General features: G+C 69.3%; 46 protein-coding genes and 3 pseudogenes. 34 read left to right on the forward strand and 15 right to left on the reverse strand.

Translation table 11 applies throughout. The features are described 5' to 3' along the window. Nucleotides 1-753: 753 nt before the first annotated feature. From NP777_RS42410 to NP777_RS42420, 3 genes are all read right to left on the reverse strand, one after another. Entirely contained in the window at nt 754-1326 is a 573-nt protein-coding gene (locus NP777_RS42410; protein ID WP_256655534.1) for a GNAT family N-acetyltransferase, read from the reverse strand. 632 nt (nt 1327-1958) lie between these two features. Further along, on the reverse strand, nt 1959-3437 hold the full coding sequence (locus NP777_RS42415; protein WP_256655535.1) for a dihydrolipoyl dehydrogenase family protein: 1479 nt from the start codon (nt 3435-3437) through the stop codon (nt 1959-1961). A gap of 141 nt (nt 3438-3578) precedes the next feature. Beyond that, nucleotides 3579-4016, reverse strand: a complete 438-nt coding sequence (locus tag NP777_RS42420; protein ID WP_256655536.1) for a carboxymuconolactone decarboxylase family protein — start codon at nt 4014-4016, stop codon at nt 3579-3581. A 752-nt stretch (nt 4017-4768) separates the two neighbouring features. On the opposite strand from NP777_RS42420, the gene NP777_RS42425 reads away from it, so the two are divergent. Together NP777_RS42425 and NP777_RS42430 are read left to right on the forward strand one after the other, a co-directional pair. Beyond that, nucleotides 4769-5518, forward strand: a complete 750-nt coding sequence (locus NP777_RS42425) for an SDR family NAD(P)-dependent oxidoreductase (protein WP_256655537.1) — start codon at nt 4769-4771, stop codon at nt 5516-5518. Between the two features lie 251 nt (nt 5519-5769). After that, a complete protein-coding gene (locus NP777_RS42430) occupies nt 5770-6669 on the forward strand; it encodes a LysR family transcriptional regulator (protein ID WP_256655538.1) in 900 nt (299 codons plus the stop codon). 37 nt (nt 6670-6706) lie between these two features. Here the strand turns inward: NP777_RS42430 and NP777_RS42435 are convergent, their stop codons facing one another. After that, complete coding sequence (locus tag NP777_RS42435) at nt 6707-7462, reverse strand: SDR family NAD(P)-dependent oxidoreductase (protein ID WP_256655539.1); 756 nt, start codon at nt 7460-7462, stop codon at nt 6707-6709. A 438-nt stretch (nt 7463-7900) separates the two neighbouring features. Here NP777_RS42435 and NP777_RS42440 point away from each other — a divergent pair, with 438 nt between their 5' ends. Further along, a complete protein-coding gene (locus NP777_RS42440; RefSeq protein ID WP_256655540.1) occupies nt 7901-8665 on the forward strand; it encodes an SDR family NAD(P)-dependent oxidoreductase in 765 nt (254 codons plus the stop codon). A 422-nt stretch (nt 8666-9087) separates the two neighbouring features. On the opposite strand, the pseudogene NP777_RS42445 reads toward NP777_RS42440, so the two are convergent. The 3 genes and pseudogenes from NP777_RS42445 to NP777_RS42455 all read right to left on the reverse strand — a co-directional run. Then, nucleotides 9088-9420: pseudogene (locus NP777_RS42445) on the reverse strand (recombinase family protein); the annotation flags it as partial. 258 nt (nt 9421-9678) lie between these two features. Then, nucleotides 9679-10185, reverse strand: coding sequence for a helix-turn-helix domain-containing protein (locus NP777_RS42450; RefSeq protein WP_256655541.1), 507 nt, complete (start codon nt 10183-10185; stop codon nt 9679-9681). Between the two features lie 186 nt (nt 10186-10371). Continuing rightward, nucleotides 10372-10632 (reverse strand): DUF5372 family protein, encoded by a 261-nt coding sequence (locus NP777_RS42455; protein ID WP_256655542.1) that lies wholly within the window; start codon nt 10630-10632, stop codon nt 10372-10374. A 26-nt stretch (nt 10633-10658) separates the two neighbouring features. Between NP777_RS42455 and NP777_RS42460 the strand changes: the two genes are divergently transcribed. Together NP777_RS42460 and NP777_RS42465 are read left to right on the forward strand one after the other, a co-directional pair. Next, on the forward strand, nt 10659-11765 hold the full coding sequence (locus NP777_RS42460; RefSeq protein WP_256655543.1) for a hypothetical protein: 1107 nt from the start codon (nt 10659-10661) through the stop codon (nt 11763-11765). Between the two features lie 115 nt (nt 11766-11880). Then, complete coding sequence (locus NP777_RS42465; protein WP_256655544.1) at nt 11881-13011, forward strand: AAA family ATPase; 1131 nt, start codon at nt 11881-11883, stop codon at nt 13009-13011. Between the two features lie 44 nt (nt 13012-13055). Here NP777_RS42465 and NP777_RS42470 read toward each other — a convergent pair whose 3' ends face one another. The 4 genes from NP777_RS42470 to NP777_RS42485 form a co-directional block, all read right to left on the reverse strand. Then, nucleotides 13056-14120: a phospholipase D-like domain-containing protein gene (locus tag NP777_RS42470; RefSeq protein ID WP_256655545.1), complete on the reverse strand. Its 1065-nt coding sequence runs from the start codon at nt 14118-14120 to the stop codon at nt 13056-13058. Next, nucleotides 14117-15931, reverse strand: a complete 1815-nt coding sequence (locus NP777_RS42475; RefSeq protein ID WP_256655546.1) for a hypothetical protein — start codon at nt 15929-15931, stop codon at nt 14117-14119. The genes NP777_RS42470 and NP777_RS42475 overlap by 4 nt, the downstream gene beginning before the upstream one ends. After that, nucleotides 15915-18782, reverse strand: coding sequence for a helicase-related protein (locus tag NP777_RS42480; RefSeq protein WP_256655547.1), 2868 nt, complete (start codon nt 18780-18782; stop codon nt 15915-15917). The genes NP777_RS42475 and NP777_RS42480 overlap by 17 nt, the downstream gene beginning before the upstream one ends. A gap of 688 nt (nt 18783-19470) precedes the next feature. Next, nucleotides 19471-21963, reverse strand: a complete 2493-nt coding sequence (locus NP777_RS42485; RefSeq protein WP_256655548.1) for a DISARM anti-phage system protein DrmE domain-containing protein — start codon at nt 21961-21963, stop codon at nt 19471-19473. Between the two features lie 119 nt (nt 21964-22082). Here NP777_RS42485 and NP777_RS42490 point away from each other — a divergent pair, with 119 nt between their 5' ends. Beyond that, the gene (locus NP777_RS42490; RefSeq protein ID WP_256655549.1) at nt 22083-24170 is read left to right on the forward strand and encodes a DNA methyltransferase; all 2088 of its coding nucleotides are present in this window, start codon (nt 22083-22085) and stop codon (nt 24168-24170) included. 231 nt (nt 24171-24401) lie between these two features. After that, a complete protein-coding gene (locus tag NP777_RS42495; protein WP_256655550.1) occupies nt 24402-25799 on the forward strand; it encodes an IS1380 family transposase in 1398 nt (465 codons plus the stop codon). A 246-nt stretch (nt 25800-26045) separates the two neighbouring features. Here NP777_RS42495 and NP777_RS42500 read toward each other — a convergent pair whose 3' ends face one another. After that, nucleotides 26046-26243 (reverse strand): hypothetical protein, encoded by a 198-nt coding sequence (locus NP777_RS42500; RefSeq protein ID WP_256655551.1) that lies wholly within the window; start codon nt 26241-26243, stop codon nt 26046-26048. Between the two features lie 122 nt (nt 26244-26365). Between NP777_RS42500 and NP777_RS42505 the strand changes: the two genes are divergently transcribed. Beyond that, entirely contained in the window at nt 26366-28651 is a 2286-nt protein-coding gene (locus NP777_RS42505; protein ID WP_256655552.1) for a helix-turn-helix transcriptional regulator, read from the forward strand. On the opposite strand, the gene NP777_RS42510 is transcribed toward NP777_RS42505, so the two are convergent. After that, complete coding sequence (locus NP777_RS42510) at nt 28635-28865, reverse strand: DUF6207 family protein (RefSeq protein ID WP_256655576.1); 231 nt, start codon at nt 28863-28865, stop codon at nt 28635-28637. The two genes, NP777_RS42505 and NP777_RS42510, sit on opposite strands and share 17 nt — an antisense overlap. Nucleotides 28866-29835: 970 nt before the next feature. Between NP777_RS42510 and NP777_RS42515 the strand changes: the two genes are divergently transcribed. The 8 genes from NP777_RS42515 (at nt 29836) to NP777_RS42550 (ending at nt 37625) form a co-directional block, all read left to right on the forward strand. After that, nucleotides 29836-30708, forward strand: a complete 873-nt coding sequence (locus tag NP777_RS42515) for a carbohydrate ABC transporter permease (protein WP_256655553.1) — start codon at nt 29836-29838, stop codon at nt 30706-30708. Nucleotides 30709-30719: 11 nt separating this feature from the next. Then, nucleotides 30720-31583, forward strand: coding sequence for a carbohydrate ABC transporter permease (locus tag NP777_RS42520; RefSeq protein ID WP_256655554.1), 864 nt, complete (start codon nt 30720-30722; stop codon nt 31581-31583). Nucleotides 31584-31617: 34 nt separating this feature from the next. Next, nucleotides 31618-32913: an ABC transporter substrate-binding protein gene (locus NP777_RS42525; RefSeq protein WP_256655555.1), complete on the forward strand. Its 1296-nt coding sequence runs from the start codon at nt 31618-31620 to the stop codon at nt 32911-32913. Between the two features lie 11 nt (nt 32914-32924). After that, nucleotides 32925-34052, forward strand: coding sequence for an ABC transporter ATP-binding protein (locus NP777_RS42530; RefSeq protein ID WP_256655556.1), 1128 nt, complete (start codon nt 32925-32927; stop codon nt 34050-34052). 11 nt (nt 34053-34063) lie between these two features. Continuing rightward, the gene (locus NP777_RS42535) at nt 34064-34822 is read left to right on the forward strand and encodes a GntR family transcriptional regulator (RefSeq protein WP_256655557.1); all 759 of its coding nucleotides are present in this window, start codon (nt 34064-34066) and stop codon (nt 34820-34822) included. Between the two features lies 1 nt (nt 34823). Further along, nucleotides 34824-35747, forward strand: coding sequence for a TauD/TfdA family dioxygenase (locus NP777_RS42540; RefSeq protein ID WP_256655558.1), 924 nt, complete (start codon nt 34824-34826; stop codon nt 35745-35747). A gap of 356 nt (nt 35748-36103) precedes the next feature. Beyond that, nucleotides 36104-36808: an O-methyltransferase gene (locus NP777_RS42545; protein ID WP_256655559.1), complete on the forward strand. Its 705-nt coding sequence runs from the start codon at nt 36104-36106 to the stop codon at nt 36806-36808. Further along, nucleotides 36801-37625 carry a 2-phosphosulfolactate phosphatase gene (locus NP777_RS42550; RefSeq protein ID WP_256655560.1) on the forward strand — a complete coding sequence of 275 codons (825 nt, stop codon included), beginning with the start codon at nt 36801-36803 and terminating at the stop codon, nt 37623-37625. Before NP777_RS42545 ends, NP777_RS42550 begins: the two co-directional genes overlap by 8 nt. Before the next feature lie 351 nt (nt 37626-37976). Here the strand turns inward: NP777_RS42550 and NP777_RS42555 are convergent, their stop codons facing one another. Further along, nucleotides 37977-38312, reverse strand: a complete 336-nt coding sequence (locus NP777_RS42555) for a Tn3 family transposase (protein WP_391858685.1) — start codon at nt 38310-38312, stop codon at nt 37977-37979. Beyond that, on the reverse strand, nt 38309-38566 hold the full coding sequence (locus NP777_RS42565; RefSeq protein ID WP_256655561.1) for a type II toxin-antitoxin system Phd/YefM family antitoxin: 258 nt from the start codon (nt 38564-38566) through the stop codon (nt 38309-38311). Before NP777_RS42565 ends, NP777_RS42555 begins: the two co-directional genes overlap by 4 nt. A gap of 323 nt (nt 38567-38889) precedes the next feature. Here NP777_RS42565 and NP777_RS42570 point away from each other — a divergent pair, with 323 nt between their 5' ends. The 18 genes and pseudogenes from NP777_RS42570 to NP777_RS42655 all read left to right on the forward strand — a co-directional run. Then, nucleotides 38890-39528, forward strand: a complete 639-nt coding sequence (locus NP777_RS42570; protein WP_256655562.1) for an HAD family hydrolase — start codon at nt 38890-38892, stop codon at nt 39526-39528. 69 nt (nt 39529-39597) lie between these two features. Then, nucleotides 39598-40770 (forward strand): helix-turn-helix domain-containing protein, encoded by a 1173-nt coding sequence (locus NP777_RS42575; RefSeq protein ID WP_256655563.1) that lies wholly within the window; start codon nt 39598-39600, stop codon nt 40768-40770. 280 nt (nt 40771-41050) lie between these two features. After that, complete coding sequence (locus tag NP777_RS42580; RefSeq protein ID WP_256655564.1) at nt 41051-41653, forward strand: hypothetical protein; 603 nt, start codon at nt 41051-41053, stop codon at nt 41651-41653. Next, nucleotides 41650-41889 (forward strand): hypothetical protein, encoded by a 240-nt coding sequence (locus NP777_RS42585; protein WP_256655565.1) that lies wholly within the window; start codon nt 41650-41652, stop codon nt 41887-41889. The genes NP777_RS42580 and NP777_RS42585 overlap by 4 nt, the downstream gene beginning before the upstream one ends. A gap of 106 nt (nt 41890-41995) precedes the next feature. Next, the gene (locus NP777_RS42590; RefSeq protein WP_256655566.1) at nt 41996-42139 is read left to right on the forward strand and encodes a hypothetical protein; all 144 of its coding nucleotides are present in this window, start codon (nt 41996-41998) and stop codon (nt 42137-42139) included. Nucleotides 42140-42700: 561 nt separating this feature from the next. Next, nucleotides 42701-43783, forward strand: a complete 1083-nt coding sequence (locus tag NP777_RS42595) for a LacI family DNA-binding transcriptional regulator (protein ID WP_256655567.1) — start codon at nt 42701-42703, stop codon at nt 43781-43783. After that, complete coding sequence (locus NP777_RS42600; RefSeq protein ID WP_256655568.1) at nt 43780-44742, forward strand: carbohydrate ABC transporter permease; 963 nt, start codon at nt 43780-43782, stop codon at nt 44740-44742. Before NP777_RS42595 ends, NP777_RS42600 begins: the two co-directional genes overlap by 4 nt. Continuing rightward, complete coding sequence (locus tag NP777_RS42605; RefSeq protein WP_256655569.1) at nt 44742-45596, forward strand: carbohydrate ABC transporter permease; 855 nt, start codon at nt 44742-44744, stop codon at nt 45594-45596. Before NP777_RS42600 ends, NP777_RS42605 begins: the two co-directional genes overlap by 1 nt. After that, nucleotides 45596-46924 carry an ABC transporter substrate-binding protein gene (locus NP777_RS42610; RefSeq protein ID WP_256655570.1) on the forward strand — a complete coding sequence of 443 codons (1329 nt, stop codon included), beginning with the start codon at nt 45596-45598 and terminating at the stop codon, nt 46922-46924. The genes NP777_RS42605 and NP777_RS42610 overlap by 1 nt, the downstream gene beginning before the upstream one ends. A 62-nt stretch (nt 46925-46986) precedes the next feature. Further along, on the forward strand, nt 46987-48090 hold the full coding sequence (locus NP777_RS42615) for an ADP-ribosylglycohydrolase family protein (RefSeq protein WP_391858686.1): 1104 nt from the start codon (nt 46987-46989) through the stop codon (nt 48088-48090). An 11-nt stretch (nt 48091-48101) separates the two neighbouring features. Then, nucleotides 48102-49346 (forward strand): ADP-ribosylglycohydrolase family protein, encoded by a 1245-nt coding sequence (locus NP777_RS42620; RefSeq protein ID WP_256655579.1) that lies wholly within the window; start codon nt 48102-48104, stop codon nt 49344-49346. Beyond that, a complete protein-coding gene (locus NP777_RS42625; RefSeq protein ID WP_256655571.1) occupies nt 49343-50521 on the forward strand; it encodes an ADP-ribosylglycohydrolase family protein in 1179 nt (392 codons plus the stop codon). Before NP777_RS42620 ends, NP777_RS42625 begins: the two co-directional genes overlap by 4 nt. After that, nucleotides 50521-51870 (forward strand): ADP-ribosylglycohydrolase family protein, encoded by a 1350-nt coding sequence (locus NP777_RS42630; protein WP_256655572.1) that lies wholly within the window; start codon nt 50521-50523, stop codon nt 51868-51870. Before NP777_RS42625 ends, NP777_RS42630 begins: the two co-directional genes overlap by 1 nt. Continuing rightward, nucleotides 51867-52271: pseudogene (locus NP777_RS42635) on the forward strand (PfkB family carbohydrate kinase); the annotation flags it as partial. The gene NP777_RS42630 and the pseudogene NP777_RS42635, both read left to right, overlap by 4 nt. Beyond that, nucleotides 52257-53060: pseudogene (locus NP777_RS42640) on the forward strand (ADP-ribosylglycohydrolase family protein); the annotation flags it as partial. The pseudogenes NP777_RS42635 and NP777_RS42640, both read left to right, overlap by 15 nt. Continuing rightward, nucleotides 53057-53968, forward strand: coding sequence for a ribokinase (gene rbsK / locus NP777_RS42645; RefSeq protein ID WP_256655573.1), 912 nt, complete (start codon nt 53057-53059; stop codon nt 53966-53968). The pseudogene NP777_RS42640 and the gene rbsK, both read left to right, overlap by 4 nt. Continuing rightward, entirely contained in the window at nt 53965-54171 is a 207-nt protein-coding gene (locus NP777_RS42650) for a hypothetical protein (RefSeq protein ID WP_256655574.1), read from the forward strand. The genes rbsK and NP777_RS42650 overlap by 4 nt, the downstream gene beginning before the upstream one ends. Nucleotides 54172-54613: 442 nt before the next feature. After that, nucleotides 54614-54898 (forward strand): hypothetical protein (locus tag NP777_RS42655; RefSeq protein ID WP_256655575.1); only part of this gene is annotated, 285 nt, incomplete at its 3' end.

Raw genomic sequence — 54898 nt, forward strand, 5'->3', positions numbered from 1 at the left:
TGGGCGGCGATCACGCTGATGAGCCGCCGTCTCACTCGTGGGAAGAAGGACCGGGTCCCCCTCACTCGGTCCTTGGCCGCACGGGCCGCATGACCTTGATAACCCCCATACGAGTGATGTCTGGAATGGGCGCGACTGACCGTGGGCAGGCACGTCGGACGGTCGCCCGACAGCACTCTCCCCGCGGCGCCACCGGGCGGCCTCACTACGACCGACGGTGCTCATGCCCCGCTCCAGGCAACCTCTAGCCCACGCGATCCTGCCGTCCTCAAGCTCTCCGGCATTCCTCGACGTCCGCGCCAAGGTCCTGGATCTCCTCCACATGACGCCCGAGCAGGATCGACGACTGAGCGGCCGGGCATGTGCCCGATGCGGTGTCACCGAGGGCCTGCACGAGGGCGGAGAGGAAGAGGCGAGGCGAGCCTCACACATCCGGTCCGCGGACGCCTACGAGTGCTGAAGAGGCAGCATGCAGAGGTCCAGGCCCACTGCCGGTTCCTTGAACGGCTCCAGATCTATGCCACCGCCCCCAACCTCCTGTCCCTGAAGCATGCCGCTCGCTCCGGACGAGACGCGGGGGCAGCCAAGATCCGGGGCCTTCCCCGGCAGCCGCAGCACCTTCCCTGAGTACGGCAGGACATCCCCGCTGTGCAAGCGCACGGCGTCCTGGCCGCTTAGACCAGCGGATCTCGATCTGCTACCAGATGCCCATGATGACGAAGGAGGAGACCGCCAGCTACACCAAGCACCAGCTCACCACCGTCGGCCGTTCGGACCCTTCCACTGCTCTCGGACGATCGCGTACTCGACTGCGCGAAGGTCGGTCCCCGGCGGGAAATCGCTGGGGTCCGCACGGAAGTCGTGCACGTGCTGCAACCCGGCAGCGGCCATCGTCGCCCGCGAGGCGGTGTTGTCCGCCGCTGTCATGGCGCAGATCCGGGTCAGCCCGAGGTCTTCGAACCCGTGCCGAATCAGCTCACGGGATCCCTCGCTGCCGAGTCCTTGCCGCCAGTGGCATCGCAGCAGCCGATACCCGAGTTCGCCCTGCCCTTCCGCCGGTTCCTGGTCGATGGGGCCCGGTGGCCGCAGAATCCAGTAGCCGGCAAAGTGCCCCTCGACGAACCCGGCCCAGTACCCCAGGCCCGCAGCCCGGTCTGCGTCCGCAAGAGCCTCGTGGAGCTCCTTCTCCACCTGTTGACGGGTGAGAGCCCCGCCCAGGTAGCGCATCACTTCGGGATCGGAATCGAGCTCGACCTGATACTCAAGATGCTCAGCGGACAGCGGAACCAGATGGACCCGTTCGGTATGCAAGATCGCTTGGGGCATGGCAACAAATATCTCAAACAGCTGACTAAAGGATCAAACAAATATTTCGGATGCTCGCGGCGCATCCTTATCGCGCCGCACCAGACGCCGCGCGCCCGTGCTCTGCACGAACGACAGGATTTACGACGCACGCCCTAGCTGCAGCCTGCCCCGCTCGGTCAACAACATCACCTGGCAGTTCCTCACGCGCGTCGCCATCACCGAGACGCACACGAGAGAGTGACGACGAAAGCGACACCATGTTCGCAACGGCCCCGGCGGCCTGAAGGCTACCAGGGGCCGTTGCAACTCGCCGCGCCGATAACCAGAGCGTCGCCTTCGTACCGTGCGGCATCTTCAGCGTCGCACTTTTGACGTGCCAGGTGCCATGCCCGCTGTTCCTCGGTCGTCAGCCACCTGGTCACAGGACCAGCCCTCAACGTGCGGGCCATGTACCCCCAGGGGACCGCGTCTACGGAGCTGGCGGGAGCCGGGCGGACATGCTCAGGCTCGTCTCACCCGGCCCTTGTCGTCACATTCCCCCTTGCCCTGCGAGTATCTCCCCTGGATGGCCAAGTGCCCGTCGCGGGCCGTTCTGCTCCTCGCCCGGCAGACCGGTCCACGTCGAGGACTCTCGGCCTGTGGCGACGGCATCATGCCGAGCCGATCTTTGACGCCTCCTGGTTTCGTTGGTAGGCGGCGAGGAGGAAGAGCCAGATCTCGCTGACGGTCGGGAAGCAGGCGATCGCGTGCCTGAGCCGCTTGAGCGGGACCTCGCCGGCGACCGCGATGGTGGCCGAGTGCAGGAGCTCGCTGACGCCCGGGCCGACGAAGGTCGCTCCGAGCAGAATCTCCCGGTCGACGTCGACGACCAGCCGGGCGTGGCCACGGTAGCCGTCGGCGTAGAGGTTGGCGCCCTGGGCGGCGTTGAAGTCGAGGTCGACGGTCGTGATGCGGTGGCCTGCGTGCTCGGCCTGCTCTGCGGTCAGGCCCACCGCGGCCGCTTCGGGGTCGGTGAAGAAGACCTGGGGTACGGCGTGCTGGTCGGCGGTGGTGGCGTGGTCGCCCCACGGGGCGTCGTCCAACAGCCGGCCGGCGGCGCGGGCGGCGATGGCATCGCCGGCGGTCCTGGCCTGGTACTTGCCCTGGTGGGTGAGCAGGGCGCGGCGGTTGACGTCGCCGAGCGCATAGAGCCAGTCACCGTCGACATCCTTGACCAGACAGGTGGTGTCCACGTCCAGCCAGGAGCCGGGGGTGAGGCCGACAGTGCCCAGCCCGATGTCGCTGGTGGCAGGGGTGCGGCCGGTGGCGAACAGCACCTCGTCGGCCTCCAGCTCACTGCCGTCGTCGAGGGTGAGGGTGACCGGGCCCTCGCGTTCCGGTCGGCTCAGAGCAGTCACCTGCACGCCGGTCCGTACGTCCGCGCTCGCCTCGCTCAGGCTCTGGGCGACCAGGTCGCCGGCGAAGGGCTCCAAGCGGGGGATTAGGCGGCGCCGGGCGAGCAGGGTGACCTGGGCGCCGAGGCCCTGCCAGAGGGTGGCCATCTCGACGCCTACTCCGCCGCCACCGACGACGGCGAGCCGGGCGGGCACGGTGCTGGAGTCGGTGCCGTGCCGGTTGGTCCAGGGGCGGGCCTCCTTGATGCCCGGTATATCGGGGAGATTCGGTCGGCTGCCGGTGGCGATGGCCACCGCGTGCCGGGCCGTAAGGGTCTGGCGTGTGCCGTCGTCACGGGTGACGGTGACCTGGCGTGGGCAGTCGAGGCGGCCGTGGCCGCGGAAGAGGTCGGCGCCGATGGATTTGACCAACCGTGCTTGTCCGGAGTCGTCCCAGTCGGTGACGTAGCGGTTGCGGCGGGCAAAGACGCCGTCGGTGTCGGGACGGCCGGTGACGGCCTGCCGGGCGCCGTCCACCCGTCGCGCGTCAGCGACCGCGATGACCGGCCGCAGCAGAGCCTTGCTGGGCACGCACGCCCAGTAGGAGCATTCGCCGCCGACGAGTTCCCGCTCCACGACGGCCACGGACAGCCCGGCCGCACGGGCGCGGTCGGCGACGTTCTGGCCGACCGGACCGGCGCCCACCACGACCACGTCGTAGGCGGTGACTTCCTGGTTTTCGGGTGATTCGCTCATTTGTTACCTCACATCACGATCGGAACGGATCCCGAGCTGTCCCCGGGATTGCCTGACAACGGTTGATGCCGCGTCCGTCGAGCGGGTCCTCACGCGTCCCGTCGCGGCCCGGGCCCGGCGGCTATCCAGGGACCGTAGTGATCAGTTGTGAGTGCGCGGGGTGACGGCCGCCCACTCGTTGTCGGTGTCGGCGAGGAGGTTGAAGTAGTTGGTGAGGATGTTCAGCGCCGGATTGCCCACGACCTCGGCCATCTCGGTGTCGGTGACGCGGGCCCGGGCTGCTTTCAGCTGCGTCTCGTCGATGCTGCCGCGGCTGTGGGAGATGGCGCCGGAGAGGGCAATCAGTGCGGCGGTGTGCGGGTCGGAGGACTCGGCGTCGCGGGCCCGCTCCAGTGCCTCGGCGTCGACCTTGGCGACGTGCGCCCCTATGTAGATGTGGGCGGACAGGCAGTACTCGCAATTGTTGTACTGGGCGGTGGCGATCGCCAGCCGTTCACGGACGGGGGCGGGGATCACGCCCTCGCTCAGTGTGTCGGACAGCGCCAGCCAGCCGTTGACCAGTGCGGGGCTGTTGGCCATGACCTTGGTCGTGTTTGGGACGGAGCCGAGGGTCTTGCGGACCTGGGCGAGGGCTTCGAGGCGCGGCGCCGGTCGCCTCGGCGGGCTGGGTCTGAGGAAGCCGTGACATGGAGGACTCCATGGGGTGGGTCGCCCAGGTGGCTTCCCGAGCATGAACGGCTCGCCATTGGGCGGCCCATCTCGCCGCGCGACGCAAGCCGGAAGTGCATCCGTGTGCTGCATGGATCATGTAACCGCGAGATGAGCGCAGTTCCTCTCCCGTGGCCATACGCCTCGCGAGGAGCGGTCATAAGCTCCGCTTCTGACCGGCGCCCGGGCCGCCCGGACCGCCCGGAGCGTGTGCGGCGCTCTGAACGACGCAGCGGGCTCCGGAGAAAATGGGGCCTCGGATCCGTCTGTGGCCAAGTCGCGCTCTTTGGAAGGCGCGGGCTTGGGGACTCGGGTCACCTCACGGAGGAGGCGACGGGGCCACAGGACACGGGACCGCCCGCGCTCCCGTTCAACCCCTCACTTTCCGGATGCTGAGTGGGCAGAGACTTCGACGCGTTCCGGGGCGAATAAAGGTTCGGTTTATGGCAGCCAGAAGCGGGGACGATCGCGGATCGGAATTCTCTGATGAGGCCAGGAATTGGAAAGGCTGAACCGCTCTAGGGTCGGCTTGCCGGAATTCGGAAGGCGCCTGAGAGTAGGCACGACATATTTCGTACCCAATGGCTGCGGGGCCGTACCGGTCCTGTGGGAAGGTGCTTCTCATGCAGTTCGAAAATCAGACCGCTCTCGTCACCGGCAGCACGTCGGGCATCGGTCGCGAGACGGCTCTCCTGCTGGCCCGGGAGGGCGCGTTCACCATTGTCTCCGGCCGCAATGCCGCCAAGGGCACGGAGACCGTCGCGGCTATCGAGGCCGCTGGTGGCAAGGCCAGGTTCATCGCAGCAGACCTCAGCGATCTGGATTCGGTCCGGCACTTGGCCGACGAGGCCGGTGAGGTGGACATCCTGGTCAACAATGCCGGCGCCTACCCATTCGCCCCCACGCTCGAGCAGAGCCTGGACACCTTCGAGACCATGCTCGACACCAACGTGCGCGGCACCTACTTCCTCACCCAGACACTGGTAGCCAAGATGGCGGCCAAGGGATCCGGCAGCGTCGTCAGTGTCACCACGGTCGCCGGTCTGACCGGCATGGCCGGCACGTCCGTGTACGGCGCCTCGAAGGCGGCCGTGGACTCGTTCACCCGCGCCTGGGCCGTCGAGTTCGGCAAGCGTGGAGTGCGCTTCAACGCGGTCGCCCCCGGCCACACGGACACCGAGAACGTGGCGAACATGGTCGGCCAGGAGGACTTCGAGGCGTTGGGGGCGAAGGTGCCGCTGGGACGCCTTGGCGCGGCTCGCGAGATCGCCGAAGCCATCGTCTTCCTTGCCTCGCCCCGTGCCGCCTACATCACCGGCGTCACCCTCCCCGTGGACGGCGGCTTCATGGCCCTGGGCCCCACCGAACAGTAAGTGACGCAAGGCCACGAGGCCGTGGGGCGGCGCTGCGCCCCGCAGCCCATGCGGCCTTGGCCACGCCTTGGCGGCATTGCGCAGCTCCGGCCCCCGCCCCGCGCACGACGCGGGGCGGTCTGCCGTTCTCGCTGTCGTCGGTATGGCGGTATGGCAGCGGCTGTAGCCTCCGCACCGGACGTTATGGGCGCCATAAGGCAAGGCTGTGGCCGGTCGTGGATCCGGCGTATTTGGCGTGATGCGATGGGGGCATGGAGTTGCGGGAGTTGCACGCCTTTGTGGCAGTGGTCGAGGAGGGCGGCTTCTCGGCCGCGGCCCGGCGGTTGCACGTCAGCCAGCCGGCGCTGTCCCAGACGGTCGGTGGTCTGGAGCGGGAGCTGAGGGTGAAGCTGCTGGTGCGCAGCAGCACCGGCGTGCGGCCCACGGATGCGGGCGTCACCCTGCTCGGGGAGGCGCGTGCGCTGCTTGCCCGGCGTGATCAGGCATTGCGGGCGATGGCCCGGTACGTCGGCGGGGGTGGCGGCGTGCTGCGGATCGGCATTCCGCTGGAGTTCCCCTCGCGGCTGCTGAGTCCCGCGCTCACGGAGCTGGCCGAAGCCTGCCCTGATACCCGGGTGCAGGCCCGCCATCTGTCCACGTCCGAGCAGCTGGCCGCGCTGCACGCCGGCGAACTGGACCTGGGGCTGCTGCGGGAGCGTCCGGCCGGGCAGGAGTTCGACGCGATGCTGGTCAACACCGAACGGCTGGGCGTGCTCGTGGCCGCCGAGCAGGCGGCGGAGCTGTCCGGGCCGGAGGGGATCACGCTGGATGCGCTGGCCGGGCTGGAATGGGTGGCGTTTCCGCGCTCGGACAGCCGCGCCTGGTACGACGAGCTGACGGCGATCCTGCGCACCCACGGCCTCGGCCTTGGAGCTCAGGCGCCGGAGGGGCAGCGGCTGATCGCCGAGGTGAAACTGGCGGCCGTCAGTGCTGGGCGGGCCTTCGCGCTGGCCCCGCCGGACTGGTCGCAGCCCATTCCCGAGGGTGTGGCGTGGTCGCCGCTGGTCGGGCACCCTCTCATTCGCCGTACATGGGCGGTGTGGCCGGCGGATTCGCGGCGGCAGGATCTGGGACGCCTGATCGCCGCGTTCGAGCAGCCGTCCACCGGCTGACCGTCGCGGCGGCGAGGCGGCTGGGCGATGTGTGGGGTCAGACGGCGGTGCGCCCGCCGTCGACGGGCAGGACCGCGCCCTGTACGAAGCTGCTTGCCCCGTCGTCGGCGAGGTACACGATCGCCGCCGCGATCTCCGCGGCCGACGCCGGCCGTCCGGCAGGCGCCTGAGCAGCCAGGCTTTGCAGGTCCTCCTCCGCCTCAGCGGTGGTCTCGGTGCGGGTGGGACCGACCTGTACGACGTTGACCCGCACTCCCTGTGGGCCGTACTCAGCTGCCCATGCCTTGGTCAGGAGGTTCACGGCGGCCTTACTCGACCCGTACAACGCCATGCCCGAGAAGCCGAGCGCGGCCGCCATGGTGCTCACGTTGACGATCGCTCCGCCGCCCCGGTCGGCCATCCCCGGGGCGAGTTCGGCCACCAGGTAGAACGGGGCCTTGACGTTGAGCGCGTACACCGCGTCGAAGAGGCGTTCCTCCGTGTCCTTCGTCGGCCCGAAAGGGTAGATCCCCGCGTTGTTGACCAGGACGTCGACCCGGCCGCCGCCCAGCCCCAGGGCGTCGTGTGCAAGCCGTCGTACCGCCTGGGCGTCGCGCAGATCGGCGCTCACGAAGTCTGCCTTCCCGCCACGCCCCCGGATCGCCCCGATGACGCTCTCGCCACGGGTGGGATCACGGCCGGCCACCAGCACGTGCGCGCCGCGCTCGGCCAGCGCCTCCGCTGTCGCAGCTCCGATGCCGCTGGTTGCCCCGGTCACGAGCGCGACCTTCCCCTGCAGGGACGCAGACGTCATGGCTGATTCCTTCCGCCGATGTCGAGATACGCGATCGGTGTACGGGCACAGAACGGCCGCTGTATCGGGGACCACGCCCCACCCCTGAGGAGGGGACATCAAGGCACAGCAGGTACGGCCGTCGCACTTCCACAGCATCACCGCCGACAAGGCCCCGCAACTGCTCCGGGGCAGGGCGCTCAGTCGAGAACGCGGAACTCAGCGCAGTCAGCCGAACGGAGTAACTGCCGACAGATTCTCCAGACGGCACACGGCGGGCTTATACCAGCCATCACGACGGCCTATGGCCTACACGGAATCCCACCGGACAAGCGAACGCTATAACCGCTCGGCAGGCCACGGGGTGGCCTGGCACCCGGCCGGAAAAGTCGGCACCGATTTCGAAGCCGGGTCCCTATCTCGCATGCAGCGAATTCCAAGACGGAGTGGAAAAGAACCATGGGAATGTTGGACGGCAAGGTTGCTCTGATCACCGGGGGAACGTCCGGGATCGGCCGGGTCAGCGCGCTCCTGTTCGCACAGGAAGGTGCGAAGGTGGCGATCACCGGCCGCCGGGAGGACGCGGGCCAGGACGTGGTCGAGGAGATCACGCGGAGCGGCGGCGAGGCACTGTTCGTTAAGGCCGACGCCACGGACTTCGGCGGCGCGAGGGACGTGGTGCGGCAGGTCGTCGACCACTTCGGCCGCCTCGACCTGGCCTTCAACAACGCCGGCACCGCCGCGGTCGGCCCGCTGACCGAGCTGGACGAGAAGGCTTGGGACCACCTGATGGACGGCAATCTGAAGGGTACGTTCTTCTACCTACAGGCCGAGGCCGACGAGATGAAGCGACAGGGCGAGGGTGGAGCGATCGTCGTCAATGGATCGGTATTCGCCGAACTCGGCACACCGGGCATCTCCATCTACAGCGCCAGCAAGGGCGGCGTCGCCGCACTCGCCCGCGCGGCGGCGGTGGAGCTCGGGCCCGACGCAATCCGGGTCAACACCGTGAACCCGACCATCATCCGCACACCGCTGACCGAGGGCGGCATCACGAAGAAGGAGGACGGCTCCGAGCACCACCCGCACGGAGAGAACATCCCCCTCGGCCGCGTCGGCGAGGCGCACGAGGTCGCCCAGGTGGTTCTCTTCCTCCTGTCCGACCGGGCCTCCTTCGTCACCGGACAGTCGGTCATGGTGGACGGCGGACAGAGCGTCAACTGACCCGAAACGAAGCGCCCCGTGTCCTGTTCGACCAGGACACGGGGCGCTTCGCTGTCGGGATCGGTCATCCCACACTCGCACCGCAGTCGACGCGCAGGGTCGGGCCGGTGATGAATCTGGCGTCCTCGGAGAGCAGGAAGCAGACCCCCGGTACCGGTCAGCACCAGCACCAGCACCCGGTTGTCCCGGTCCTCGCCGATCTCGTACAACGCGCGGGGGAAGTCGGTGTGCAGCCGACCCGTAAAGGTAGACGGCCGTCGACCGCCGGTCGACACCAGCCACCCACCGAGCCCCGCACTCAGGGGAGGGGATGAGAAACAGCTTCTGAAGTCGCAGGGGTCGTAAAGGCCGTCCTCGTCCAGGATCAGCGTCCCGGACATCGCACAGATCTCCAGCAGCCGGTGCCAGTCGGCGCTGTTCCGCGCCAGGCGGCTCACCTCCAGACCCAGCACGATTCCGGCGTGTCCCATGCCGACCTCGGTGACCAGCTTCTGGAAGCCCTCCCGGTCGGCGGCCGTGGCGCCGGACTGGCCCTGGTCGGTGTCGATGACGTGGATCCGGTCGGCCGGCCAGCCCAGCGCGATAGCCCGTTCCTTCAGGCCGTACTGCCGCACCGTCGACTCGGTGTTGTTCAGGACCTGCTTGAGCGAGCTCTGCCGGACATACAAGTACGCGTCCCGGGCGAGGTGGGCGGCCGTCACCTTGGCGGCCGGGCCGAACAGCTGGTCGTTCATGCGGCTCCCGTGCACCTTCATATCAGCGCGGATCAGGGCGAGTTGGCGTGAGCCAGGACCATTCGGGACCACACCCGGATGACCTCCGCATCCAATGTGGCGGCCGCCGTTTCGACGGCCAGCGGGGCCAGGCACCTCGGCGCTGCCGCGACGGCCAGACAGGCAGCCACCCGGAGGAAGGCGACCATGCCACGGGCCACGAGCACACCCATCCCGTTGCGACGGCAGCCGCGGCCCGCACTCTCGCGCAGTTGCTCGTACTCGGCGACGGCCGTGGCGTTACCGCCTTGGGCGGCAGCGGGATATGGGCTCGTCTTCAGGGACGCTCTCCGGCTCGCGCCGCCGGGCGAGTGCGCGCTCGACGGACCGCGGGTGGACGGTGAAGCCGAACTCCTCGGCGACCTTCTGGCTGATGTCCTTCGAGGTCAGCGCACCATCGGCGGCCAGCCAGGCGTCGATGCGGTTCATGACCGGTGGGGTCAGCTTGACGGGCCCCTTCGGGCCCGGTTTGCCGGGAACCAGAGCCGACGGGCCGCCGGCGTCCAGGGCGGCGGCGATCTCATAGAACGCCTGGCGGCAGTAGCCGAAGGCGCGGGCCGCCCGGGCGACGGGCACCTTGTCGACGCGGACGCGCCGCACCATCTCGTACTTGACCTGCACCAGGTCGCGCGGGTCGCAGAACGGCGAGGCCAGGAACACCTCGTCGGTCACCTTCTCCGGATACGGATTCAGCGATCTCGACGCCGCGAGCGCGGCAACCTTCGGGTCCTTCGCAGTCACCGTCATCGCGTCCGCCTCCCCAGTGACTCGGTCGTGTCACCAGGTTCGCGCCATCACTCGGCGCGGCCAAGACCGCAAAGCAGGCGCGCGGAGGCAAACCAGCAGATCAGAAGTGCTCCCGCTGACCGCCTCCACGCGCCGTCGATCAACCCCGCCGTCTGGCCGGGCGTGGATCAGACGACGGTCACGGCATCATCCTCCCGACGCCCGTACGCGAAGAGCGTCGATCAGATCGACGGCGGCCAGGAGGTCCGTCACCCGGAACGGGCAGCGGCCCGCAGCCATCATGACGAACGGATCGACGGGGTCGACGTCCGTCCAGGCCGCAGGCAGCGAGACCACCTCCCCGTTCCCGTCCGCGAGGGCGACCCGGTCCTCGTCCCAGGCCACACGCCGGTCGACGAAGGTGAACTCCCGCCCGGCCCACGGGTGGAACGGGTGAGTGACCCGCACAACTCCGGGCCGACCGTGCTGATCGGGTGCAGTCGACGACTCGTGACAAGCCGCTCGCCGAGAGCTTCTTCATCACCCTCGCGCATCGCTTCAGCCAGTACGTACGGCATGGCTGGCAGGGCCGGAGCCACAAAAAACGGGGCCGTGGCATCGAGCGGATGCCGCTGTACACGATTGCCGAGCTCCAGCAGATGGCCCAGGAGTGGGTGGCTCTGGAGTACCAGCGGACCCCTGATGCGGGGCTGCGTGACCCCTTCCGTCCAGGCATCGTGCTGTCCCCCAACGACATGTACACCGTGCAGGTCGCCCGCAGTGGCTACCGGCCCGTGCCGCTCTCACCCGCCCAGAATCGCTTCTTCCTACTGCCGCGGTGGGTCACCCCCGGCAAGGGCGGCTTCATGATCGACTACCGGACCTATCAGCCTGTCGCGCAGGATGCCGGACACTACCGCGAGATCCTCCTGCGCGGCGGTTCGAAGCTGCCCGGCAGCAAGGATCAGTGGGAATGCCGCTTTGATCCCTACCACCCCGAGCGGGTGTGGCTGTATGACCACACGGCCGGCACTTGGGTGACCTGCGACTTCCGGCTGCGGCACCTGCTCACCGACCCGTGGACGGCGGACATGTGGCAGGAGCACGCCGAGCGGCACCGTGCGGCCGGCGGCAGCGAGGAGGACGAGGAGGCTATCGCCCTGTCCCTAGCACAGCGTGACCGCAGACGGCGCAGTCGCAGGCCGCCGCCGAAGCGCACCGGCACCGAACCACCCTTCCAGGGGCTGGAGTTGGAGACCGAACAGCCGTCCCAGGACCGCTACGCGGGTCTGGAGGAGTTCGACCTGTCGACGCTGCGGCCCTACCCGGCGCAGCCCATCTCTCCTCTGGCTCCTCCGCCCGTACCCGCCCCGTCGGCGCTGCCCGCAGGCACGGGCGGCACGGAGCCGTCGGACAGCGGGCAGGCTCCGCATCCGCTGGCAGCGCTCTTCCCCGACGACGGCGATGGCAGCACGTTGGACGCCTCCACGGCCGGAACACCGGCAGCTGCCTGCGAGGTCGTCGAGGCGGAACTCCTCGACGACCTCGATCCGGACGGTGATGACGGTGCCGAGGACGAGGGCGACGTATGGGAGATGTAGGCGACCGGTGACAGGGGCCGTGAACCATGCAGCCGCAGGCCGCCCCGGGGCCGACAGGTTTCCCTGCCCGGAGCCGGTCTGCCGGTGTGGGCCAGGACCGTGACGAGAAAGAAGCATGATGAAGGCAACCATCGAACTGCGTGCCAAACGTGAAGCCCGCCTGCGCCAGCAGCTGAAAGAAACCCCGATGCGGCCCCTGCCGCTGTTCCAGCTCACCGGCTGGACCCACTTCGTCGACGAGAAAGTGGAGCCGCCCGTCCTGTCGGCGGGCAGCAGTCCCACTGAGGACAGGAAGAAAGACGAACAGGCCATCGCCTACCACCGACATCTGCGGATGGTGTCCACCGACGCGACGACCCACATGCAGGAGACGGTCGTCGAGGCGGTCCACCGCAACAGCGGGTGCCGTGACGGGCTGATGGACCAAGTCATCGACGGACCCCCGGGCACCGGCAAGACCTGCCTGCTGCGGGCGATGGGACGCACCGCACAAAAGGAGATCGAAGCCGTCACGAACGGCAGGCAGCAGAACACGATCCCGGTGGTGCACATCACCACCCCCGCGGACCCGGAGCCGAAGGTGAACTGGATCTGGGAGATCGGCTCCTACCTGGGTCTCAACCCCGAGCCGAAAAACCTCCAGGAAGTCCTGGAGATGCGCAAGCACCAGGACGTGACCCTGCCGGTCAACTACGTCCTGGAGACAGCACAGACCCGTCTGCTGCTCATCGACGACATTAACCGCGCCTCGCCGCAGCACCTGGCGAACGTGCTGCCCTACTTCGAGTATCTGCGCGACAAGCTGGGCATCTCTATCGTCTTCTGCGGCACCGGCGCCAGCCACCGCCTGCACCAGGCCCGCATCCTGGCCGGAGACCTGACCCGGGTCAGCGAGGAGAACCGGGTACGCCTCGAACAGGCGGGACGGCCGGCCAAACCCGTCTCGCCCTCCCCCACCGCGCTGCTACCGGTGACCTGGCTGCACCCTCTCCCCTTGGGCACCAAGACCGAGGAACAGGAGATGTTCCGGCGCGTCCTGGCAAGCTTCGAGGCCGACCTGAGCCTGTACCGACTCGAGGAAAACGCCCTGAGCCAGCACGCCGCCGAACTACACCGGCGCACCGGCGGCTACTTCAAAGCCCTCACCTACGTCATCTCCACCGCCGCCGTCATCGCGATCCGCAGCGTCAGCGAGAACATCACCATGAAGGAGATCGACGCCGCAACGGCCCAACTCGGCCGCTGAATCGAGCCGGAGCGGGCAACAGGCCGTTCGCCTCGTGTCGCGAACTACCCGGTGGATCCGGTTTCGCCGTCGCCTGCACGGGCGCCGTCTGTCGGCACGTTGGCGTAGTCGACGCCGGGAAAGAGCCGGATGCGGCTCTCATCGACGCGGACTCTGGCTGACCGCAGAGCGTCGTCCGAAAGGCGGCACAGCACGTCCGCTTCACGGCGGCCGTCCCTAGTGGTGTGCCAGGATCGCAACTGGCCGAAGCGACGTTTCCCGTCGGCGGTCTCCACGAGGACGAGCGGGTCCGGTGCGCGTCCCGGCCCCTCGGTGACCTGAGCGAAGAAGCCTTCCTGGCGCAGCCGGGTGCACAAGTCCACCAGTGAGGATGCCTGGGCGCTTCCCAGTTCCATGCCGATCTCGAAGTGCTCTTGAAGACCGAGGGAGGACAGGTTCGCGCTGCCGAAGTAGCCGGTGGCGCGGTCGGCGACTACGAACTTGGCGTGCATGATGCCGGGGTTGGCCCCGGTCCACCAGTACAAGGACGTTCTTCCGTAGTCGGCGCAGTCTTTGACGAGGTCGTTCAGGGGTTGGGCCCGGCTGCTCGGGTCGTGGGCGTAGAAGTGGACGGCGACCTGGCGCTCGGCGACGGCGGGCAGCAGAACCTCGCGCAGTAGGTCGCAGCCATGGCGGTTCCAGAAGGGGCCGCCGATGTGGAGTTCGCTGTTGGCTCCGGCGATGACGTCCTGGACCAGCAGGTCCAGGCGTCGGACGGGGGGCGCTACCAGGTGGGCGGCGGCTCGCGGGGTGGTGAACACCAGGGGGCGCTCGGATGGTGGTGCTGCGGGCGGTGGGTCAAGGCCGTCCAGGACGTCCAGGAGCACCTGGAGTTGAGAGAGGCGGGCAGGGACGAGCCCTGCCTGCCGGCCTGAGCCCAGTAGCCCGCACTCGACGGCGAGCTGGCGTACGGCGATAGCGTGATCGTCTGCGACCCCGTGCACGCGGAGGGCGTCAAGGGTATCGGCTCTGGCGATCTCCCGTGTCCATTCGGCAGCTGCCACGTAGCTGCCCGCGAGGCGCTCCAGTAGCTGGGCGAGCGGGACCAGCGGTCGCAGTTCGTCGGTCATGTGTGGCTCGAGGCGGCGGCATGGCGGAGGAACTCTGCGGCAAGGCCCCGGTCGAGGTCGTCGTTGAACAACTGGCAGCCGAAAGTGAGGTAGACGCAGCGTTCACAGCAGCGTGGTGAGGACTGATGGCACAGCGGGTCGTTCTCGCAGCTGAGCACCGAGTCGGCGGTGCTCTCCAGCCAGCTGAGCACGCGGTTGCTGAGAAGGGTCCACAGTGATCCGAGGGTGAATTCGCGAACGTTGTCGGCGTAGATGGCCACGGTGAGCGCCTTCGTGACGACCCATTCGGCGAGCGTGTTCTCGGCCAGTCCTACTTGGCCGTCGTCCAGGGACCGAAGCAGAAGGTGGCCGAGGGTGTGGATGACCGTGTGTACGGTTGCTGCCGCGCGGGCGGCTTCGGGGTCATCCTGGTCCGTGAACAGTTCCAGTAGCCGCTGGCGGGCCGCCGATTCATCTTCGGCCGCCCCGACGGTGAGTCCTTTGGCGTTCAGGAACGACAGGACGGAACGTGCGGAGAAGGTGACCAGGAGGGCTTCGGTGTCCGATGCTGCGACGTAGACCGGATACTTTCCGTCGTGGTGGTACTTGTTGTGGAAGCCTGTCAGGACGCCCCGCTCGGGCTCGTGCTCTTCTCTGGTGTAGCCGAAGGCGATTCGGGCTACGGGGAACTCCCAGGTGACCGCGATCTCTGCGATCCCTAGGGTGTGGGCCTGCTCGCGGGCGCGTTCCGTGGTCTGCTGGGCCAGCCGGTCCTGGAGCTCAGCGAAGCGTGCACACTGGTCGTCGAGGGTAATGCGCTGGATCTGGGCGGGGTCGAAGACGGCTGCGCGTTCCACGAAGGGGCGGTCTGCACCGAGCAGTTCCCACCGCGCGTAGTCGGCGTCTGTACTGGGCAGAGCAGCCAGGCCGCTCTCCTCGGGGCCCATCATTCTGCGGAGCTGCTCGATCGCCTCCTCCCCCATGTGGATCTGGCGCAGTTGCTGTTCTCTCTGCTGCCATTCCTGCGGGGACAGGCGCGGCACCGTGACGCTCTGGGAGGCGTCGCCGAGGCCCTGGGCCAGGGAGTCGATCAGGCTCAGGTAGTGGGCGGCCGCGATCCGGCCGCGCTGGGGGTGGCGCTGGTACTGCCGGAACTCGGAATTGTCGATGTTGACGAGCTGGAGGGCGTGGACCTGGTAGGCGCGGGTGTCGTTGAACGTCCTTGCCCGCATCATGGCGCGGCCGGCTGCGTCCTTCCACTCACAGCCGCAGGGGGACTGCGAGGTGCCCTGGAGTTTCGCGCCGCCGCAGCCTGGGCCGACGCAGCGCCAGAGGGCGGTGACGAAGCTTCCGGTGTTCTCGAACACGATGTGGTCGTAGCCGTGCTCGGGGACACGGCACTTGGGCACGTACATGGGGCGGACGCGTCCGCAGTTGTGCGCGTTGAAGTACGGGAGTTGCCGCAGCGGTGCGCCGCAGGTGCGGCACCGGGGGTCGGCCGCGAGTTGCTGGGCCTTCACGTATGTGCGTACGCGGCGGCAGGAGCGGCGGACGCATTCGAGGACGAGCGGGAACACCTCGAAGCGGACGAGGTCGGGGCTGACCAGGACGAAGTTCTGCCGCAGTCGGCCCTGCGGCAGGGGCAGGGCGGCTCTGGCGTCTTCGCTCCAGCGCTCCAGGTAGCGGGAGATCTCGTCAAAGATGACGTCTTCGTTGAGTTTTTTGACCACGTCCCCGTCGACTGCCTGGACCCTGCCTCGCAGCCGCTGTTCGTGGCGGAAAACAGCACCGGGCAGGAAGGCGGTCATGGCCTGGCTACGGCTGCGGTTCATCCTCGCCCCCCTTGCTGTCGGCGGTGTTGGTTGCGAGCGCTGTGAAGGCGTCCTGGCTGCTGGTCAGTGACTGGAACGATGTGCTTTTGTCGATGTCGCGGAAGCTGGTGAGCGGCTGTTGGAGGAACAGGTAGGCGGTGCGCTTTTCCTCTGCGCCCTTGTTGAGGTTGGGTCGTTCCTCCTGCCGCCAGGTTTCCATGATCCGCTCAACGAGGTCGTTCTCCAGTCCGCGCCCATTGACGCCCTCCACGCGCTCGCGGTAGCAGGCTGGGATCCGTCGTTCCAACCAGGGGTCGAGGAGTGGTCGTTGGGCGCTCCACCAGCGCTTGAAGTCTTTGGAGTAGTCGGCTCCTTCCGGTGGTGGCTTCAGCGCGGGGTCGCGGGCGGCGTCGTGGAGCAGCGCCAGCACGATGCCGGGTAGGGTGCGTCGGGCTGCGAAGTAGGCGTACTTGTTGATGGGCACGGGGGTGACCATGCGGTCGAGCAGGCGGTGGTAGCTCAGGAAGTTGGAGAACATGGAGCGTTCGCGGCGCGAGACGGGGTCGTAGACGGTGACGACGATGCCTGCGTGGGTCCGCCCGGCCCGGGCGGTGACCTGGATGTAGTCGGCGGCGGTCGGCGGCATGCCGGCCAGGACCAGGAGGTTGAGTCGCTCGAGGTCCACCCCGTGGCTGAGCACGCTGGTGCCGACTAGGGCGCGCAGCCGCTCTCCTCGCGGGGTGTCCAGGTGCTCGCGTTGGACCCGGGCGATGGCCGCGGCGAGGTCGGGGACCGGGACTTCGCCGGTGAGCACCGCGTGCTCGACGCGGTCGAGTCCAGCGTGCTGCAGGTCGTCGGAGAGCTGGCCGAGCTCCTCGTCGAGCTGGGTGCCGTGCTGCTTGCTGTTCACATAGGCCAAGGAGACCTCGTAGGGGAAGAGGAGCCGTGGGAGGTCCGAGTCGGGCAGCCCGTGCAGGGCGAGGCGCTCGCGCAGGGCCTTCGGCTCCTCCTGGAGCCGGGCGATTTCGGTGAGGAGCTCGCCCTGCACGATCGCGGCGACGTCGGCTTTGCGGCGCTTGTGCGGGAGCACTCCGATGTGAACGCGCCGGAAGTCGGGCCGGGTCGTGGTGTAGAAGCTCTCGCCGAGTGTCCATCCCGGTGCGGGGAAGGCACGGGGACGGCGGCCGTAGAGCTGACGGAGCTGGTCCTGGTACTGCTCGATGGTGGCGGAGGCGCCCAGTACCTTGCTGGGCAGGCCGCTGCCTGCTCCTGACTGGAGTTCGGCGATCATGCCTTCGTAGTGCGCGTTGAACGCGCCGAGCTCCTCCTTAAGGAGGTGCATCTCGTCCTGCACCGTCAGTGCCGGTACCGGGTCCTTGATCGGGCGGGCCGCCGGGTAGCCGCCCTTCGGCGCGGTGCAGTGGTCCGGCCCGGCCGAGCAGACCCCGAAACGCGGGAAGGAGAAGTAGCCATGCTCGGCGCAGCGGTACCTCGGCCCGTGCTGGAACGCGGTGAACTCGGGGAACCAGCTGTGCCCGGTGAGCTTGTCGACGGTGGAGATGACGATCGCCGGCAGGGTGCGGTAGACCTCGACGTCGCTCACGTGCAGGGGCAGGATCCGCTGGCAGGCGGCGCACTCGTGATGCAGACGGACCGCGTCGGTGTCCAGGCGCAGCCGTACGCTGTCGCGCTCGCAGTAGGGGCAGGTGATCACGAGCCGGTCGCGCAGGTGGTCTTCGGCGAAGGTCCCCGCCCGGGTGGCGGCGGCCTCGGGCTCCCATCCGCGCCACCAGCCTCCATCCCAGTGGAGGTCGTTGGGGCTGCCCGTCCCGCCGGCCAGGTAGCCGAGCGCGAACGGGTCGTCGTGGGGGGATCCGATCCGGCGTTCGGCGCGGAGCTCCTCGGCGGCGATCAGCATGCGCAGGGTGCGGTCGAGTTGCTGCACGCTGAGCATGCGCAGCGGGAAGCGCAGCCAGGCGGTGACCCCTGCGTGCTTGCCTCGCAGCCGGTCGTAGAACAGGGCCGTGAGGATCAGCCCCAGGTACGCCTCGGTCTTTCCCCCGCCCGCGGGGAACCACAGCACGTCGGTGTGGTCGAGTTCAGCGCGCAGGTCCACCCGCTGCGGGTGCTCGCGCACGGCGAGGGCCGGCAGGTGAGAAACGATGTAGACCAGCTGGTAGAGCCGCCAACTGTCGTACGTGCGGCCGTCGTTGACGCGGGCGAAGACCTCGTTGGCGAGCCGGAAGGCGAGTTTGAGGTCCGGATCCAGGTCCAGGCACTCGCGGCCGAGGCCGAACCGTCTGGCCTCGTCGTCGAACTGGGCGCGGTCGGCTTCGATGGCCTTGTGGTGCGGCAGCTGCTGGGCGGCACGGCAGGCGGCGGCGAACTCTCGGGAGTAGCGGGCCATCGCGACCTCGACGGAGTCCAGGATCGGGGCCGGGTCGTCGGCGAGCTCACGCCACCGCGGGTGCCGCACCCCGGCTTGGCGGGGCACGACGGTGCGTTGGACATGGACGGGCAGGGTCTCGGTCCGCAGACCGCTGCCGTGGGGAACTGCTGCGCAGCCGGTACCGCGACCGATCACCTCCGCCAGCGCCTCCAACCGGTAGTCGCGGGGGGCGAGGTGGAAGCGCTGGGGCACGATGCTGATGCCGTCTCCGGGAAGGACCGCGAAGCGGCAGTCGTACACAGAGAGATCCTGCCAGTCGCTCTGCGCCGTGTCGCTTTGGTTGTGCAGGGAGACGCGTATGAGGTGGTCGCCGCCGTCCAGGGCTTGGGCGTGGGCGGACAGCACCAGCTGGGGTGCGCAAGGGGCTGTGTCGCGGTCCAGCAGTGCTGCGACGTGGCGGTGGAAGGCATCCTCGTCGGCCATGGCCTCCGCGGGAGCACGTTGCGCCTGCGCCGCCCCTGGCGGCTCTGCGGCCCCGCGGTGAGCGGGCGACGGGCCTCGGGGCGGGCGAAGTGCGCGTCCACCGCGCGGCGGACCGCCCGGTCCAGCACCTGCTGGGCCTCGCTGAGCGCGTGCGGATCGAGGTCGCCTTCCCCGAGCGGCACTTCGATCACCAGGTCGGGCACGTGAACGTCGTGGCGGCGCCAGACGCCCAGCAGCTCTCCCGGCCGTGCCTGTGCGCCGGAGGGGCCTTCGTCGCCGCGCAGGTAGTCCATGTGCTCGGCGTAGCTGGCGATGTCCTCCAGGTACAGGGCGAATCGGCAGTGGACGGCGAGTTGCGCGGTCCTGCGACCGGGGGTGGTGCGCACCCGGAAGTCGAGTGCCAAGACCGGGGACGCCTGCGTGCCGCGCAGGGACTCGACGGGCCGGCGGCTCGGGTCGGCCGTCGCCTCGTCTGGTGCTGGCAGGTGTCGCGGCGGGACCGCGACGGCGGGCAGCACTCCGACGACGACGTGGTCGCGTGGTGTCCACGGGGGTTTGTGCGGGGCGCCACTGCGGTCGGCAAGCCTGTCGGCGAGGGCCTGCGTCAGGTGTTCGATCAGCACCGTCTCCCGCTGGTTGTCCGCAGCGCTGTCGGGGTGCGGCGCCAGCAGGTTGTTGCGGGCATCGTTCACGGCGCCTCCTGTGGTGAGCTGCTTGTGCTGCGGGGGCCTGGCACGCGGCCCAGGGCGGCCGCGGACACGCTCTTCTGGCCGCCGACGCGGCGGACGACGACCAGGTCGAACTCCTCGAGGACCTCCGAGACATCGATCCCGGAGCACAGTGTCTTCAGCTGGCGCAGCGCGGGGCCTTCCGTGCCCCGTGCGGCCTCGGTCATCGCCGCCACCGCGGTGTGGCCCAGCGTCCGGTGTAGGCGGCGTAGTTCCTCCGCCATGCGGGCCAGGCGCTGCCATGTGCCTCCTGCGGTCAGGCGGGTGTCCCGGGCCAGCAGGGCAACCCGATGGATGTCTTGTGGGTCCTCCGGGGCGATGACGCTGCCGTCGGCCCATTTGCTGACCGCCTGCCATGACGAGACCTCGCTCCCGAGGTTCTTCAGGGCGGTGAGCACGGCCGGCCACGACCCTCGCTGCTCGTGCACGGCGGTGATGGCCTGGCGGAAGAAGCCGATCATCGTGTCCATGGCGGTCACCTCGGCGCTGTCGTGCATCACCATGACGAGCCGGTCGTGGAGTCTGGACTGCCCGTCGCCGCGTGCGCGCAGTAGCCGGCTGCCGGGGGTGAGCGCGGCCACCGGCACCCTGGCGTAGCGCTGGCCTATGAGGACGTCGACCTGCTCGTCACTGCGCAGCCAGAGCACCGCCCCTTCGGGTTCGGTGAGGACGGCCGTGGCCGGCCCCAGGTCGTCCGCTGCCGCCGTGGCACTGCGGCCGGGGCCCGCCGGGGTGCGGATGGCCCTGGCCGAGGCGTCGTAGTCCTCGAAGAGCGCCGAGAGGTCAAGGGCGAGGCGGCTGTCGCGCTCGGGTGAATCATCTGGTGCGGAGGACGGTCCGGAGAAGTCGACGGGGCCGTACGCGACGGGCAGCGGGGGCGTCGTCGGCTCCGGTACCTCGCCCAGCCTCAGCACCGCGGCGGTCTGGCGTATCTGCTCGTGCCAGCCGTTCAGCGCACGGCCGGCCGAACGCTCCAGCCAGGTGTACTCGCTCTGCTCCACCACGGCGACGTGTTCATCGACAGCACCGGAGAACAGCACGCCGGTGCGTGAGGTCGAGGGGACACCGAGGTGAAGCTCGAGCCTCGGCGAGGCGTCCCAGGCCAGGCGCTCCGTATAGGGCATCACATGCAGCGCACCGGCTCCTCGACCAGCGGCGGGCCCGGGCCGGGGGGCGAGCAGCAGGGAGTCGGCATCACCGCCGAGTGCGTCGGCCAGCTCCTCGGCGACAGCGGCGGCGGCGGAGCGGGAGCGGGTGCGGACCAGGACGGGGACGCCTGCCCGGTCCGCCCGTGCCCAATCGATCAGCGCAAGCAGCAGGTCCCAGCGCGGGTTGCCGTCGTACAGCAGTTCATACAGGTCCAGCACGCCGCGCCGGAGGTCGGGCCATTGGGTCTCGCGGAACAGCCCCCACGGCCCGGCCCGCCCCTCCAATGTCCCGCGGGTCACCGACCGGGCCAGCGCCCGCGCGCCGCTGCCGCGCCCCATCAGTACCTGCCAGGCGTCTTGCCTCCCGATCGACCCCCAGCTGCACCACAGCAGGTTGAGCAGACGCACCGCGTCGGCGATCGGCTGCGGCCAGGACTCCGATGTGTGGACACGCCGTGCTGCGACCACACCCGCCACGACCGTCCGGTACAGCCCGGCGAGCTGCTCGTGGCGGTACACCGCCGCGCTCGGCGCGGCTGCCGGGCGGTGGGCGAGGAGGGCGTTACTGGTCAGGGGGCCGTATGCGGGGCGGTGCCCGAGGGTGTGCCGCACGTCGGCACGCAGCGCGGGACTCCACGGCCACTGCGTCCAGGCCCGGCTGTCGCCTGGCTGGGTGCCCAGGTCGGCCACGGCCACGACGCGGGCGGCGTCGTGCTCGCTTGCCCAGGCCAACGCGCGCTCCCAGGACTGGTCGTTGGCCATGCTGGTGCGGTCGATGACGACGGTGCCGACGTCGGTCCCCAGCGAGGGGCTGCCGAGTGCGGTGTTGAGGTAGAACAGTCCCGAGGGCGAGTCGACAGCCCTCGTGATCTTTCCTTGGAGGTCGACGACCCGGCCGTCACCGCGGATTCTCTGCATGCGCAGGGCTCGCGAAAGGTTCTGTCGGCCGATCGCGAGCTGTGCTAGCCGTACGGTGACGTTGGTGCGCAGTCCGACGACGACCACCGGTCCGTCAGGGACCGGGCAGGGCGATCCGCCGGTCAGCTCTGCCCCGCGCCGTATGAGCTGGAGGTAGATCCCGATCAGCACGGCCAGGTCGTGCCGCCCGCGCGGGAGGCCCAGGTACACGCTGCGTTGGTCGCTCGATAACGCGCGGGACAACAGGGTCAGAGTGGCGCGGTCCAGCGGGCCAAGATCGACAGTGCGACCGCGGTCCGTCATGCGCAGGGCCTGCACGCGCTCGAAGAAGTCGGCCGGGCCTGCGTCGGGAGGGACGAGACCGTCCAGATATGTCACGCGCGCCATCACCCACCTGGTATCCCCCCACTACCTGCCGTTACAATAACGCACGTTGACAGGCCGTCACCTGCTCCTGCCCAATCCGAGGGCGGTGGATCCGGGTTCGGACCACCGGGGGCGTGCACATGAACGAGAAGCCAGGGGCGGGCCTCCCCCCGGTCTCACTTCTCGAGGCCGGGTCGGCGCCAGTGGAGTGGAGCCGGATCGCCGAGCACGAGTCGTGGCGCAAGGAGGTGCACCGGCCCGCGACCTACGTGCACAAGTGGTGGGCGAGGCGCCTGGGCAGCGTCGCACGCCACTTACTGTTGGCTGCGGCGTCCGGGCCGGACGACTCCATTGCAGACGCCGCGGCTAGGCTGCGGGGGCTCGTCGTCTACGATCCCTTCGCCGGATCGGGCACCACCCTTGTCGAGGCGGCCAAACTCGGGGCCGCCACCGTCGGCCGCGACATTAACCCCGTCGCGACGCTCACCCAGCGGCAGGCGCTGCAGCCATGGGACCTTGAGGTGCTCGCGGACCTCTTCGGGCAGGTCGTCAGGAAGTGCGCCCGCCCCGTCCAGGAACTGCACCGCACCGTCTCCAACGAACCCGTCCTGCACTACTTCTGGGTGGCCCTCGCGCGCTGCCCGGAGTGCGGCGAGGACGTGGAGCTCTTCACCACCCGGGTGTTCGCCCGCCACGCGTACCCGCGCCGATTCCCCCGCGCCCAGGCCATATGCCCGGGCTGCCGGGGCATCTGCGTCACCGACCTGAGCAAGGACGAGAGGGGGCACTGCCCCGCCTGCGGCATGACCTTCCCGTTCCAAGGCGCCGCCCGTGGAAGATTCATGACGTGCCGTCACAGGCATCGCACCCCTGTCATTGCCGCGCTGAACGGCGCCGTCCCGGAACGGCGCATGTACGCGAAGCTGGTGCTACGCGCCGACGGCAGGCGTGAGTACCGGGCGATCGACGACTTCGACCTCTGCCTGTACGACAAGGCGGCGAAGTCCCTCGCCGACACATCGCCCGATGAGCTCGTACGCCCGCTCGGCGCGCTGGAGGAAGGCGTCAGCACGGTCCAGGCGCTCCGCTGGGGGTACGACTCCTGGGAGCGGTTCTTCAACGAGCGCCAGCGTTACAGCCTCGGGCTCATCGGCGCGGCGCTGCGCGATCTCCCCGGGGTGTCTCCGGAACGCGAGGCGCTCATCGCATCGTTCGGCAGAACCGTCGAACACCACAACCTCTTCTGCTCCTACAAGGGGGAGGGCACCGGCCCGGTCCGCTCGATCTTCCACAACCACGTACTGCGACCGGAGCGGTGCAGCGTCGAAGGAGACCCCTGGGGTGCCCAGGGGGGATCGGCCGGGTTCTCCGGGGTGCTCACCCGGCTACACAAAGCGGCCCAGTACAAGAACACCCCGCTGGACTTCAGGGCCGAGGCCGACCGGATCCTCGCCGTCGACCAGTCCTCGCTGCCCGTCGCCCGCCCCCTGAGCACGACGTGGCAGCAGTTCGTACGGGATCCCGCAACGGCCTACACCACCACCGGCGATGCCTCGCAAACGGATCTTCCCGACAACAGCGTGGACCTCATCGTCACCGACCCCCCCTACGTCGACAACGTCCACTACTCGGAACTTGCCGACTTCTTCCACGCGTGGCTCAGCGCCATGCGCCCCTACCAGGGCTATCCGGACATGCCCAGCACCCGGGCCGTCCAAGAAGTACAGAACGCCGCCCCTGATGGATTCCAAGCCACCGCAGCCCGCGTCTGGCGCGAGTGCCGACGCGTCCTCAAACCCGGCGGCTGCCTCTTGTTCAGCTTTCACCAGTCGCAGACGGTAGGCTGGTGCGCTCTGATGCGGTCGCTGTCCGACGCGGGCTTCACCGTCACCACCACCCGCGCCATGATCGCCGAAGTAGCCACCAGTCTCTCCAAGACCGCAGCAGCGGAGCCCAACCGCATCGACGTCATCGTGCTGTGCCGCGACGCCGCGGGCATGTCGGTCGAGGCAGCCCCCGACCTCGACCAGGCCGCCGCGCAGGCGCTGTCGGAGATCCAGAGCATCAGGGAAGCCGGACTGCAGGTGGGCCCCGGCGACGTCCGCACCGCAGTACGCGCCGCAGTCCTCGCAGCAGGAACACGCCAGGCGGCCGCCGACTGGGAAACCCTGCAAGCAGAAGCAGACCAACGAGCCACAGCGGCGGTAGCGGAATTCAACACCACCTGACTCCTCCGGGGCCGGTGCCAGCCACATCCCGACCCGACCCGGACCAGCGAGGAGAACCAGGTACGGCCCCAACACGCAGAGCGCCCAACGGCGACTGCCCGGCCCTTAGCCTGAATCCACCGAAGTGACGCTTGTGGATGACTTTCAGGAGAACGAAGAAGTGCCTTGTGACCTGCGATGATGGGAGTTCTTCAGGCTTCCAGCACGCACGATCAGCAAGGCACTTCCGAGATGCAATCTTCCCACACCCCCGCGAGGCTCTCCGCTACGTTCGACGACTGGAATCTGGTCGCGCAGGCCGGGCTGGTCCCGGTCATGCGGCTGGCCGAGCGGTGCGGGCTCTCGCGGCTGGTCGCCGAGAAGGTGAAGCTGACCGGGGCGGGAAACGGTGCGGGTGCGGCGGCGGGCGCCAAGGTCACCAGCATCGTGGGCGGCATGGTCGCGGGCGCGGACAGCATCGACGACCTGGACGTGCTGCGTCATGGTGCGATGCCGGCCGTGTTCGGCGGTGTCCGTGCCCCGTCCACGCTGGGTACATTCCTGCGTGCGTTCACCCACGGTCACGCTCTCCAGCTCCACGCTGTGCACCGCCGGTTCCTGGGCGCGCTGGCCGCGCATGCCCCGCTACTGCCCGGCTCGGGCGAGAAGGCGTTCATCGATGTCGACTCCACCCATAAACGTGTGTACGGCCGGGCCAAACAGAGCGCGGAGTACGGCCGGTTCAAGGGCATCCGCACCCTGCACCCCTTGCTCGCCACGATCTGCACCCCCACCTCCCGGCCAGTGATCGCCGCCGTGCGGATGCGCCGCGGCAAGGCGGCCGACTCCCGTGGCGCCCCGAAATTCGTCAGTGAGGCCTTGGCCACCGCCGTCGAGGCCGACTGCACCGGCATGCGCATCCTGCGCGCGGACTCCCAGTTCTACAACGCCGCCGTCATCGCCGCCTGCCGCAGGGCCGGCGCCCACTTCTCGATCACCACCGGCATGAACCCCTCCGTCAAACGCGCCATCCTGGGCATCCCGGAGGAGGCGTGGCAGCAGATCACCTACCCCACCGCGATCCCCGATCCGGACACCGGCGAGCTCATCTCGAACGCCGAGGTCACCGAGATACCCGCCTACACCGCGTTCGCCAGCCGCAAGAAGAGCGAACGGGTCACAGCCCGGCTCATCGTGCGCCGGGTCCGCGACCTCGCGAAACCTGCCGTCATAGGCGAGCAGGGCGAACTGTTCCCGGTCTGGCGCCACCACCCCTTCTTCACCGACAACCCCGCTCCGACACTCCAGACCGAACGGGAACACCGCCACCACGCCGTCATCGAGCAGGTCATCGCCGACAGCAAGACCGCAGCCCTCACCCACCTGCCCTCCGGCCACTTCAACGCCAACGCCGCCTGGCTCACCCAGTGGGCGATCACCTACAACCTGCTGCGGGCCGCCGGTGCCCTGGCCTCCGCCTTCCACGCCAGAGCCACCACCGCCACCATCCGCGCCCACTTGGTCAACATCCCCGCCCGGATCGCGCGTTCCGCCCGGCGTCTCATGCTGCACCTGCCCCGGCGATGGCCCTGGCAGCACGCCTGGACGCACCTGTTCGACACCGTCCACGCACCGCCCGAACCAGCCTGACCCCCTACCCACCCGCCCGACCGGGCCCAACCGGAGCTGACATCGTGGAAAAGCTGGATAGACCAGCGAATACCCCACGTCAACAACCGGCCGACGACCCGACGCCCGGCCCAGCGAGCCTCAAAAACCGACTCCAGAACCGACCGGTGGATCGAGGCTTAGGTCGCCCTTGTCGACGTCTGAGCGCAGGCCGACGACGGTGAACACCGTGGCCTATGACGCGGGTCGCTGCACTGGTGGGCCCGCTCATGTACGGACAGCGGCGAGGGCTGCAGTCATAGCTGCGGCCAGGGTGATGACCGCGGCGAATGTGGTGGCGGCCTGCTTGAGGGCGGTGGGGTAGGTGGCGCCGTCCAGGCGGGCGAGTACGGCGGCGCCGACGGCGGCCAGCAGCGCGATCACGACGACCAGGGCGGTGGTGAGCAGTACGACGGCGACGTTCACGGCAGGCTCCCTGCGCACGGTGAGATGTTGACATGGTTGAAGGTCGCGGAATCGGTGTGCGCCGGGGTTCGCCGGGAGGAAGATGAACAGCGGCGAACACATCTCGGCCTGGGGGCGAGCACGTGCACGACGAGCAGAGCGACCACCATCCGGCACTGACCGAGCTGCGCAGGAGACTGAACGGTGGACTGGCCCGGGCCCGGCTTGACAAGACGCAACTCGCCACCCGGGCACAGCTGGGGCGTACGACCGTGTCGGAGGCGTTCGGGGCCGACGGGCGAGTGCCGTCCGAAAAGACGGTGGCGGCACTGGCCCGCGCGCTGAAACTCCCCGTGCAGGAGCTGCTGGAGCTGCAGCGGACCGCGGCGGCCTCGGATGCGGGGTCCGGGTCGGGGCCGGGCAGGCCGATCGGTGAGTGGGAGCCGCACGCTCTGGAAGTCCACCCGGCCGGTCCCGGTTCCGGCTCGCCGGAGCAGCGGGCCCTGCCCGGCTATGTGCCCCGCGAGCACGACCGGGTCCTGACGGACGCCGTACGCGAGGCCGGGGAGGGCCACAGCCGGATGCTGGTCCTGGTCGGCACCTCCTCCACCGGGAAGACGCGGGCCTGCTGGGAAGCCGTCCAGGCGCTGGCCGAGAAGGGGTGGCAGCTGTGGCATCCCTTCGACCCGACCCGCGCCGAGGCCGCGCTCGACGACCTGAACCGCGTCCGGCCGCGGACCGTGGTCTGGCTGAACGAGGCCCAGCACTACCTCGGCGACCCGAGGACCGGTGAACGGATCGCGGCCGCCGTGCACAGTCTGCTCGTCCAGCCTGAGCGTGGGCCGGTGCTGGTGCTGGGCACGCTGTGGCCCGAGTACGCCACCCAGTACACCGCCCTGCCCACCCCAGACGGGCCGGACCCGCACAGCCGGGTCCGGGAACTGCTCACTGGCCGCACCCTCACGGTCCCCGACACGTTCGACGCTCCGGCCCTGGCCGCTGCGAACGTCCTCGCCGAGGGCGGCGACCGGCTGCTGGCCGACGCCCTCAACCGCGCCAGTGCCGACGGACGCCTGACACAGGACCTGGCCGGAGCCCCCGAACTCCTGCACCGCTACCAGAGTGGCACCCCGGCCGCCAAAGCCGTACTGGAAGCGGCGATGGACGCACGCCGCCTCGGCGTCGGCCTCCACCTCCCCCATGCCTTCCTCACCGACGCAGCCCTCGACTACCTCTCCGACATCGACCACGACCAGCTCACCGACGACTGGGCGGAAGCTGCCTTCGCTGAACTCGCACACCTGGTTCATGGGAAGCAAGCCCCCCTACGCCGCGCCAACCCCCGCCCCCAGCGCCGCACGCCCGGAACCCCACCAATCGCCACGCTCCCCCACCCGACAGCGGGGCCGGTATTCCGGCTTGCTGACTACCTCGAACAACACGGCCGCGCCACCCGCCGACGCCTGTGCCCGCCCGCCTCTTTCTGGCAGGCTGCCCACACCCATCTCACCGACATGGACGACTTGCTAAATCTCGCTGAAGCAGCGCGATTCCGTTACCGCAACCATTGGGCATTGCACCTCCGGCATCAGGCCCGCACGCGCCAACCTGCTCTCGCTGAACGAGCCGAGAATCTCGCCAACATCGTGGTGGCACCTGAACGCGGGAGGCCAGACGAAGAGAGCACAACCGAAGGCTTCGGTGGGCAGGTTGCGGACGCCAGCGAGGTGCCCGTCTCCTTGCTCGCGCAGATGCACCAGAGGGCCGGAGACCACGAATCGGCCGAGGCTCTACTTCTGCAGGCCGCCGACGGCGGCAGCCCCGAGGCTCTGTTTGCCTTGGCGCGACGACGCGAGCGTACCGGGGACAAAGGCGCCGCCGAGGCCCTCTACCGGCGCGCTGCGGATGCCGGCTACAGAGTCGCACTGGTGGCGCTGGGGTGGATCCGCGAAAGTTCCAACGACCTTGTCATCGCTGGCCCTCTATCAGAGGGCCAGCGACGCTGGCATTCCGGACGGCCGAATAAACCTGGCACGGATGCGGGAGCAAGCCGCAGACCGGGACTCGGCCGAAGCCCTGGCCCGACAAGCCGCAGACGCTGGCGACACCAGCGTCCTGGTCGCCCTGGCACGCATACGCGAACGGGCTGGAGACAAAAAGGCCGCCGAGGCCCTCGCTGTGCAGGCCGCCGAGGCTGGGAACACCAGCACTCTGATCGCCGTGGCGCAGATGCGCGAAGCTTCAGGAAACCAAGACGCCGCAGAAATCCTCTATCGATGCGTTGCCGACTTCGGCGCGCCCTGACAGTTCCTGCAGGATCGATGGCCACATGGGTTGGACCCGGATGGCACGCCCGCACAGCCATGGGAATGAACAGCTGGAGCCTCGGCCTCGCCGGAGGCGGGTTTCCGGCTACCCCACGGAGGTGAACGGGTGCTCGCAGCGCTCACCCCGGGACATCTCCCCGCAACCGTGGTAGGTGAGCTGCTGGCGCAGGTCCAGGTAGCAGCGCAGCCGAACGCCGGGCTCGCCCGCGTCCCGGGTCGTGTACTCGCTGCTCGCCGTCGCCCACCGGTCGGCGAGCAGCTGCTGGAAGGCGAGCGTGGTGGCGTCGTCGGCGGCCGCGACGTCGACGACAACCAGGCCAGCCGGCTTACGTGCACTGCGTTAATCGGGTCCATGTACGGCACTACGCCGGGTGTCCCCGGGAAGATTCCGCCGCAGTGGTGTCTTCACCCGACCGAGTGGCAGGCCGTCAGAAGCCGTCGCCGCCTCAGTCCAGCCGCGCAGACATAAGGAAATCCCGCGCCGATCACAACATTCCGAGACGATCACTGAAATCGCACTTCAGGACCTCTCCAGCTTCTGCAGCTCCACAAACCCCCCAGCTCAGAGCCGCGCCACACCACGGCCAAAAATCCGGAAACGATCACCAGATCCCCAGCTCAGCGCCTCGCTCATGTAGTGATCGGCAACGGATTTGTCAGACGCTGAAGATGGAGGCCCTGCGGTGGTTCACTTCGCCTCCTCGGCGAAATACTGGGCCGCCCGGGAGAGGGTCTCCTGCTACAGCTCCCGGTCGTCCTTGGCAGGCGGGCCGGCTCGGCTCACTCGTCCGCGGTCAACCTGTCGGAGGCCGCGTCCGCCCGGGTGTCGCGCCGCATTCGCGTTCGCGGTGTCTCCCGGTTCATCCCGAGTTCCGCGGCGACCGACTCGACGTCCGACCCGCGAGCGGACCAGCGTTTCCGCATCATGCTTGAACTCGTCGTCCTTCGGGGGACGCTCTACCTGGACTTCCCCTTGGAGGCTCACTGGCCCGACCGTCAGGGGTTTCCGCGCTCAATGGGCAGCCCCATCCCGGACAGCGTCCGGGAGACGTGTTGTGTGGGCCGGGCTGCATGCGACGAGTCCGCGTAGGGCTGCGGCCATCCGACTCCATGACGATGGTCGCTGGCCTCCGCCGGTGAAACGACCAGACCAAAGCTGTAATAACAGGTTGTTCACCTGATGGTTCAAGTCTGTTACCTGACGCGGCCACACGATGGTTTGTAACGTCAGGGCTGTGAGTACCACGACTGTTATGCCCCCGGATGAGAGACCAAGGCGTCTGCGGTTGCGCGAGGCCGGGGTGACTGCGGCGTTGCTGGGGCCGGCTTTTGTTTTCCTGGTCGCGTTCGTCGTGCTGCCCGTCCTGGCCGTTGGTGCCCTGGCGCTGCTGAACTTCGATCCGCTCAGCCAGGAGACGAGCTTCGCCGGCCTGGAGAACTGGCACCGCGTCCTGGCCAGCCCGGAGTTGTGGCAGGCGACCGGGAACACGCTCCTCTACACCGCTCTGACCGTGCCCGTCGAGGTCGGGGGCGGCTTGCTGATCGCGCTCGCCATCCGGGCCGCCGGCCGTGGCGCGGGGCTGTGGCGGACCGCCTACTTCGCACCGACGGCGGCCACGCTGGCCGCGATGTCGGTGGTCTGGCGGTGGCTGTTCTACCCGCATGTGGGTGTTTTCGACGAAACGCTCGGTCGGCTCGTCGGGCAGGACGGCTGGCTGAGTTCGACGACGCTGGCGCTGCCCGCGGTCGCGATCGTCGGCAGCTGGGCGGGGATCGGGTCGTGCGTGGTGATGTTTCTGGCCGGACTGTCGAACGTGCCCGCCCACCTCGAGGACGCTGCCCGGATGGACCGGGCCGGTGCCTGGCACCGGTTCTGGTCGGTGACCTGGCCCGCGATCGGGCCGGCGACGACGTTTGCGCTGGTGATCACGACGCGTGACTCGCTGCGCGTGTACGACCAGGTCCGGGTGATGACCGACGGCGGGCCGCAGCAGAGCACCAGCACGCTGTCGTTCACCGCCTGGCAGCGCGGGGTGAGCTATCTCGACATCGGCGGCGGCTCGGTGGTCAACACGGTGTTGCTGGTGCTGGTCCTGATCACGGTTGCTGTGCAGCTGCGCCTGGGTGGGCGCCGCTGGGAGGAGGACGGACGCAGATGAGTACGACAGCGGTGACCGAAGTCCGCCCACGGCCCGCCCGCCGCTGGGCAGGCGATAAGCGCGGCATATGGGTTCGCTGGAGTTTGCGTGCCGGACTCGCCGCAGGTGCGGTGTTCATGCTGACCCCCTTCCTCCTCATGGCACTGGCCGCGGTCACCCCGGACCGTCGGCTCAAGCCCGGGTCGGTGAGCCTGTCGGGCTTCACGCTGGACAACTTCCGCCAGGCCTGGCATGACGTCGACTGGCCCGCGCTGTATCTGCATACGGTCGTGGTCGTCATCGTGGTGTTCGCCGCGCAGGTGCTGACCTCACTGCCGGCCGGGTACGCGCTGGCCCGGCTGCGGTTCCGCAACCGCCGTCTGTCGTTTTGGACGGTGATGCTCTGCCTGGCGATACCGCCGCAAGTGACCGGCATTCCGGTGTTCTACGCGCTGTCCAAGGTGAACCTGCTGGACAGCTACACCGCGCTGGTGCTGCCGAGCGTGGGCAGCGCGTTCGGTATCTTCCTGTTCCGCCAGTTCGTGCTCTCCTTGCCGCAGAGCGTCTTCGACGCCGCGCGGCTGGACAGGGTCGGCCCGGTCGCGATGGTGTGGCGCATCGTGCTGCCCAACGTCAGGCCGGCGCTGGCGGCCTTCGCTGTGTTCACCGTGGTGGGGCACTGGAACGATCTGTACTGGCCCTCGATGCTGTTGCGCTCGGATCAGGTGGCCACGGTGCCCTACGGCATCGCGCGCTACGCCGCACCGGAGAGTCTCAGCACATACGGCACCCAGATGGCCGCGGCGACGCTGGCCACGCTACCGCTCCTGATCTTCTTCCTCCTCGTCCAGCGCCAGTTGGTGCGCGGCATCGCCCTCACCAACGGCGGCGAATGAATCCCGCGCCCACCCCACTCGAAACGGAATCCCGATGAACGTCACGCTCACCCGGCGGCACGCCCTGATGGGGGCGCTCGCCGTCGCTGCCGCGGGCACGGCCACCGCCTGCGGCAGCGGTAGCAGTGCCGGCAACACCGACGCCAAGACGATCAACCTGCTCACCTCTTCGGATCCCAAGATCGTGAACAACGTCAAGCGCACTCTTGGGCCGGAGTTCACCCGCCGGACCGGCATCACAGTGAAGATCGAGCAGGCCGGGCCGGCGTGGACCGAGGTCGACACCCGTCTGCAGGCGGATCTCACCGCGGGCCACCGGCCGGACGTCGTGCTCGTGGGCATCAACTCGGTGCGTACTTATGCTGATAGCAAGCTCGCACAGCCACTGGACGATCTCATGGCGCGGGCGAAGTTCGACACCTCGCAGTACTCGCCCTCCTTGCTGAACGTCGGCAGGTTCGGTGGCCGGACGATGGGAGTGCCCTACTCCGTCAGCACGCTCGTGCTGTACCTCAACGTGGACGTGCTGCGCAAAGCCGGCCTCGACCCGGACCGGGCACCGGCCACGTTGAGTGAGCTGAAGGCATACGCGGCCAAGATCGTCAGCAGCAAGGCCGCCCGGTACGGAGTCGCCTGGGCCTACAGCACCGATTCGAACTGGGCGCTGCAGGCCATGCTCGATTCCGCGGGCGGGTCGATGATGGACCCGGCCGAGAAGCACGTGACGGTCAACCAGCAGCCCATGGTGCGACTGCTGCGGTACTGGCGGGATCTCGTCAAGGACGGCACCAGCACCGTCATCACGTCGGCCGATCTGACGGCGGCCTTCCTCCGGGGTGACGTCGGCATGATGCTGCAGAGCTCATCACAGAGCACCGCTGTCGCCGCCGGCGCGTCGTTCCCGATCCGTATAGACGTCCTGCCGGTACCCGACGGCGGCCGCCGCCGCACGCCGCCCGGCGGTGGAGCCGCGATGATCTTCGCCAGAGACGAGAAGGTACAGGACTCGGCGTGGAAGGTGGTCCAGGAGCTGATCGGGCCTGCCGGGCAGACGCAACTGGTGAAGACGTCCGGCTACACGTCGGTCAACCAGCAGGCTCTCGCCGATCCGCGCTATCTGGGAGACCTGTTGCGCAAGGAGCCGCTGCGCTCCGCGGGTGTTGCCGAGATCAAGACGCTAGTGCCCTGGTATCAGTTTCCTGGCGCACACGCGGTCGAAGCGCAGAAGCAGCTTCAGAACGCGGTCGTCGCGGCGATGAGCGGGACGAAGCCAGTTCAGAAGGCACTGGATGACGCGGCCCAGTCCATCTCCGGTCTCCTCACGCGGTGAAGCGGGTGCCCATGACCATGACGACAGTGAGCGGCGAGCAGGCCGAGCAAGTGTCCTCCAGCTGGTCGGTCGGCGTCGAGGCGATGACGAAGGTCTACCCCGGTGGCAGACGCGCGCTCGATGGGGTGGAGCTGGCGGTCAAGCCGGGGACGTTCGTCGTCTTGCTCGGCCCCTCGGGGTGCGGCAAGACGACCCTGCTGCGTTGCATCGCCGGCCTGGAGCGGATTTCCGCGGGCCGAGTGTTGATCGGCGGCGACGAGGTGACCCACCGGGAGCCGGGTGACCGGGGTGTCGCGATGGTCTTCCAGAACTACGCCCTCTACCCGACGAAGACCGTGCTGGAGAACATCGAATATCCCTTGCGCATGGCCAAGGTCCCACGCCAAGCCCGCCGCCAGCGGGCGCGTGAGATGACCGAGCTGCTACGTCTTGGGCCAGTGATGGGATCGAGGCCCGCCCAGCTCTCCGGCGGACAGCGACAGCGCGTCGGTATCGGACGGGCCCTGGTACGCGAACCAGACGTGCTCCTGATGGACGAGCCACTGTCCAATATCGACGCCGAATTGCGCGGTGAGCTCCGAGCGGAAATCCGGCGCCTGCAGCGCCGCAGCAGTACAACCACCTTCTACGTCACGCATGACCAGGCCGAAGCTCTCGCCCTCGCGGACCGACTGGTGGTGATGCGCGACGGGCGGATCGAGCAAGACGGCCCGCCCGAGCAGGTCTACCAGGAACCGGCCACCCGGTTCGTCGCCTCCTTCCTCGGCGGCATGAACATGCTCGACCTGACAGGGTCACAAGCCGTCCTGCCCGCACAACTGCGCGCCACGCTTGCCGAGGACCGGCTCGGCTGGCTCGGAGTCCGGCCAGAAGACCTCCGGGTGGTGGCCCGCCCCGAGGAGGCCACCGGCGCGGAACTCGTGCTGCACGGCACTGTCGAGGGAAACGAACTGCTGGGCCGCGAACGGCTCATGCACTTCCGCACCCAGGGTGACCAGCGCGCCCGGGTACGGATCCACGCCGACCAGACCGTGCCCGCACAGATCACGGTCGTCGCGAACAGCGCGGACCTCCACCTCTTCGACACCGCGGGCCGACGGCTGTCGGGGACACTCCCGCTGTCGAGCGGATCACGATAGGAGAAATATCGATGTTGAACGGGGCCGTGCCGAACTATCTCGCGCTGGCCGACTTGCTCGAGACCTCGATCGCCACCATGAAGGGCGGTGACCGGCTGCCGAGCGAGAACGAGCTCGCAACGCTGCACGGAGTGAGCCGGGTGACCACCCGCGCGGCTCTCCAGGAACTGGAGCGCAGGCACCTGGTGCGGCGCAGCAAGGGCTCCGGCACGTACGTGGCCCTGCGACTGGTGTTCACCATCAGGCCCGACCTGCCACCGAGCTGGAGCCAGACGGTTCGCCGCGCGGGCGGCGAACCGTCGGTGAAGTCGGTGGACGCCGTCCTCACACAACCCGATCCCGAGACCCGCGAGCGGCTCGAACTGGGCCCCAGCGACAAGGTCGTCCGGCTGCACCGCATCGGCCTGGTCAACGGCCTGGTCGCCAACACCACGCTGACCTGCCTGCCGGCCGATCTCGCACCGGGCTTCCGTGACCTCCTCGCCACCGGTGGCTCGCTCCACACCATCCTGACCAGCCTCGGCTACCACCCCCAGCGTGAGTGGACGCGCGTCGACATGCAGGTCCCGGACGAGGAAATGGCGACCGACCTCGAACTGGAGGGCCGGCCCCGAGTCTGGGGCCTGACCAGCCTGGTCGTAGACGGGCAAGACGGCCGACCCCTCGAGTTCGGTCGCGGCTGGCACAGGCCGGACGTATTCGACATGCGCATGGAGTACCAGAGCAAGCGCCGCACTCATCGTGCGGGCGCACCAGAAACAAGGAGCTGACATGAAAACCACCCGTCCGACGGCAGGCCGCAGCGCCCCGCCCACGCTCGACACGCACGCGATCCACGACGGGCTGCGGGAGGCCGCCGAACGCATCGGCCTGACCGCGGCCGAGCTGGAGGCACCCACGGTGCAGCAGACGGTGCTCGAAGAGTTGACGCAGGCGGTGCCCGCACTGGCGGACCTCACCCGACAGGCCGGCCAGCAGCTTGACGTCCACGGCGCGGTCCGCTTTACCGGCCTGCCCGTGGCCTCCGATGTCGCGCTGATTGGCCTGCTCGCGGCGTTCGGGCAGCCGACGAGCCGGGGGAATGGCGCTCCCGCTGAGCGCCTCGTCTATGAGGTCGCCCCCGACGATGTCGCCACGGGGCCGACGAACCTGTCCAAAGGGCGCGCCGCCCAGAAGCCGCACACTGACTCGCCCGTCCAGCACCGGCCCCACGAGTTCCTGGCACTGGCGTGCGTGACCGGCGACCCCACCGGCGGCGGACTGTCCACCGTGGCCCGAGCCGACGACGTGGCAGCCGCGCTCGATGCACGCGACGGGGGCGCGACGACGGCACTGCTGCGAGAGGAGAAATTTCCCTTCCTGGACACACCGCTGGGCCTGAACAAACCGCCGGTGATCGCGCCCGTCCTGCGGCGGACCTCCGAGGGGCAATGGCGGGTACGGTTCCGGCACGACGCGCTCGTCGCGGGCTTCCAGCGCCATCCCGACGTCGCCGGCGCCGCACATCGCGAGGCTGTGGACGCGTTCACCACCATGGCTACCGACCCGGCATTGACCGCGACCTTCCAGTTGGCCCCCGGTGACATGGTCCTTCTCGACAACACCCGTGTGATGCACGGACGCACCGAGATCACCGGCACCGCGGAGCGACGGCTGAAGCGGATAAAGCTGTTCGGCGAGGGCCGCGCCACATGACGCCGGCGGCAGGTGAACCCACAAGATCGTCGACCTGCTCGACGTAGGTGGGCTGATTGTCTTCGGCGACCTCACCCCGCCCGGCGGTCCGACTCTGCTGGACAACGAAGAGGACAAGCGGCGGTTCGTCTTCGGACATCCACGGCTGCGGGGCATCGAAGTGCCGTGTCCGGGGAGTCGAGGGTCCTCGTGGCCGCGCCCTCCGGTCCTGGGCCTGACGAGCCTAGATAGGCACGCCCACCGTCCCGTCGACTACGGCCGCGGTTGGAACAGGCCAGACGTGTTCGACATGCGCATGAAGTACCAGAACAAGCGCCGCACTCATCGTGCGGACGCACCGGAAACAAGGAGCTGACATGGAATCCACCCGTTCTGCGGCAGATCGCAGCGTTCCACCCGCGCTCGACGCGGCTGAAGCGAATGAGGCTGTTCGGCAAGGGGTGTGCGGCGTGACGGCGGCAGGTGAACCCATACGCCTCGCCGGTGCGCTCGAGCTCGCCGCGCGGTTCGATCTGCCTCCCGTGCGGCCCGAGAACAGGATCCCGACGTCCTGCCTGCCCGGGGTCGGCCGACTGCTGGCGACGCTCGCCGCGAGCACGAGCGTGCGACCGGAGGCTGTTGTCCTGGAACTCGGTACAGGAGCGGGCGTCGGCACGGCCTGGCTGACACACGGCCTGGCTCCGGGCGCGCGGCTGATCACGGTCGAGGCCGAAGCCGAGCGGGCCGCCGCGGTCGGCGCCCTGTTCGCCGGGGAGCCCCGGGTGAGCGTGGTCCACAGCGACTGGCACACGGTCGAACCCCCGAGTGGCGGTGCGTGCCTGCTGTTCGCCGACGCCGGGCTGCGCCGCGAGATCCACCCACCGGCTTGGGACGCGATCGTCGACCTGCTCGACATCGGTGGGCTGATTGTCTTCGACGACCTCACCCCGCCCGGCGGTCCGACTCTGCTGGACAACGAAGAGGACAAGCGGCGGTTCGTCTTCGGGCATCCACGGCTGCGGGGCGTCGAAGTAGCCGTGTCCGGGGAGTCGAGCGTCCTGGTGGCCGCGCGCCATGCATGAGTTCAGCGCCTCGGACCTGCCGAGCGCTCCGTTCGAGCCCTGGCCGACCGCACATCTGCACGTCGAGTGGGGCGGCCAAGCCGCCCAGCTCGCCGCCGACCGCGGCGACGCCGTCGTGGTGGTCGACACGCTCACCTTCTCCACCACGGTGACCATGGCGGTCAGCCGGGGCGCGGCCGTGCTGGCCCTGTCCCGCGCCGAAGTGGCGCGGCTGAGCGGCCCGGACGGGGTCGCGCAGACCTACCAGGTGGCGCCGCCAGCGCTCACCCAGGGCGGAACAGACGCGAAGCTCACGCTGTCTCCCAGCAGTGTCGGCAACGTCGCCTGCGGCGACCGGGTCGCGCTGACCTCGATCAACGGCGCCGACATCGTCCGCAGCGCCCGGCACGCCGCAGTGCTGCTCGCCGGATGCCTGCGAAACCGAACGGCGGTCGCCCGCTGGTGTGCCAAGGCCTTGATCGACGGCGTGATCCCCCGGGTGACGGTCATCGCCGCCGCCTCACATTGGTCGTCGATGCTCACTGTCCCCGAGGGGATGCGCCCGTCCGTCGAGGACTGGCTCGGTGCCGGAGCGATCGCGGCCGCAGCGCAGGCACTCGGTGTAAGCCTGTCGACTGAGGCCGAGGCCGCCGCGTTGACCTACGCCGTCGCCGAGCGCGACGGCCTGGACCAATGGCTGCGCGGTTCGACCACTGGCCGCGAGATGATCCAGAAGAACTTCGCGCCCGATATCGACGAAGCCGCCCGTCTCGATCATGACGACACCGTGCCACTACTCGACGGCCGGGGATTCTTCGTCACCTCCGACCACCGGTGACCAGCTTCACCCTCGCCCATCAATGACCGTCGAGCACGCCAGGGACTAGGAGGCCCACGACCTCAGCGCCGACGACCTGCCGAGCCGGGTGTACGAGCCTCTCGCCGAGGCCGCCCGCCGCCCAAAGGTTTGGGCGGCGGGCGAGCGGCTGCCCGTGACTTGAGACGAGGAACTCAGCCGCGCACCATCACCTCACGGCTTCCTGGTCAGGGCCCTGCGCGGGCAGCTCGGACGTCACCGCAAACGAGACCCAGGCTAACGGCATCGCCGTCACGCACCTCGTTCGTGGTCCTCATGATGCCGAAACTGCCCGCTTCAGGCGGCCGTGGCAAAACCGGGCACGGCCAGGTCCTACTCGCGCAGCAGGGTGAACTCGATGTCGAGCTTCGGGTCGTACGCCTCGGGCTGAATGCTGAGCTCGTGCGTTGAGTACTCGCCGAACCGGTTGATGTGCTCAGTCAGGTACGGCGAGATATGGGCCAGATCCTCCGGGTCGATCTCCCATCCCTCCTCCAGGCGCTGCCGGACGATCCCCGCGATGTCCAGGGCATCGTAGAAGAGGACACCGCGTTCGTGAGCAGCGCGGTCGACAGCGGCCATCAGCTGCCGCAGGCCGTCAGGGTCGTCCTTGAGGAACCGGGCAGCCGCGTTCACCGCGACCTCGTCCCAGATGATCGCGTAAGTCAAGAAGCGGGCCTCAGCCCGAGCTGGGCACGCACCTGCTCGTGCGGCACACCGGTGGTCTCGCCGGACGCCTGCCGCGCCCGGTACTGCGCCAGGGCCAGGGCGTCCTCGAGGTCGGCCAGTTCCTGCGGGTTGATCAGGACCGCCGCCGGCTGGCCATGGTCGGTGATGGTGATGCGCTCACGGGCATGCGACGCGCGACGCACCAGCGACCCGAACCGGGCCCGAGCCTCCGTGATCGGCAACGTGTCACTCATGTATAGAACCGTACACTTCACGCGCCTCGCGCCGTCACCATTCCGCCCACGAATACAGACGAGCGATAGGTTGAGATGCGTGTACGACTGCCGCTCCTTGAACCAAGAAAACGCAAAGCCCCTCTACCATCGCAGGTCGCGAAGGGTGCTCTCCGCGCGAGCGGAGGTGAGCCGCCGGTCGACCAGGCGCCGCCCCATCCGCTCCAGTGCTCTCCGCGCGAGCGGAGGTGAGCCCCCGCCGGCACGAGGCCCGTGCTCTCCGCGCGAGCGGAGGTGAGCCGCCGGGGGTCCGCTGCTCCCTGACCTTGTCCTAGGCTGCCTGCATGATCCGCGCTGTGGCCCTCGATGTTGGCGAGACCCTTATCCGGGATGACCGCGTGTGGGCTGTCTGGGCCGACTGGCTGGACATTCCCCGGCACACGCTCTCAGCCCTCATCGGCGCGGTCGTCGCTCAAGGGCGCGACAACGCGGAGGCCCTCCGGCTTATTCGACCGGACATCGACATTGCCGCGGAGAGGGCCGCCATGGAGGCCGCCGGGCTAAGTGAGCAGATAAGCGAAGACGATCTCTACCCAGACGTACGCCCAGCCCTCGCCGCTCTCCGCAAGTCAGGCATGCGAGTCGTGATCGCAGGCAACCAGACGGCGCATGCCGGGAAGCTGCTGCGAGCCCTGGACCTCCCGGTCGATGAGATCGCGACCTCGGGAGAGTGGGGCATCGCGAAGCCGGACCCCCGCTTCTTCGCCCGTGTTCTGGACCTGGCAGGAACCGCGCCCGATGAGATCGTGTACGTAGGCGACCATCCTGCGAACGACACCCAGCCAGCCAAAGCAGCGGGGATGCGCGCTGCGCATCTACGCCGTGGACCGTGGGGCCACCTGTGGGCTGGCACGGCCGAGACAGCCGCCGCTGACTGGCACCTCGATTCGCTGCACGATCTCGTACTACTCGCCACGCCATGAGCCGAGCGGCCCCACCGCGATGGGGCCGCTCGCTACCGTTCGGAGAGGACGCACCGAACGGAGCATCAGTTGCCCAAGGATCTTGGCAAGCGTGTGGCCTATCAGCGCCGTATCGCTCGCATGACGCAGCAGGAACTCGCAGACGCCGCCGGGGTACACGTCGGCACCTTGCGGAAGATCGAACGCGGAGCGCGGGGTGCTGGCGACAGCGTGGTGGAGTCCCTCGCGGCTGCTCTAGGTGTCGACCCATCCGTCTTGCTGGGCAGTCGGGACCGGACGGACGCTCGCGTCCACGATGCTATGCCGTCCCTGTCCGCCGTCATCGCCGCGTACGAGGCGCCAGATGAAGGGCCAGCGCGGCAGCTCGGAGAACTCCGCACTGCAGTGGATGAGGCGGTGACCTGGCGTCTGGCCTCGCAATACGTCCGGATCGCACGCCAGCTACCCCCACTTATCAGTGAACTAATCCGCGCCTTCCACCTTGCTCCGCCCGAAGAGCAATCGGAGTTGGCCAGCCTGCTGGTTGCCGGGCTGCGAACGGCTGACGCCGTGGCGTACAAGTACGGCGCCCGAGATCTGTCTGCTCGCCTGGTAGATCTGATGCGCTGGGCAGCTCCGTACGCGGACAATCCACTGTTGGACGCCACCGTCGCCTACGTGCGCACCGAGACCTTCTTCGATGCTCGTGCACACACCGCTGGACTGCGGATGCTGCAGACCGCGATCGACAGGGCACCTACCGGTCGAGATGACGCGGAGATCGCCGCTCGGGGTGCCTTGCACATGCGGGCAGCGGTGATCGCTGGCCGCGCCGGTCTCGTGGAGGCTGCAGACCAACACCTCGCGGAAGCTCTGCGGCTAGGAGACGCTGTACCAGAGGACGTCTACCAGGGCACGGCGTTCGGTCCAGACAACGTCCGCATCCATGAGGTGTCCGTCGCGGTCAGCCTCGGCCGCGATCACGTTCACCGAGCGCTCGATGTCGCCAACAAGTGGGCGCCGCCGCATGATCTGCCTGCAGAGCGGCGGAGCGGGTACTACATCGAGGTAGCCCGCGCTCAACTGTGGTCGGGACTCCCGCGAGATGCGTTCGAGTCCTTGAAAGTCGCCCGTCATACCGCGCCTCAGCACACACGCGATCACCCATGGGTGCGGGAGGACGCTGCCACGCTCCGTCGCCTGCGGCGCGCTGACGCGGAGAGCCTCAGCAACTTCGCTGAGTGGTGCCATGCGGGCGAGTGACCCTGGCTGACCCTCGCTGGGTCACTTGTGGCCCTTCCAGCGGAGAACCATCTACCTGTCCACACCGACCAGGCAGATGGGACAGCACCAGCCATGGCCGAACCCTTGCGTGTGCCCATCAGCGAGCACATCAGCATCGCACGGCTCCACGGCGAGGCGTGCTTTCGCTGCGGAGCCGTCGCCCGGACGCTGTACGCCGCCGGGCACATCAGCCTCCCCGGCCGGGATCGGGTGTGGCCTGTCGTCGTCTGTGAAGACCACCGCGACCGAGGCGAGCCGAATGTCAGCTGACTTTCTCAAGCCCCCATCATGGACACCGCCACCCGCCGTGGACGTCGAGGCGTTACCCGCGGGCAAATGGTGGGACGCCGTGCGGGCCGCGCCCCTCGTCGGCGAACGCGCCCTCAAAACGCTCGACGACGAAACCGGCGCCGTGATCCAGGACGAGCGCGGCACCCTATACTGGCTCGTCGCCGTGGGCTCCGCTGAGCGCTGGCGCCTGCGGCAGGTTCGCATCCTGGCCGAACTCACCGACGAGAGTACGTACCTCGGCGTACCGCCCGCCTCCTGGACGAAGGGCCCCGAGACCCACTGGCGCGTGCCCCTCGGCCCCGGCCGCTACCTGACCCACCCCTGGAAGCTGTGGGAAGCCCTGGCCGAGGCCGACCGCGCCGAGTACGGCCGAGCACCCGAGGGCCGCCAACTCTGCTACCGCTGCCGCCTCCCGACCGACGAGCCCATCCCCGTCGAGGTAGAGGCCGGCCGCAGCGACGTCGGCAAGCTCACGTACGCATGCCCGCCGCACGCGCCGCTCTACTCGAAGCGTCGGCCGCGGACCCTCACGAGCGCGACCGCGGCCGAGCACGAGGGACGGCCCCGATGACGACCTGCCCACAGCCCTCCCTGCTCCCGGGCATATCGCTGCCGGACCCCGAAACCCTGACCGGGCACCAACTGCGCGGCTGGAACTGCGCCCTATGCGGACAGCGGCTGTACGCCGACCAACTGCTCGGCACGGTCGAGTGGACCTGCGGAGGCGTCACCAAAGAGGACATCGAACTGTACGTATGCCGACCGCTCTGCGCTGGTGCGGCTCAGCAGGGTGGTGGTCGTGGGTGAGCGCCTGGACGAAGGCTTCGTCTCCCCGACTGCGCGCTGTGTGGAACGTGCGGCGCGAGCAACCGCCCCCACCCCGCCGGGGAAGGCGGAGTCGGGGAGGCGCCGGATGAGGCACCGCCGACAACCCGTCGCTGTGTGGGCCGGGCTACTGGTCTTCCGCGCCGCCCGGCGGGTCCTGCTGCTCTGTGTGCTCCCCGCGCTGCTGGTGCTCGCGGTCTACCTCTGCTTCGCGGGTACCCCGGCCCCATAGACCGGGTGGGCCGCCGGCGCCCGGGGATCCCCCGCCCCAGGACTTCGCCGCCGGCGGCCCATCCTTCCCGGCACCCTGCGTCGGTGCAGCCGGGACAGCCGCCGACCGCAGGGCAGGGACTCCGGCCCCCGAGATGGGGATCGCGAGGGCCGGAGTCCCCATACAGAGAAGCCCCGCCCCGGACGCGCGCTTGGACGGCCAGCGGTGCTCTCCGCGCGAGCGGAGGTGAACCGCGCTGGAGGCGGCGTTCCGGCGGCGCCTGTACGTGCTCTCCGCGCGAGCGGAGGTGATCCGCCGGAGGAGCGGACGGGGACGAACACGGAACTCGGGGACTATTGCTCACCCGATACGGGCGGGAGGACGCTCGCGCGTGCGGGGCGGGCTTCTCCGGGTACTTGTTGCCAGCCTCCCACCGCGGAGGACCTCCACACCCCCGAAGAGATCGCGATCCCATTCGCAAGGGTCTTGACACCGCTGTAACTCCCCAGCAATATCTGTAAACGTTTCCAGTAGCTGTATACGTTTACGGCAAGAGTGCATCACCGACACAAAGGGGCGAGTATGGTGACATCAGGCGCGGGCTCAGGGTCACCGACCATCGTGTCCATCGCCGAGCGCGCAGGCGTCTCCATCGCCTCTGTCTCGCGCGTGCTGAACGGGCTCAGCACCCGCCGCGCCACCGAGGAGAGGGTGCGCAAGGCAGCCGCCGAGCTCGGCTACGTGCCCAACTCCGTCGCCCGGTCGCTGAAGGGCGGTCGGACCCGGCAGCTCACCTTCGCGATGCCCGACATCGGCAACCCCGCCTACGTAGCGATGGTGCGGGAGATCCAGGTCGTCGCGAAGGCGGCGGGCTACCGCCTCCTCCTGCACTCCACCGACGCCGTCACCGAAGACGAACTCGCGGTCGTGCACAGCCTCGCCGAGCGCACCAGCGACGGGCTCATCATCTGCCCGATCCGGATAACTCCCCAGCACGTCGAGGCAATCGAGCAGGCCAGCGCTCCCGTCGTCGTGATCGGCTCACCGCCGCCGGACGCGGCCCTGGACTGCGTGCAGACCGACTCCGCCATCGGGGCGCAGAAGGCGGTGTGGCACCTGGCTGACACCGGCCGCCGCCGGATCGCCCTCATCAACGGCCCGGTCGACACCGTCCCGGGCCGCAACCGCGACGAGGGCTACCGCAAGGCCCTCACTGACCGCGGCCTCAGCTACGACCCCGGTCTCACCGCCGTCACCGACTTCGCCGTCGCCGCCGGCACCGCCGCCGCGCACGAACTCCTGAACCGCCGCCCCGACCTGGACGCGATCTTCTGCGCCAATGACCAGCTGGCCCTCGGCGCCGTCCAGACCCTGCACGCCCGCGGCATCCACATCCCCGAGGACGTCGCCGTCGCCGGCATGGACGACAGCGTGCTCGCCCGCGCCGCCTGGCCGCCGCTGACCAGCGTCGACCTCTGCTCCTCCAAGCGCGGCCGGCTCGCTACCGAGCTGCTGCTGGAGCGGCTGGGCGAGACTGCGGCCGAGCAAGGCGAACAAGCCGAGCCGGCCGAGCACCCCGAGGACACCCCCGCTGCCCCCCGCCGTACGACTACCGAGCCGCGGCTCGTCGTGCGCGAGTCCACCGTCCCGGCGAGGTCCGCATGAGTCTGACGAGCCTCAAGCTGAAGCCGCAGGCTTCGGGAAACCGTGGCACCCCACCACCGCGCACCCCCGCTCAGCGCAAGGCCACCCTCGGCCTGGACCGCGGCGGCTGGTTTCTGCTGCTGCCCGCGCTGATCCCGATCCTGATCCTCAGCGTCGGCCCGCTGCTGTACGGCGTCTCGCTCGCCTTCACCGACTCGCAGTCGGGCCGCACGAACCCCACCCAGTTCATCGGCCTCGACAACTTCGCCGACCTCGGGAACGACTCGCTCTTCTGGGACTCCTTCCGCATCGGCATCATCTGGGCGGTCTGCGTAACCGCGCTGCAGTTGCTGCTCGCGCTCGGGCTGGCGCTGCTGCTCAACCAGAACCTGCGCTTCCGCTGGCTGGCCCGCACCCTCGCGCTTGTCCCCTGGGCGATGCCAGAGGTCGTGGTCGGCATCATGTGGCGGCTCGTCTACCACCAGGACGCGGGCATCCTCAACGCCACCCTGAAGGACCTGGGCTTCATCAGCGAGAACGTCGACTGGCTCGGCTCCTTCTCCCTGGCTCTGCCCGCCGTCATCGTCGTCGGCATCTGGGCGGGCATGCCGCAGACCACCGTGGTGCTGCTGGCCGGGCTGCAGAACGTACCCGGCGAGCTGCGCGAGTCCGCGGCGCTGGACGGCGCCGGGATCTGGCGCCGCTTCACCGCAGTCACCTGGCCCGCGATCAAGCCGGTCATCGTCGCGATCACGGCGCTGAACTTCATCTGGAACTTCAATTCCTTCGGCCTGGTATACGTCCTCACCCAGGGCGGGCCCGGCGGCGAGACCCGGCTGCCGATGCTCTTCGCGTACGAAGAGGCCTTCAAGTACGGCCAGTTCGGCTACGCGGCCGCGATGGGCCTGGCGATGATCGCCGTCATCGCGGTCTTCCTGACCATGTTCCTGCGCAAGCGTCTGAAGGAGGAGGCCGCCTGATGTCCACCGCAGGTTCCCTGCGCGCCAAGCGCGCCGCCGGTCGCACCGGCCAGTACGTCGCCCTCCTCGCCTACCTCGTCTTTCTCGCCTTTCCGCTGCTGTGGCTGGTCTCGACGGCCTTCAAGCCACCGAAGGAACTCGGCTCCATCGACCCGACGTGGCTGCCGAAGACCTGGACGCTGGAGAACTTCCGGGTCGCCTTCGACTCCCAGCCGCTGCTGCACGCGGCGCTGAACAGCCTGATCGTCGCCGTATCCGCGGCCGTTATCACGGTCACCATCGCCATCCCGGCGGCGTACGCGATGGTCCGCTACAAGTCCAAGGTCTCCACGGCCGGCACCGGCTGGATCCTGCTCAGCCAGATGTTCCCGTTCGTGCTGATCATCATCCCGCTGTTCCTGGTGCTGAAGAACCTGCACCTGATCAACTCCATCGGCGGGTTGATCATCGTATACGTCGTCTGGAACCTGCCCTTCTCCCTCTGGATGCTCCAGGGGTACGTGAAGGCCGTGCCGATCTCCCTGGAGGAGGCCGCTGCCATGGACGGCGCCAGCCGCTTCCGCACCCTGGTCAGCGTGGTCTTCCCGCTGCTGACGCCGGGCCTGGTGGCCACACTGATGTTCTCCTTCGTCACCGCCTGGAACGAGTTCTTCTTCGCCCTTGTCCTGCTCAAGTCCCCAGAGAACCAGACGATGTCCGTCATCCTCACCCGCTTCCTCGGCGCCGAGGGCGTCGCGGACCTCGGGCCCCTGGCCGCCGCGTCGGTGATCGCCATGATCCCGAGCCTGCTGTTCTTCGCCCTGCTCCAGCGTCGGCTGGTCAGCGGGATGCTCGCCGGGGCGGTGAAGGGCTGATGCCGCGCTCGTACCAGAAGAGCAAGCTCACCGCACTCGCCGCTGCCGCCGCCCTCACCCTCCTCGCCGGCTGCGGCAGCGGCGACGACACCGCCGGCGGCAAGGTCACCCTCGACTACCTCTCCCTCGCCTGGCAGAAGGAGTCGATCGAGGCGAACAAGAAGCTGGTCGCGCAGTTCAACAAGACCCACAAGGACGTGCAGGTCAAGTACGTCCAGGGCGCCTGGGACAGCATCCACGACCAGTTGCTCACCTCCTTCGAGGGCGGCGAGGCGCCGGACATCATCCACGACGAGGCGGCCGACCTCACCGACTTCGCGTACGGCGGCTACCTCGCCGATATCACGAAGCTGCTGCCCGCTGACCTGAAGCAGGACATCCCCAAGTCCTCCTGGGACATGGTCTCGATGAACGGCGGCATCTACGGCGTCCCGTTCCTGCAGGAGCCGCGGATGATCATCGCGAACAAGAAGCTGCTCAAGGCGGAACGCGTCCGCACCCCGACCCCGGACAGGCCCTGGACCTGGGACGAGTTCGAGCACATCAGCAAAAAGCTCACCAAAGACAAGAACGGAGACGGCCGCACCGATCAGTACGGCGTCGCCTGGGGCATGAACGAACCGGTCAACCAGTCGGTGAACCTCTCGCTCTCCACCGGCGGCGAGATCTTCACCAAGGACACGACGGACGACGGGACCAAGAACAAGGTCCGCTACGGCCCCGACGAGTCCGCCGTCGCCCAGCTGATCAACCGCCAGGTCAACAAGGACCACACCTCCCCGAAATCCAGCCTGAGCATGAAGAGCTCCGACACCCTCCCCGGCTTCTTCGCCGGGCGGTACGCGATGGTGCCGCTGAACTTCTCCTTCCGGCAGCAGGTCTCCCAGCAGGCCCCCGACGACTTCGATTGGGAGGTGCTGCCGATGCCCGCGGGCAAGGCCGGCATCGCCCAGGGCGTGAGCCCGCAGACTCTGTCGATCTCCAAGGACAGCAAGCACAAGAAGGCGGCGATGGAGTTCATCGCCTACATGTCGCAGCCCGGCCACATGGCCGAGCTCGCCAAGGGCGACTGGATGCTGCCCACCAGCAAGGAGGCGATGAAAGACCCGGCGATCAACCGGAAGAAGTACGGCTGGAGCGCGGGCGCCGCCGTAGCGAACTCACTCAAGCCTTCCCCCATGCTGGACGTACGCGGCTACACCGAGTGGTCGGACAAGCTCGCTACCCCCGCCTACCAGCGCTTCTACAACGGCGACACCGACCTGGAGGGCCTGCGCAAGTCGCTCGTGGAGGACGGCCAGCGGGTGCTCAACAGGTACCAGCGCTGACCGGGCACGACCGGCCCGCCCAACCCAGCGAGCGCCACGTAACGAAAGAGGACGATCGGCACATGAGCAGCACCGCAGAACCAGTAGGAGAGGGGCGGACGGCCGCGCGCCGCCCGCGTCTCCGCCCCGTATCACCCCCACCGGCCGGCGCAAGCGAAGGCCGCACCGCCCGCGACCGGGCCCGCGGTGCCATGCTGGGCCTCGCCGTCGGCGACGCGCTCGGCGCGCCCGCGGAGAACCTCAAGCCGTCCCAGATCCGGGAGCGCTGGGGCCGGATCGAGGACTTCGTTACGGATGACCCGGCGGGCACGGACGACACCGAATACGCGATCTTCTCCGGACTGCTGCTCGCCGAGCACGGCAGCGGTCTGACGGTCGAGCACGTGGAGCACGCCTGGCACCAGTGGATCGTGGACCTTGACGAGGGCCCGTTCAAGGGCGCCGGCTTCTCCGAGCGCGGCACCCTGGAGAACCTCCGCCGCGGTCTGGCGGCGCCCATCTCCGCCCAGCACCGCCACTCCTGGAGCGACGGCCTGGCGATGCGCGCGGCGCCCTTCGGGGTGTACGCGGCCGGCCGCCCGGCCGAGGCGGCCCGCCTGGTCGCCATCGACGGCACGGTCAGCCACGACGGCGAGGGCATCTACGGCGGCAAGGCGGTGGCCGCGGGCGTCGCGGCGGCGATGGTGAGCGACAGCCCCGACGCGGTCGTCCAGGCCGCCCTCTCCGTCATACCGGAGGACTCCTGGACCTCCCGCTCCCTCCAGCGCGCGGTGTCGGCGGCCCGCCAGGCGCGCCTCAACCCCGACGCGACGCCGCTGTCCATCGAGCGCGCGGTGCGCACCTCGGTGATCATCGGCGGCTACCCGTGGACGGACCTGGCACCGGAGGCCGTGGGCCTGGCCTTCGGCGCCTTCACGGCCGCCCGCGGCGACTTCACGACGGCCGTCCTGACCGCCGTGAACATGGGCCGCGACGCCGACACCACCGCTGCGGCGGCCGGCTCCCTCGCGGGCGCGCTGCGCGGCGCGTGCAACATCCCCGAGGCGTGGGCGGACGCCATCCGCCCGGTCCGCGGCACCTGCCTGCCGTCGATGAGGGGCCATCACGTAGTCGAGATCGCCGACCGGCTCTCACCGGCGGATGAGGGAGACAGGGCCGCCTCGTGACCCCAGCCCCCATCGTCACCGAATCCGCCCATACGGAGCCCCCGCGCGGCCCCGAACCGAACCGCATCGAGGGCTTGCTCCTGGGCATCGCCTCCGGCGACGCCGCCGGCTGGCCCTCGGGCAAGCACCGCGCCGCCCGGCTGCCGGAGTGGACCCGCCAGCTCACCCGCGAGCTGGACACCTTCGCCGAACAGAACCAGACCACAACCCTCCCGGTCCCCATAGCTCTGAACCAGCCCCCGGAGCCGCTGCGTCTCGGCCCGTCCGACGACGCGGAGTGGGCGGCGTTCACGGCCCAGGCGGTGCTGTCCGCAGGCACCTCCCTGCACAGCGACCTCACGGTCGACCAGCGCGTCCGCTCCGCCCTCACCCTCGCCTGGAACGCCCTGGCGGACGAGGTCGCGGCAGCGGCGGAACGCGCCGACGAGATCGAATCGGCGAAGATCCCGATCCGCGCCCGCATCTCGGTACGGGCCGGCCTGGGCAATCTCGCCACCGGCCTGCGCCCGCCCGCGACCGGCCACGACAACCCGCACTACTTCGACGACGCGGCCTGCGTACGGGCGGCGGTGCTGGCCGTCGTCCACCCCGGCGACCCGGCCGCCGCCGCTGAACTGGCCGAGTTCGACGCCCGCTTCACCCAGGACGGCGACGGCGTGCACGGCGCCCGCGCCATCGCCGCGGCGGTGGCGGCAGCGCTCGGCGGCGCCGCCGTGGACACCTGCGTGGACGCCGCGCTCGCCCAGCTCCCCGAAGGCACCGAAATACACAGAAACGCCGTCCGCGCGGTCCAGCTCGGCCGCTCCGCGGTCGCCGCCCGCCCCTACCTCCCCGGCAACGCCTTCGCCCTCGTCCCCGTCCTCGAGCACGAGATTGTCGACCACGTCTACAGCTACGGCATCGCCGCGGCCGAGACGGTCCCGGTCGCGCTGGCAGTGGCCACGGCGTCGGCGGGCGCGATCACGGAGGCCGTCCCGGCGGCCGCCTGCCTGTCCCGGGTCGCCGACTCGGCCCCCGCCCTGGCGGGCGCGCTGACCGGCGCGATCGGCGGCGCCGCGGTCCTCCCGGCGACCTGGCGGGACGCCTGCCGCATCCTCTCGGGCTGCGCCCTGCCGAACCTCGCGGCCACGGACCTCGTCGACCTGGCCGCACAGCTGACAGCCAACCAGCTGGCCGAGACCTCGCCTGACCAGCACCCTCCTGCCACCACAGGAAACCCCACCCCCTCTACAGAGGAAGGACCCCTCGCATCATGACCGCGCCCACCACCACGACTTCAGCCACCGCCACCCCGCCCCTCGCCGACCGCGCCACCGGCTGCCTCGTCGGAGCCGCGGTCGGCGACGCCCTCGGCGGCCCGGTCGAAGGCTGGAGCCCCGAGGCCATCGTCGAACGCCACGGCGGCCGGGTGCAGGGCATCGTCGAGCCGTTCCACAAGGACGAGTGGAAGACAGCCCGCCCGATCTCCCCGTACCACAAGGGCGACGGCCACGTGACGGACGACACCTTGATGACGCACGCCCTGGTCCGGGTGTACGAGCAGGTCAGGGACCACCTGGATGCGTACTCGGTGGCGGACTACCTGGTCCCCGACCTGATCGGTACCCCGCGCTGGATCCCGGAGCTGGAGGCGGAAGCGCTGCCGCTGCAGCGGATCTTCCTCGCGGAGAAGTGGATCGTGGCGCGGATTCATTACGGCCATGTGGACCCCCGCGAGGCGGGCGTCGGAAACATCGTCAACTGCGGTGCGGCGATGTACATGGCGCCGGTGGGCGTGGTCAACGCAGGCAATCCGGCCGCCGCTTACGCGGAGGCGCTGGATATGGCGGGCACCCACCAGTCCTCGTACGGACGGGAGGCGGCGGGTGTCTTCGCGGCGGCGGTGGCGTCGGCGTTCAAGCCGGGCGCGACGGTGGACTCCGTGATCGCCGATGCGCTGGCGCTGGCAAAGGACGGCACGAAGACGGCGATCGAGGCGGTGTGCGAAGTCGCTGTGCGCTACGACGACTTCGAGGACGCGCTGCAGCCGCTGCGGGCGGCAGTGGAACCGTACGACACGGTGGGCCCGGAGTACCGCAAGCCCTCGCTGGGCGCACGCCGTCCGTCGCGGCTGCACGCGATCGAGGAGCTGCCCGTGGCGCTCGGCATGCTGGTCGTGGGCCGCGGCGACTTCCGGCACACGGTGCTGGGATCGGTGAACTATGGCCGCGACTGCGACTCGATCGCGACGATGAGCGGGGCGATCGTGGGCGCGATGCGCGGCGCGGACGCCGTTCCGGCGGAGTGGTCGTCGGAGGTCGCACGGGCCAGCAAGCTGGACCTGGTCGCGCCGGCGACGTCCCTGGCGGAAGTCGCCAGTGAGGTCTTCCGCAAGGACGTCGAGCGCCGCCGCGCCCACGAGGCCACCTTCCGCACGATCGCGGGGTTCTGATGCTGCGTCAAAGCTGGGTCCAGCCGGAGGACCTGATCGGCCACGAGCTGCGCCAGGCGGCGCAGGACGGCCGCGATGCGAGTGCGGTGCAGCGGTGCTGGCTCGCGGCCGGCGGCCACCTCGCGCCCGAGCGTGCGGGGGCTTCGGCGGAGCCGGTGGATCCGGCGCTGCGGCGGCTGGCGGAGTCGCTGCTGGACGAACTGGCCGCGCTGCCTTCGCCGCTGGCGGCGGATGACCCGACGCAGCTGGCGTCGATCAAAGAGCTGTGCCTGGACTGGCCGGATGCGGCCACCGGTGTCACCACGGAGGAACGACTCCACGCCGCCTGGCTCGGGCGCGCCGTCGGCTGTCTCCTCGGCAAGCCCGTGGAGAAGATGACGATCGAGGGAATCCGGGCTATCGCCCGGGACACCGGCAACTGGCCGCTCCACACCTGGTTCTCCGAGGTCGGCCTGAGCGACGAGCTCCGCGCCGCGTACCCGTGGAACAGGCGCTCCCGCCCCACCTCCCTCGCCGAGAACATCGACGGCATGCCCGAGGACGACGACCTCAACTACCCCCTCCTCGGCCTGCTCCTCCTCGACCGCCACGGCCACGACTTCACCACCGACGACGTAGCGAAGCTATGGCTCGACGAGCTCCCCGCCGGCCGCACCTTCACCGCCGAGCGCATCGCTTACCGCAACCTCCTCGACGGCATCGAACCACCGCACACCGCCTCCCACCGCAACCCCTTCCGCGAATGGATCGGCGCCCAGATCCGCGCCGACATCTTCGGCTGGACCAACCCGGGCAACCCCGCCCGAGCCGCCGAACAGGCCCACCGCGACGCCACCCTCACCCACACCGCGAACGGCGTCTACGGCGAGATGTTCGCGGCCGCCGCCATCGCCGAAGCAGCAGCCGGCACCACTGACGTGCACGCCGTCATCGCGACCGGCCTCTCTGTCGTCCCGCCCCGCTCCCGCTTCGCCGAAGCCATCCGCTTCGGCATCGAACAGGCCCGTACGCACACGGACTTCGAGCACGCCGTGGACGCGCTGCACGCCAAGTACGCCGACCACCACTGGGTCCACGTCCTCCCCAACGCCGCCCTCCTCGCCGCCGCCCTCACCCACGCCGACGGCGACTTCAACGCGTCCATCACCAACGCCGTCTCCGGCGGCTGGGACACCGACTCCAACGGCGCCACGGCCGGCTCCATCGCAGGCCTGATCGCAGGCACGCCAAAGGCGCTCCCGCACCGCTGGACCGCCCCGCTGAAGAATCGCCTCTCGACCACCGTCGGCGGCATGAACGGCATCGGCTTCGACGAGCTCGCCGCCCGCACCCTGAAGGCCTGCACATGACCACGAGCCTCGCCGTACTCGGCTCCACCAACATGGACCTCGCCGCGTACGTGTCCACGCCACCCCAACGCGGCGAGACGGTGACCGGCCGCGAGTTCCGTACGATCCCCGGCGGCAAGGGCGCCAACCAGGCCATCGCAGCCGCCCGTGCCGGGGGCCACGTATCCATGATCGGGGCGCTCGGCGACGACGACTTCGCGACCCAGCTCCGCGCCGCGCTGAGCGACACCGGTGTCGACACCGTCGGCCCGCGCACCGTCCCCGGCCCTAGCGGCACCGCGCACATCGTCGACGACGGCGGCAACGCCATCGCCGTCGTCCCCGGCGCCAACGGCACCGTCACCGGCCTCGCCGCCGGCGACGAGGGCCGTATCGCGGGGGCAAGCGCCCTCCTCCTCCAACGGCACGGCCACGGCTTCACCACCGAGGACGTGGCCACACTGTGACTCGACGAACTGCCGGCCGGGCGCACGTTCACCGCCGAGCGCATCGCCTACCGCAACCTGCTCGACGGACTGGAACCGCCCGCCACCGCACGGCACCGCAACCGGTTCCGGGAGTGGATCGGCGCCCAGATCCACGCCGACGTCTTCGGCTGGACCAATCCAGGCCGACCGGCTCGCGCCGCCCTGCTCGCCCATCGCGACGCGGTGCTGACGCATACGGCGAACGGGACGTACGGCGCCATGTCCGTGGCAGCCGCACTGGCACACACCGCCCGGGCCCCGGCCTACAACGATCCACGATGCGCTGGAAACCGGACTGCGCTACATCCCGCCCCGGTCGCGCTACGCGGAGGCGGTCCGCTTCGGCATCGAAGCAGCGCGCCGCGCCGAGCCCTCCGGTACGCCCGCGGGCTTCGAGACCGCCGTGGACGCTCTCCACGCCCGGTACGCGGACGACTACCACTGGGTACACGTCCTGCCGAACGCCGCGCTGCTCGCCGCGGCCCTCACGCACGCCGACGGCGACTTCTCCGGCTCGATCTGCCGGGCTGTCCCCGGGGGCTGGGACACGGACTCCAACGGAGCGACAGCCCGCTCGTTCGCCGGGCTTCTCACCGGCTCCCCCGACGCCATGGACGCCCGCTGAACGGCTCCGCTGAGGAACCGCCTGCCACCACGGTCGCGGGCTTCGACGGCATCGGCTTCGACCAACTGGCAAAGCTCACGTCGGAGGTGTCCGCATGACCTCGACCGCTCCGCCCCTCGCCATACTCGGCTCGGCCAACATGGACCTGGTCGCCTACGTCCCTCGGGCCCCGCGGATGGGGGAAACCGTCACCGGACGCACCTTCCGCACGATTCCCGGCGGCAAGGGCGCCAACCAGGCCATCGCAGCCGCCCGTGCCGGGGGCGACGTCACCATGATCGGTGCGGTGGGTGACGACCTCTTCGGTTCCGAGATCCGCGCCACCCTCACGGAGGCGGGTGTCGGCACGACCGCCCTGCGCACGGTTCCGGGCGCGACCGGCACGGCGCACATCGTGGTGGACGACAACGGGGGCAACACCATCGTCGTCGTCCCCGGCGCCAACGACACCGTCACCTTCCTCGCCGAGGGCGACGAGGCTCGTATCGCCGCCGCGGGCGCGCTGCTTCTCCAGCTCGAACTCCCGATGGAGGGCGTGCTGGCGGGCGCTCGAGCCGCCCGTTCGCACGGGGTTCGCACCGTACTGACCCCTGCTCCGACGCAGCCGATGCCCACCGAACTGCTCCAGCTCACCGACCTGCTGGTCCCCAACGAGCACGAGGCCCGGGCGCTCACCGGAACCGAGGACCCCTATGAGGCAGCCCGGCTGCTGCTCGACCAGGTACCCGAGGTCGTGGTGACGCTCGGGGCGAAGGGCAGTCTGTATGCCGCCCGCGGTGCCGAGCCCGTCACAATGCCCGCGTTCCCCGTCCGGGCCGTGGACACCACGGCGGCCGGCGACACCTTCGTGGGCGCTCTGGCCGTGGCGTGCGGCCAGGGCCGCTCCATGGCCGACGCGATGGCCTGGGCCTCGGCGGCCTCCGCCCTCAGCGTGCAGTGCGCGGGAGCCTCGTCCTCCATGCCCACCCGCACACGGATCGACGCCTTTCACAAGGAAGCACAATGACCGATCAGCACAAGCCCGGTGACCGGCCCCGCTCCGAGGGCCCGCTTCAGGGAATCCGCGTCCTCGACCTGGCCACCCTCCGCAGGAAGTGGTGGAGGCCGCGCATGGCGACGCCGGCGCCCTCGCTCGACGGCCGTTTCGTGGACGCGGCAGTCGTCGCGGACGCCCGGCGGGTCCTGGCCCTCGCGGAGCGGTTGGGATGAGCGGTCTTCGCCCGGCCGGTGCCGCACCACGCCGCGCGCCTGGACGTACTTCCGCCACGGGACGTCAGGGTTGCCCGTTTCCGCGCGTTCACACAGGGCCCGTCGGCTCAGGACGCTCGGCTGGAACAGTGAGGTGGGCGGCCCCATGACAAGCGCCCCCACTCGGCCGGGCGGCCACTGCTCCGTCACCGTCCGCTCGTGCCCCCGCGGCATCGGCGATGGGCTCGACCGGCCCGGCCTGCGCTGGCTGTCGGTGCGATCGGCGGTCCTGGGAGAGGAGGTTGCCTGCTGGGCCCGGATCCTACCGGGGAACGGCCCTTTCCCCGTGCTCCATCTGCTGCACGGCCACGGGGCCGCCTAACCGACGCGGTCCGGCTTCTGGATCGTCTGCGGGCGGCCGGGGCGGACGGCGCCGTCGAACCGCAAGGGCACGGCGCCCGGCGTGCAACTGTACGTCGGCAAGGCCCTCGACAACGGCGGCTCGGGCGCTCACTCGGCCATCATCGCGGGCATGGAATGGGCTGCGCCGGTGGTGAGCATGAGCCTGGGCGGCAGCGCCACGGACGGCACCGATCCCTTGTCCAGGCCTCGGAGTCCTAGTAGGCTGTCGCTGCTTAGTTATGGCATGCCTGGGTGGGAGGCTGGTATCTGGCAGATTCCTTCCCTTCGGCCAGACAGGACTGTTGTCGTGGGTTCGCAGAAGAAGTGGCCGGTCAGGTTGACCGTA

This window comes from Streptomyces rugosispiralis (genome assembly GCF_024505145.1).
In the GTDB taxonomy this organism is placed as follows: Bacteria; Actinomycetota; Actinomycetes; order Streptomycetales; family Streptomycetaceae; genus Streptomyces; species Streptomyces rugosispiralis.

What these genes read in the sequence shown, in the direction of transcription:
- NP777_RS42410 (WP_256655534.1), bottom strand. Translation starts at nt 1,326, where the DNA reads ATGCCCCAAGCGATCTTGCATACCGAACGGGTCCATCTGGTTCCGCTG.
- NP777_RS42415 (WP_256655535.1), bottom strand. Translation starts at nt 3,437, where the DNA reads ATGAGCGAATCACCCGAAAACCAGGAAGTCACCGCCTACGACGTGGTC.
- NP777_RS42420 (WP_256655536.1), bottom strand. Translation starts at nt 4,016, where the DNA reads ATGGCCAACAGCCCCGCACTGGTCAACGGCTGGCTGGCGCTGTCCGAC.
- NP777_RS42425 (WP_256655537.1), top strand. Translation starts at nt 4,769, where the DNA reads ATGCAGTTCGAAAATCAGACCGCTCTCGTCACCGGCAGCACGTCGGGC.
- NP777_RS42430 (WP_256655538.1), top strand. Translation starts at nt 5,770, where the DNA reads ATGGAGTTGCGGGAGTTGCACGCCTTTGTGGCAGTGGTCGAGGAGGGC.
- NP777_RS42435 (WP_256655539.1), bottom strand. Translation starts at nt 7,462, where the DNA reads ATGACGTCTGCGTCCCTGCAGGGGAAGGTCGCGCTCGTGACCGGGGCA.
- NP777_RS42440 (WP_256655540.1), top strand. Translation starts at nt 7,901, where the DNA reads ATGGGAATGTTGGACGGCAAGGTTGCTCTGATCACCGGGGGAACGTCC.
- NP777_RS42450 (WP_256655541.1), bottom strand. Translation starts at nt 10,185, where the DNA reads ATGACGGTGACTGCGAAGGACCCGAAGGTTGCCGCGCTCGCGGCGTCG.
- NP777_RS42465 (WP_256655544.1), top strand. Translation starts at nt 11,881, where the DNA reads ATGATGAAGGCAACCATCGAACTGCGTGCCAAACGTGAAGCCCGCCTG.
- NP777_RS42470 (WP_256655545.1), bottom strand. Translation starts at nt 14,120, where the DNA reads ATGACCGACGAACTGCGACCGCTGGTCCCGCTCGCCCAGCTACTGGAG.
- NP777_RS42475 (WP_256655546.1), bottom strand. Translation starts at nt 15,931, where the DNA reads ATGAACCGCAGCCGTAGCCAGGCCATGACCGCCTTCCTGCCCGGTGCT.
- NP777_RS42480 (WP_256655547.1), bottom strand. Translation starts at nt 18,782, where the DNA reads ATGGCCGACGAGGATGCCTTCCACCGCCACGTCGCAGCACTGCTGGAC.
- NP777_RS42485 (WP_256655548.1), bottom strand. Translation starts at nt 21,963, where the DNA reads ATGGCGCGCGTGACATATCTGGACGGTCTCGTCCCTCCCGACGCAGGC.
- NP777_RS42490 (WP_256655549.1), top strand. Translation starts at nt 22,083, where the DNA reads ATGAACGAGAAGCCAGGGGCGGGCCTCCCCCCGGTCTCACTTCTCGAG.
- NP777_RS42495 (WP_256655550.1), top strand. Translation starts at nt 24,402, where the DNA reads ATGCAATCTTCCCACACCCCCGCGAGGCTCTCCGCTACGTTCGACGAC.
- NP777_RS42525 (WP_256655555.1), top strand. Translation starts at nt 31,618, where the DNA reads ATGAACGTCACGCTCACCCGGCGGCACGCCCTGATGGGGGCGCTCGCC.
- NP777_RS42530 (WP_256655556.1), top strand. Translation starts at nt 32,925, where the DNA reads ATGACCATGACGACAGTGAGCGGCGAGCAGGCCGAGCAAGTGTCCTCC.
- NP777_RS42535 (WP_256655557.1), top strand. Translation starts at nt 34,064, where the DNA reads ATGTTGAACGGGGCCGTGCCGAACTATCTCGCGCTGGCCGACTTGCTC.
- NP777_RS42540 (WP_256655558.1), top strand. Translation starts at nt 34,824, where the DNA reads ATGAAAACCACCCGTCCGACGGCAGGCCGCAGCGCCCCGCCCACGCTC.
- NP777_RS42545 (WP_256655559.1), top strand. Translation starts at nt 36,104, where the DNA reads ATGGAATCCACCCGTTCTGCGGCAGATCGCAGCGTTCCACCCGCGCTC.
- NP777_RS42550 (WP_256655560.1), top strand. Translation starts at nt 36,801, where the DNA reads ATGCATGAGTTCAGCGCCTCGGACCTGCCGAGCGCTCCGTTCGAGCCC.
- NP777_RS42565 (WP_256655561.1), bottom strand. Translation starts at nt 38,566, where the DNA reads ATGAGTGACACGTTGCCGATCACGGAGGCTCGGGCCCGGTTCGGGTCG.
- NP777_RS42570 (WP_256655562.1), top strand. Translation starts at nt 38,890, where the DNA reads ATGATCCGCGCTGTGGCCCTCGATGTTGGCGAGACCCTTATCCGGGAT.
- NP777_RS42580 (WP_256655564.1), top strand. Translation starts at nt 41,051, where the DNA reads ATGTCAGCTGACTTTCTCAAGCCCCCATCATGGACACCGCCACCCGCC.
- NP777_RS42585 (WP_256655565.1), top strand. Translation starts at nt 41,650, where the DNA reads ATGACGACCTGCCCACAGCCCTCCCTGCTCCCGGGCATATCGCTGCCG.
- NP777_RS42590 (WP_256655566.1), top strand. Translation starts at nt 41,996, where the DNA reads ATGAGGCACCGCCGACAACCCGTCGCTGTGTGGGCCGGGCTACTGGTC.
- NP777_RS42595 (WP_256655567.1), top strand. Translation starts at nt 42,701, where the DNA reads ATGGTGACATCAGGCGCGGGCTCAGGGTCACCGACCATCGTGTCCATC.
- NP777_RS42600 (WP_256655568.1), top strand. Translation starts at nt 43,780, where the DNA reads ATGAGTCTGACGAGCCTCAAGCTGAAGCCGCAGGCTTCGGGAAACCGT.
- NP777_RS42605 (WP_256655569.1), top strand. Translation starts at nt 44,742, where the DNA reads ATGTCCACCGCAGGTTCCCTGCGCGCCAAGCGCGCCGCCGGTCGCACC.
- NP777_RS42610 (WP_256655570.1), top strand. Translation starts at nt 45,596, where the DNA reads ATGCCGCGCTCGTACCAGAAGAGCAAGCTCACCGCACTCGCCGCTGCC.
- NP777_RS42615 (WP_391858686.1), top strand. Translation starts at nt 46,987, where the DNA reads ATGAGCAGCACCGCAGAACCAGTAGGAGAGGGGCGGACGGCCGCGCGC.
- NP777_RS42625 (WP_256655571.1), top strand. Translation starts at nt 49,343, where the DNA reads ATGACCGCGCCCACCACCACGACTTCAGCCACCGCCACCCCGCCCCTC.
- NP777_RS42630 (WP_256655572.1), top strand. Translation starts at nt 50,521, where the DNA reads ATGCTGCGTCAAAGCTGGGTCCAGCCGGAGGACCTGATCGGCCACGAG.
- rbsK (WP_256655573.1), top strand. Translation starts at nt 53,057, where the DNA reads ATGACCTCGACCGCTCCGCCCCTCGCCATACTCGGCTCGGCCAACATG.
- NP777_RS42650 (WP_256655574.1), top strand. Translation starts at nt 53,965, where the DNA reads ATGACCGATCAGCACAAGCCCGGTGACCGGCCCCGCTCCGAGGGCCCG.